We start from the raw sequence: 52,209 nt of genomic DNA on the forward strand, positions 1-52,209 counted from the left end.
CAACGGTGGTTTGCTGCTTATCGATATCACTGGCAGTAATGGTATTTTTTACCACACGGTTTTGCTCTTGGTACCGTTTAAGCATTTTCTGTTGCAACTCGCAGTCTGCTTTGGCTGAGGCTAAGCGACTTTGAGTCGTCTTAACGTCCTGCAACATCGAGGTGTACGTTGCTTTTGCAATGGCAATGTCTTCAATCGAAACTTGATGAGCCACTTGTGCTGCTTCTTCGGCCACTTTGGCCTGATTGAACGCAATCTGGTACTGGGTAGGATCAATCTCGTAAATAAGTTGTCCTTTGTGTACTTGTTGATTAGGTTCAATGTAGATTTTGTCTACTTTGCCCGTAACATTGGTTGAATCAGGGCGCAGTTGAATATGAGGAGATTGAACAACAGAACCACCGGATAAGTCCATTGGTGTGAAGTTGATTAAGCCAACCCAAACAAACATTAGCCAGGATACCCCACCTAGATAGGCGAATGTTTTCGTTGCCTTGTTCCAAGGCATACCGATCAAACGCAATAGATAGATAAACAGTGACCATACTGCTAAGCCTTCTAACATTACGCTTCCTCCTGATCGTTGTTGACTTTTGGTGCATGGCGCCAAGTATCACGAAGGTTGATGATGGTTTTTTCCACATCAACGAATGCAAGAATGACAGCGAGAACCCAAACCCAGTGCCAGATAAAACCAATCCAAGTGAGTGCAGTTATTAATCCTATTTGATGATGATCTTTACTGTGGGCTTTATTGATGGGTAGTTCGTGGAATTTCCAAAATCCAAATAGTGCGGCAGAGATAGTGCCTACAAGCACAACAGTAGCGACGACGTGCAAGATGGTATCGGCGCTGGTTCCAACGAACGGGACACTTAGTAAACTCATTCAAGGCTCCAATGTAATAGCGGAGCTTGATTGTGATCTAGATTTGAAAGTTGGTAGACATTGTGACACATTGAGTCAAATATCACTCCAAAATGAATGGATCTGTCAGTGAAGAAAGTGAGATTTATCCGTGCTATCGGGATTATGAACATCCACCATGAAGCACGTAGACGCTACAACATTGGATCTGGTGAGCTGGGTATCCCTGAGGATATCTTCAATAATCCGATGACCTTGATCCCCATCTCCGTGGTCAATGAATGGTACTCGAGACTTGAGCGTCTGACTGGCAACCCTGATGTGATTTTGGATCTTGCGCGGGATCATGAAGTTTCTCGTGCTGGCGCGATTAGTCATTGGTTGTTGTCAGGTTCCGATTTTGCCTCAACCATTCGTCGTCTTAACTATGGGTTGAGCAGCCTGCAAAATGGCGCTTTCCTTTCTGCGTCCATCAGCGGTTCCATCATTAAATGGTCATATCGAAATCCGCATGTTGAACCGAGTTGTAAAGCTCACGACAGTATTCGAATGGCGATGATTCTGGTCAAAGTAATGCGTATGTATCTTGGCGACGACTTTGCACCCTTACGGGTCAGGTTGTCAGGGATACGCAAAGACCACAGTAAGTATGTCACCTATTTTGGCTGTGACGTCGATTGGAGCCACTCATGTACGGAAATATGGTTCCATTCTGATTTACGTTTGGTATCCAAGCAGCAAAGTCAGATACAGAAAGGGCGTTTAGCGATGAACTTCGCTGACCTCGATGAGTTATTGAACATGCCCGATCCTGAAGATGAAGTCAAAGTCATCTATGAGGTCATCAATTATAGCCGTTACTACGGTTTGCCGACTCTTGAGCATGTTAGCTCCTTATTAGCTATGTCGCCCCAACAGCTTCAAAGAGCATTGAGAAAACTGGGCATGAACTTTTCAACGGTATGTGGCTATGTGCTGAGTAATATCGCTGTCTCTATGCTGGCTAAAGGGGTGGACACGGATACCGTGGCGAGACGATTAGGTTATCAAAATACCGCGAGCTTTAATCGGATGTTTAAGAAAAATCGTGGGATGACGCCCAGCCAATACATACAGCATTTTGCTTTGGATGGGCAGAGAGTGAATTAAGTCTCCTCGTGCCAACGAGAACCATAGGCCTGACTGTAATCAGGGAGGTGCTGATGCTTGGAATCACTGGCGGCCGTTAGGGGACCAACAACGGTTCGATAGGGTAGGTAGCCTGCAAAAGCGTTTAGTGAGAGATCGCTCTGATCGTCGTTTACCTCACCACAACTGATTTTCACTGACGCTTCTGTCAAAGGAATAGCGAGCAGCATGGTGGCGTTTAACTCTTTAGTGCTACTTAAACGGACATCCTGTGTACGTTGTGGCGCAATTTGCTCAATAAAGTGATTGAGCAGTCTGTCTTTGTCACTCAGATCTTCAATCGGAGTAAACTGGCCCAATACAACCGCGCTGCGATAGTGAGCGCTGTGGTGAAATGCACTTCTTGCCAATACCCAACCGTCAAACAGAGTGAAGGTCAAACATGTCTGAGATCCACTTTTTAAATTGCGCAATAAGCGGCTATTGTGAGCGCCATGGATGTAGACATGGTCGTCAACACGCCAAGCGAGCATTGGGATCACGTAGGGTTGATCCTGAGTGGTAATCGCAATATGTGCGACCAGTGATTCATCGATGATGTCGTACAAAGCTTGCCTGTCGCTGACGGCTTTATTCGCCCCTTTCTTAATTTCAGTTCGGCTGGTGGTCGATAACATGACTCTCTCCTCGATAACGGTTTGATTTATCGTTAATGTAGCTTTAGATTGGATCTTAATTTAGAGCCAGTTTTAGATAATGGATGGATCCACTTTATGGCGTTGATTGATATTGGCGACTTGCAACTTGATGACAAGACGACCACCAAACAAACCGCGTTGTTTGAGGCGATTCGCAACAAGATAGTCGCGCAGTTATGGGGTAAAGGCTTAAAGCTTCCCTAGACGAGAAAACTGGCACAAGAGCTCAATCTGAGTCGAAACACCGTGATACACGCCTATGAACAGCTTCACGCAGAAGGCTATTTAGAAAGTCGCATCGGGTCAGGTTACTTCGTCGCACTTGAACTGCCCGATCAGTTTGTTGCCACCTCTGTGGCGCGGGCCGAACCTCAGTGTGTGACCACCTCTTCGATTAATAATCAAGCGTTTGCTCCCGGAGTTCCTGATTTGGCTCAATTCCCTCAGCAGAAATGGCAAAGGCTACTCATGCGTCACTTAGGTCGAGCCTCGTTATTAGGAGGGCAAGAGGTGCAAGGAGATATGGCGTTGCGTCAGGCGCTATCTAGCTATCTGGCATCAAGTCGCTCCGTGGTTTGTCAGCCCAGCCGGATCATTATTACATCTGGTGCTCAGCAGGCTTTGGCCATTGCCGCGTTGTTAACTAAGCAGCAGGACTCAGGTGTGTTAATGGAACAGCCTGGTTATACACAAATGGCTAAAGTACTCAAACTGTTCAACTTAGCGTTGCTTGAAGCGACAGTGACAGAAAAAAATGGCCTCGATTTAGAGAGGGTTGAGCAAAGTGATGTTTAACGGCTTGAGGCTTGGCTACCTTGTGGTTCCGGAATCGCAGGTTAAGAAGGCGTTGATGATTAAAGATGCGCTAACAGGGGACTCGCCCACTCATGCCCAAGCGGCTCTCGCAGACTTTATCTCAGAAGGCGATCTTATCCGCCATATTCGCAAGATGCGCCGTTTGTATAAGCTAAAGCATCAACGAATGCTTGAAATGATCACGCTCTATTTTGCGGATAAGGTTGAAGTCATCAGCCAAGCGGCAGGTTTACACATTACCCTTAAATGGCGAGGTTATGTTGATGAACAGCAGTGGACGGACTTAGCGAAACAACGTGGAATCGTGATTCGTCCTTTGAGCTATTATGAACATACTAGTCAAGCTCAACGAGACTGGTCTGGTGCAGTACTTGGTTTTGGAAACGTTGCGTTAAATGAGATAGAAATGCACATTGAAACGCTTGCCGAGTTGTTTGAATCGTGATGATATGAAGCAAAGTAAACATCATATTAAGGGAAGAACATGTGCCGCTGGTTAGCGTATCAGGGAGAGCCGATCTATCTAGATGAGTTGGTTTATCAGCCGGAACACTCATTGGTCCATCAAAGCTTAGAAGCGAGAAAAGCAGTGACTCGTGTCAACGCTGATGGTTTTGGACTGGGTTGGTATACTGAGCGGAAAACGCCGGGCCAGTTCCATGAAGTTTTACCAGCGTGGGGAGATGAGAATCTTCGCTCTTTGGCTCACCATATCCGTTCAGATCGCTTTATGGCACATGTACGCTCGTCCACCGGAACGCAAGTTTCGCGCTCTAATTGCCATCCATTCATCTATGAGAACTGGATGTTTCTTCATAATGGTCAGATAGGTGGTTTTGATCAGGTTAAATACCCATTGCAGCTATTGCTCAGTGAGCCACTATTTTTGAAACGTATGGGGACAACTGACAGCGAGTTGATTTTCCTGTTAATGTTGCAAAATGGTTTGGTAGACAACCCGATTGAAGCGATAAGAAAAACGTTGGAAACGATTCGTATCGAGATGGAAAAGAAACAGATTGGCGATCCGCTAAAAGCGTCGATCTGTATTTCTGATGGTCAACACTTCTGGGTAGTGCGTTATAGCTCTAACCAAGATGCGCCGACCGTGTTTATCAAACAAGATGGCGCCAACATCGTATTGGCTTCTGAGCCTTTAGAGCAAAGCAGTGAGTGGAAATCGGTTACACCACAAAGTATTCTCCAAATCCACTCTGACGTTGTCGAAAGTTTTCTTATCTAACGTTGCTCTCTCTTAGCGTTCGCCATCTTTTCCAAGGTAGGTTTAGTATGGCGAACACAGAGACTGCATAAAGCATCGACCAACCTAGGCAGACAAATACTGCACTACACAGCCCCAGCCATGCCCATAACGACAACTGACCAGCGATGCCTGCAGCGATGCCTGCAGCGATGGCTGGCACCATAAATAATCCCGTGCCTAGCAAGGTCGTTGATAGCTGTCCGATCCCTGACAGCAATGTAATCTCTTGTTTTAATTGGCTCATATACTTCCTTGCATCCCTGCATATTTTTTCACATAGATTAGCTGAAGCGGCTTATCTATGCATTAGTCATTTCGTCGCAGTTTGCCGTCATATTGTCGGTTTGCTAACTAAGCGCTGTCAATTTGTCTGCTTTCATCTGGCGACTTTTTATGTCACATTGCACTCAACCGACAGGATAAGTTGGAGCATATGGGAAGTAACTTAATGGACAAGTTTGATCAGCAGATTCTTAATATCTTAAAACTCAATGCCCGAGAGAGCGTAAGCGATATTGCACGCAAGGTAAATCTTTCGCGCTCAGCAGTGACCGCACGCATTCAAAAACTAGAATCCGAGAAGGTTATTCTTGGTTATCACGCATCGGTGGCAAAAAAGGAGAGCACCGAATTCATTAAGGCTTATCTAGCGTTGAAATTTGATATGTCGAGTTCGACTCAATATTGCGAGACCTACGCCGATCAAATCTATCAAATTGATGGGGTCAAATGGTGCCATGCAATTAGTGGAGAAACCGATATGATGCTTTACGTTGAAGTTGAAACGATGACACAATTGAATGCGATTCGAGATCGATTGCAAAAAATCCCAGAGCTTCGTCATTTGATGACCCACACTGTGCTAACCGAATTTTTTAACACTTTACACCATGCTAAGTAACTTAAATCTCAATCTGTTGCGTTCGCTGCATGTTTTACTTGAAGAGTGTCACGTCAGCAGAGCGGCACAGCGACTGCATATTACACAATCTGCTGTGAGCCGACAGCTATCGCAACTGCGTGATGTATGCGGTGATCCGTTACTGGTTCGTGATGGTAACCAGCTTGTGCCGACACCAAGAGCCCTTGAAATGCAGGACAAGCTACGTAGCTTGCTTGGAGAGTTTGATGCTCTTCTGGCCGATAAGCCGTTTGATCCTAAGGTATGGCAGCAAGAGTTTGTGTTGTCATCCAGTGATTATGTTGCCCAGTATATTTTACCGGACGTGGTGTCTTTGACTACCGCTCAGGCGCCTAAGGTCAATATTGCTTACCGCTTATGGCAGCCTGAGTATTTGGCACAGTTTGACCAGACAGGAATTCATTTAGCGTCAACGATGCTGTCACATAAGCCCGAACATTTAAGCAGTATCAAAATTGGTCATGATAAATCGATGTGTGTGATGCGCAAAGAGCATCCGCTTGCTCGTCTTGAAAGCATCACTTGCCAAGAGCTGGTCGCCTATCCTCACCTCAAGGTGACAGGAGGGGGTGACAAGGATAGTCATGCTGACTTGGCTCTGGCTGAGCTAGGTTATCAACGTCGGATTGCTTTGAAAGTGCCATTTTTCTCTGCTGCCGCGAATGCACTGAAAAGCAGCGATTACCTGATGATAGTGCCTGAACACATTGCTTTTCATCTGGCTAGGGAGTCAGATTTGACCTATCGTCCTCTGCCTTTTGACACCAGTGAGCATCTTTATTGGTTAATGTGGCATCCCAAGTATGATCAGGATAAGGCTCACCAGTGGATGCGCAGCAATCTCCTTGATGCAATGCAGACATCTCCTTACTCAATAGGTATGATTTGAAATCATTATGGCCATGACAACATTTGATTTCAGATCATTATTAGTATGATTTAATTTGGATAGCCAGTTAGCAATGTCGAGATCGCTCGACTCCAACAAGGATAATATCAATGACGTTCACGATTTGGCTTTCACTTTTCACCATTTGTATTCTCGGGGCTATGTCTCCGGGGCCGAGTTTAGCGATGGTTGCCAAACATAGCCTTGCTGGTGGCAGAGTCAACGGTTTAGCGACAGCGTGGGCACATGCCTTTGGTATTGGCATCTATGCCTTTATCACCCTCATTGGCTTAGCCGTCGTGCTACAGCAATCTCCCATGCTTTTTAAAACAATCAGTTACGCTGGCGCAGCCTACTTAGCTTATTTGGGTTACAACGCACTGCGTTCGAAAGGGGGAGTAGCCGCTCGACTTGAATCAGGAGAACAAACTAGCGTGTGGCAATCGGCAAAAGAAGGTTTTTTGATCTCTCTGCTAAGCCCTAAAATTGCCCTGTTTTTTATTGCATTATTTAGCCAGTTTGTTGCGGTAGGGGATACGTATACCGCCAAAAGTCTGATTGTCATGACGCCGCTGATTGTTGACGGCTTATGGTATACCCTAATTACCTTTTTACTCTCCAGTCCTAAGCTGATTGATAAAATTCGTTCCAAAGCGATGTTGATCGACCGCTTGTCTGGTGCAGTGTTAATTTTACTAGCGTTGCGCGTTGTCATGACCGTTTAGGACAGACGATTGCGTTTCACTAAGGAGATCTTGTAATGATAAAGCTAGCGGTCATAGGAACAAACTGGATCACGGATCAGTTTATCGAAGCAGCTTTGATGACCAAGGAATATCAGCTGACAGCGGTTTATTCGCGTTCGATGGAGCAGGCAAGCCGTTTTGCACAAAAATATGGCTCTCCAAAACTGTTCGATGATCTAGAGCAGCTTGGCGCTTCTTCGCTAGTCGATGTGGTCTATATCGCCAGTCCCAACTCGTTGCATGGCCCACAGGCTATTCAGATGATGCGAGCAGGAAAACATGTCATTGTTGAAAAGCCAATGGCATCCAATTACGCGCTAGCTAAGAAGGTGTTTGAGGTAGCAGAGCAAAATAATGTGCTGCTATTTGAAGCGTTTATGTCGGCTCATTTGCCTAACTTTAAAAAGCTAAAGCAGTTGTTACCGTCGATTGGTCAGATACGCAAAGGAATGATTAGCTACTGTCAGTACTCATCCCGTTATCCCAAGTATCTAGCTGGTGAAAATCCTAACACCTTTAATCCTCAGTTTGGCAATGGCTCAATCATGGACATTGGTTTTTACTGTCTGAGCTCGGCAATTGAGTTATTTGGCGAACCGACGATGGTTAAGGCACAAGCGCAACTGCTTGATTCAGGTGTCGATGGCAGTGGGAGTGTCATTCTTAATTACGAGGGCTTTGAAGTCGTACTCCTGCACTCAAAGACCAGTGACTCTTACTTGCCTAGTGAGATTCAGGGGGAAGAAGGGGTGTTGCAGATGGAAATGATTTCCACTGCTAGCAAGCTGACGAAAATCCTACGCAGTGATAAGTGTCGGGTTGATGAAAGCGTCGATCAGGTCAGTAACCCAATGTATTACGAAGCACTTGAATTTGCAGACCAATTTAAGCAACAATCAGCCAATAAACAATGCACTCAACGTTCACTCGTTGTCGCTAAGTTACTTGAAGAAATTCGTCGTCAAACAGGGGTAGTATTCCCGACAGATGACGCCATTTCTCCTAAACAATAGAGAAGAGATACATGCAAGCTGAAGTAAAGTGGGTAGAAGAGTTTAAATTTCTGGGTCAATCTCAGTCGGGTCACTCAATCGTTATGGACGGTAACGGCGGAGCTACGGCACCAAGCCCAATGGAAATGGTGTTGATGGCAGCGGGCGGTTGTAGTTCCGTTGACGTGGTTGATGGTCTTAAAGAAGCGGGTCAGGCAGTGACAGCATGTACAGCAAAACTGACCACAGAACGCCGTGAAACCGCGCCGCGTATTTTTACTCAGGTCAATATCCACTTTGAGGTGTCAGGTGACAACTTATCGCCTGAAGTCGTGGCGAAAGTGGCAGCGGATTCGCTAGAGAAGTATTGTTCAGTGTGCTTAATGCTTGGAAAAGGTGTCGAGATGACACACAGCTGGGCAATCGTCTAACTCCCTTTCACTTGATAACGCCGAGCGTTCAGCTCGGTTTTTTTTTGAGCAAATTGCGATGAACAATACTAATCATAAATTCACCATTGCCGGAATGATCGCTATTCTTCTGTGGAGCAGTGTTATGGGCTTGGCAAGGGCCGTCACTGAAATGCTCGGGCCGGTTGGCGGAGCGGCATCAATTTATACAGTAGCGTCACTGTTTTTGGTGCTGGTGATGGGGGCACCTAAACTGCGTCAATACTCTTTGCGCTACGTTCTGATTGGTGGTGGCTTGTTCGTTGCGTATGAAATTTGTCTGGCGCTGGCTCTGGCAATGGCAAACTCGCGACAGCAAGCGATTGAGATGCTCGTGATCAACTACCTCTGGCCTGCGCTAACGGTGTTGCTTGCGGTGTTGGGCAGTGGCAAGAAAACCAACCTATTGGTTTATCCGAGTATTGCGTTGGCTTTCTTTGGTGTTGCTTGGAGCATCACTGGTGATCAGGGGCTGTCTCTCGCGCAGATAGCCGCGAATGTGGCGACCAATCCCACGACTTATGCCATGGCCTTTATTGGTGCATTTCTTTGGGCGATCTACTGCAATCTGACGAAACGAATCTCCAATGGTCAGAATGCGATAACGCTATTTTTTATCATGACGGCGGTTTCTTTGTGGATTAAGTACGCCTTCAGTGATGAAACTGGCATGACTCTGACTCTTGAATCCGGTGGGCTTCTATTGGTGTCGGGTATCGCAATGGGCAGTGGATACGCGCTTTGGAACTACGCGATTATAGGCGGTAACATGGTGCTGTTAGCGACTATGTCCTACTTTACTCCCGTGCTATCGACGGTGATCTCTTCGTTTATTTTGGGGTTGGTGTTGACTCAAAGTTTTATTCAAGGGGTGGTAATGGTGACTATTGGCTCTTTGATGTGCTGGTGGGTGACTCGCAAAAAATGACCATCAGCTACCAAGTAATGTCTATTGGCGTCCCCACTTCAACTAATTGAAGCAACTGATCCATTTCCTGATTACTGATAGCGATACATCCATCCGTCCAGTCAAAGCTTTGCACAAAGTTGACTGGGCGAGTCTCACCATTTTTGAGACCGTGGATTTTTATGTTGCCACCTGGGTTTAAGTTACGCTTTTCTGCGTAGGCTAAATCTTGTTGGTTAGGGTAACTGATATGAATAGAGCGATAAAAATCTGAGTCCTCAAGAACAAAATCTAAAAAATAACGTCCTTCAGGTGTGCGTTGGTCACCTTCATAGACTTTATGACCTTTTGGTCTCTTACCAAGCGCAATTCGAAACTCTTTGATCACCTCGTTGTTTTCAATCAAATACATTCGACGCTTTGATTTATCGACTTTAATGAGATCTACGCTCGCCCAAGTAGGCAAGCAAAACACTAAACCAACAACGAACAACCACTTAGCCAAAACCACATTCCCTTGCTAACTATACTTTTATCAGTCTAATCGATCTTTTTACTAATAAGGAGTGATTTCATCACTTGGTATTAAACTGAAAGTTCATCATCAACTGAGTTAAAGTGAACAGGGCAGCCACATATGGGCTGCCCTGGTTTTTATTAAGCGGCTTACAGAGAGGCGAGCTGAGAGGTTTTGTTGCTGCGACTCGTTTTCGATTTGCGAGCCTTTTTAAGCAAACTGAGCAGTTCAGTTGCTTGCCATGACTGTTCGGATTGAGAGTAACTGCTCTGGTTCATCATCGAACGTTGTTGCTCAATTTGTTGGCGAATCTCGGCGTTTATTTGAGGGTGTTCTTCTAGCCAGCAATTGAGCAGGAAGTTAGCCTGTAATCTGTCGTCAGCCGCCAAGGCAGCCTTGAGTTTATCTTCTGTCGGACTGGCAACAGATTCGGTGTTGTTAGGTATGTCTGCGTGGCGTGCTCTGTTCCACAATACTAAGGTAGCCAGCCAGAGTAGGGCAAATAGCGCCGTCAAATAGGGCCAGATTCCAGCTTGATAAATGGTGACGGTTTTTGATTGTGGCGACGACACTGTCGGTGCTGAAATGGGCTCGTTGTTGACTTGGTCAGCGGGATTCACGAAAAGCTGTAAACCGTCTAAACTGGCTTTTGCCTGATGATGATTGCTGCTATCCCACCAATTCAATTCAATCTGACTCAGTTCGATTTGACCTTGTTGCTGAGCAATAAGGACTTGTTTTAAAGTCATGCGCGTTTTTCCATCCCCGAGATCGCTAAACTGAGGTTTCTCTTGATAGACTCGTACTGAATCTGGGTAGTTTACTTTGAGGTCGGGAAACTGCTCGCTAGATAAACCTTCTATGTCTAGGTAAATCTCTCGGGTGAGCGACTCTCCGACCGAGGTCGTAAATGGCTGAGAAGGATCGATGTTCTGACCATTGGAATCACGCCATTGTTGGGATAAGGTCAGCGCTGCCGCTGGTAGCCATTGTCCCTGATACTCACTCGGAATGGGCTGTACTATGATTTGAAATTCTTCGGCTGGCGTGTTTGCTGACACCAGTTTGGTCGTGCCAGTCCGATTGTCGCCAAAGACGACACTGCCAGTGAAGCCGATGCCCGACACCGTGAATTGCCCAGATTGTTGTGCTGTCACTCGATAGTTTTGATCGACGACAGTGACTTCAACACCATCAACGACAGCTTGATACTGATTGGGTTCTCCCATCGGCTCTAGAACAATGCCTTGTGATCTTGGCGCAATGATATTGGGATTTTGTAGTCGTCTTGGGTCGGCTTTGACAATTAATCGGGTGGTCAACTGAGTGCTTTCTTTTGGGTAAAGTGTTGTTTTACTGAGCCTACTGTGCAGTTCAACCAAATCACGGACTTGAGGTTGATCATTGTCAACGGATACCTGAATCGTGATCGGCTGAGATGTGGCGCCGTCAACGGTAAAGCTAGGGATGGTCGCGATACCGAGGCGTTGTGCAGCAAGCGATATGTTCCATTCACTGCTGTTGGAACGTTTTCCGTTGATGAAGTTCATGGAACTGCCAAAGCTGGGTCTGCCGACATAAAAGTCTTTTTCAAGTCCAGACAAATCCAACGCATCAGATGAGACTTTTGAGTCAACCACCACTCGTAACTGAAACACTTGGTTTTTCACTACTTTGTTGGTACTTACTGTGGCAGTGATGTTGGTTGCTAGCGCTAGCGGGCTCATTAGTGTGAGCACGGCGACCAATAAACCGACAATAGGTCGTTTGATGATTTTCTTCATTACCATTTCTTACCTGTATCTTGAGGCGGTTTCTTTTGCTGAGCTTGGAGCAAGATTTGAGCTCGGAGAAGTCGGCTTGGGTCACGCGCACTTTCTACCTGCTGAAGCTTCCTTAGCTCAGGCTCAATCGCCTGTTGGTTGTCTTGGGTTGTTGCTTCACCGATTTGCTCTTGGGACAAATCCTCCGGCTTCTGCTGATCGTTTGCTTTTTGATTTTGTTGCGCAAGTTGTGTCTGCTCTGAACTCTGTTGAGTCGAATCAGATGGGCTTTGCTGATCGTTTTGCTGACCGGACTGCTCTTGTTCGCTTGACGGCTGGGAAGCACTTTGCTGAGAGTCTGACGATGGTTGATCGCCTTTATTCTCTTGCTGATTTTGTGAAGATGAGGCGGATTGAGAGCCATTTTGTTGTTGACTCTCTTGCTGAGACGACTCACCTTGCTGTTGCTGTTGCTGTTGCTGTTGCTGTTGCTGTTGCTGTTGCTGTTGCTGTTGCTGTTGCTGTTGCTGTTGCTGTTGCTGTTGCTGTTGCTGTTGCTGTTGCTGTTGCTGTTGCTGTTGCTGTTGCTGTTGCTGTTGCTGTTGCTGTTGCTGTGCTTTACGTACTATGTCGAGATTCTGTTTGGCATCTTTGTGATCAGGTTGTTCTGTTAAGATCTGTTCATACATCTTGGCGGCTTGGTCAAGTTGACCATTCTGAGCATAGGCATTGGCGAGGTTGTATCTTTGCTCTAGTTCTTGAGCACCTTGCAAGGAGTTAATGGCAGCCGAAAAATCACCAGCCTGATATTGGGCAATGCCTTTCCATTGACTATCTTCAAATAGTTCGGCAGCCTCCGCATACTCTTGTTTGTTATACATCTCCATCGCTCTTTGATTGTCATTGAGCCAAGGGCTGGCAAGCGCTGGCTTAGGCGACAAAGCTGGCAACAGTATCAGTGTAGCGGACCAGTATTGGTCATCATTTCGATCGCGAGCTTTATTCCTGCAGCGGCATCGGCGCCTGGATATGGCATCAGGTCAGGGGATAGATTTGGCAGTAAATTGGCGATGGTTTTACTGTCACTAGTCATGGGACTGACCTGATAGGCATCGCCAGCGTATGCGACGAGTCCTGTACTGCCTTCTTTCCAACTAGACAGAAGGTCTGTCGCTTTGAAGCGCGCCTGAGTTAAACGGTTTGGTTTGATGTCAGTGGCATACATCGACATCGACATGTCCATCACAAGGACACGGGCACTACTGTTTGTATAACTAGGACGGGGTTGTTTGGACATGCTAGGCCCAGAAAGAGCAACAATCACCACGATTCCACAAAGGGCTGTGATATAGAGTCTTACGGTTTTTTTAGCCGGGGCAGATACTCCCATTGCTGCGGCAAGGTGAGGAGCAATAAGTGTTTGTGTACGAGTTCTTTTGACTAGCCAAAAGATCACCATCGCCCATGGTATAAGTGCCAACAACACCCATGGATAGAGAACGACAAACTCAGACATGATCTCTCCTTAGTACCAGCAAAAGTGTGAAACTAATCAGCGCTATCAAGAGTGGTAGCCCAAACCACTCTTTTTGCGGACGCCAAGTTTGCGATGCGTTGCTTATCGGCTCTAGGCTATTGATGGTATCGTAAATGGTTGCCAACTCGCTGGCGTTACGGGCGCGAAAATATTGCCCCCCCGTGATTTGCGCAATTTGCTGCAAAGTCTTTTCATCGAGATCTTGGGCGGTATTGACTTTTCGGGTCATAAAAAATTCTTTCACCATCATTTCGCCCGCACCAACACCAATGGTGTAGATAGTTGCTTGATATTTCTTGGCGATCTGTGCGGCTTCAATAGGGTCGAGTACACCTGATGTGTTAGTACCATCACTGAGGAGTACCATCACTCGCTGTGGCGCATCGCTATCAATAAAGGTTTTGGTTGCCAGACCGATCCCTTCGCCAATGGCGGTCTTATCACCAATCAGGCGTAGGACTAGTGAATCCACTTGTTGGGATATTGAAGCTCTGTCTAAAGTTAATGGCGTTTGTAGGTAAGCATGATCAGCAAAGAGTACCAATCCCAGCCGATCGCCTTTGCGTTGTTGAGCAAAATCAGAGACCACTTTTTTAACTGCGGTAAGACGGTCGATATACTCGTCTTGACTCTGCATATCTTTTTGACTCATAGAGTAGGATAGATCGATCAACAGCATCAAATCTCGGTGCTTAGGCTGGCTGGTGACAGGTTCGCCGTACCAAACCGGTCTGGCTAAGGCGATGATGAACGTAAGCCAAAAAAGAGCAGCCAGCAGCTTTGCCACTCTATTTTTGGGAACCTGACCACTGAATGATTTCGGAAGATAGGGCAGGCGAATCGGGGCCGAAGCTTTAATACTCGGCAGCAAAAAATAGATCAACAACGGCAGTGGTGCCAGCAACAAGGCCCACCACCAAACGAAGCTGATATTAGTCACGCTTTCTTCTCCTTTTTTTCGGTGGCAGTGCCTGTTCAACCCAGTCACTGCAATGCTGAATGAGTTCAGGTGCATTGTCGATTGGTTGAGAAGTGTAGAGAGCCTGTTGCCACAAATCGTAGTTATCACCAAAATGAGAACCACCCGCTTGGCTGTCTAAAAATGCATACCACTCCTTGCCCGTTAGTTGGGCTATCTCTTCTCGAGGGTAGTAGCAAAGTGCAGCTTGCCTGACCAACTCGAACGCCTCAGAAGGTTGTTGGCCTCGAGACAAAAGGCGTAGTGCTGTTTTTTTGGGGGCTAAGCGTTTTCTGTTCCAGCGAATGAAGAACAAACTGGCTACGAGCAATAAGGCGACACCAGCTATGCTAGCCCACCATCCCCAGGCTAAAGGCAACCACGCTGGTGGTTCTGGGAGGTGCATAGCGTTAAGAGGTAAAAGTGATTGTTGAGTCTCGTTGCTCATTTTTGAAATCCGTGTAGTTGTTGAGTAAGAGCAGCATCGCTAGAGAGCGTAGAAAAACGGATGCCTAACTTCTGCGTTAGTTGCTTGAGATAGTGCTGCTGTTGTTCGAAGGCCTGCCCTATACCTTGGCGGGTCTTAGCTGATGAAAAATCTAGCCATAATGTATTGCGTTGATCAGACACTTGCTCGCTACCACGAAAAGCGGTTTCGCCGCGTTCGAGTGGGTCGACAATTTGTACTAAGCGTACGCGGTTGTGTTGAGTTAGGCGACTGAGTTGTGGCTCCAACGCTGGTGTAAAGCGAGAGAAATCACTCAGTATGATAATTTCGCTCCCTTTTGGACAAAGACGCGCAATCGCTCGTAAGCCCTGCTCAAAGCCATAGTCAATCTTGCTATTTTGTTTCAGTTGCTGTTGATGGAGTGTTATCAACGACTGAATAAGCGTTAACGCCCCCTTATGTCTCCCTGTAGGTTTGAGTTCGATAAGACGTTCTCCGGTATCGATTACCGCGCCTATACGATCTTGCTCAGTTACGCTCAGCCAAGCGATTAGGCTTGCCATATGCGCGGCCTGAACCGACTTCAGCAATAGTGTCGAACCGAACATCATACTATGTGATAAATCGATGTAGAGGATGATAGGTTTTTCACGTTCCTCTGAGAATAGTTTTGTGTGTGGTTTGCCAGTGCGAGCGGTCACACGCCAATCGATAGTGCGAATATCATCGCCCGATTGGTATTGTCGAACTTCACTAAAATCCATCCCTCGTCCTAGTTGACGGCTTTGATGCTGACCGAGCATCTGGGACCATAAACTTTTGCCAGGTGGTAACCACTTGATGCACTGTTGCTTGTAGTACATCAGTTCATCTAGTGAGAGATTTACGCCATCGCTGTAGGGAGGTAATTGAGTGTCCATACCTTAACGCCTCAAGCACTGCCAACTAAAGACAACAACTTGCTAATGACCTTGTTTGCTTCGATGCCTTCTGCTTGAGCCTGATAGCTTAGCAGTAAACGGTGACGTAGCACTGGGTAGGCCATGGCTTGAACATCTTGCGGGGACACATAGTCTCGGCCATTGAGCCACGCATAAGCACGTGCACAGCGATCAAGTGCAATGGTGGCTCGTGGGCTGACACCCATTTCTAACCATTGCGCCAAGGTATCATCGTATTTGGAAGGCTCTCTTGTAGCCATAACCAAACGAATGATGTACTGCTCAATGGTTTCTGCCATATGGATATCCAGTACAGCCTGACGCGCAGCAAAAACATCCGCTTGAGATAAAGAGGGGGGCGTAACCCTGTTATTTCCTTTAGCTTCACCGCGATTCAGGCGCAAGATAGCCAGTTCGCTTTCTGCGTCAGGATAACTAACGTCTAGGTGAATCAAGAAACGGTCAAGCTGCGCCTCCGGTAGAGGATAAGTGCCTTCTTGCTCGATCGGGTTCTGTGTTGCCATCACGAGAAACAATTCTGGCAATGGGTAGGTTTTACGACCTGCCGTTATCTGTTTTTCTGCCATCGCTTCGAGCATCGCAGCTTGCACTTTGGCAGGAGCGCGGTTGATTTCATCAGCGAGGATCAATGAGTTGAAAATAGGTCCGGCTTGGAAGCAGAATTCGCCAGTTTCCGGCCTAAAAATATCAGTACCCGTGAGATCTGCGGGTAATAGATCCGGAGTAAACTGGATACGATGAAAATCGCCTTCAATGCAGTCGGCAAGGGACTTTACCGCTCGAGTTTTGGCAAGCCCAGGAGGCCCTTCGACAAGAATATGGCCATCTGCGAGCAAGGCGACAAGTAGTTGATTCACGAGTTCGCTCTGGCCAATAATTTGGCTATTCAAATAATCGCGCAGGTGTTGTAGAGCGTGTGCGTTCATGATTTCGCTTCTCCTTATTTTTTCACTTAGTAGCTCGCTAACTGAAAAAGTTCCGTGTGAAATCCATCTCCTCGGTCAAGAGGTGGATATATCAGCAGGCTGTGATAGTAGCATCTCGACAAATGTATGTATTTCAGTTGGTTAAAATATGGGGGTTAAAATCTCAGTTGCAAGTTTTCATTTGTGCAAAGTTAGGTTGAATGGCGAATCTCTCAGCAGGGAAAATTGCATTTCATTCTTATTGATTGATTTATAAAGAAAATTTACTATCGGTCGATATGCTAATCTCATGGGAAGGGTCTAAATTAGGCATGGCACTTTGGTGATAACACCGAAGTTTGCAGACCAAGATATCAACGAATGCAGAATGGCTTTCTGCGTCAGTTAAATCAGCAGCAAGATGGCTGGTTCTTTGGCTTTAAACTACTCTGATGTAGACTGGCATAACAGGGGCTAAGTGGGTAAACTTAGCCCCTGTTGTATTTTAAAAGGTAAGTGAGATCATGAGTGATTTCGAAAAAGAGCTAGAACAGATGGCTCAGGAAATGGGTGATGAACCAGAAGTGGCATTACCGTCGATTGATGAGCAGAAAGCGATTGCACAAGAGTTAAAGAAGCTTGAAGCCGAAGGTAAATTGACCCCAGAAGTCCTAGAGCAGTACTTTGGTAAGTTCTACGCTAAGAATGATAAGCCAGTGCATTAATTTGTATTGATGACTGATTTAGAAGCCGCCGAGTGCGGCTTTTTAACGTTTGGAAACAAAGATGTTTATTGTATATCGTTTAATTAAGCTGGCGTTGATCTCCGCGCTGTTTTTCACTATTTATGATTTGATCGCGTTCGGTGAAATCACCTGGGTTGGACGTCTGTTATCGCATATTTAGCTTGTAAGGTTCTAATCGTGACGGATGCTGGGATCGTCAAACTAGGCTTTGCCAAACGACTCGCTTTTGAATTCGAGCGAGTTGGCGTCAAGTGCGTCATCTTCAGTGACGTCCTCCCTGACCCTACCTATGATCAAGTTGATGCTGGATTAGTGATCTATCGTGAGCAGCAGTGCCAAGGCGTGGTCGCGATTGGTGGAGGCTCGCCAATAGATTGTGCAAAGGTTATTGCTGCGTGTGCGACCAATAACAAACCAGTGCGACGTCTGGTTGGATTATTGCGAGTTTGGAAATCGCCAGCTCCAACCTTCGTGATTCCCACCACGTCAGGGACAGGTTCTGAGGTCACCGTTGCGGCGGTTGTGTCTGATCCAGTCACCTATAAGAAAACCCCAGTTGTGGATCCTAAGTTGGTGCCGATTGCGGCAGCGCTTGACCCTTCTTTGATGCTGGCGCTACCTGCCTCTATTACAGCCCAAACAGGCATGGATGCGCTGACTCACGCCATTGAAGCATACATTTCCTGCAACGCTACCGCTGAAACAGATCGCTATGCGCTTGCCGCTATCACTCTTATAGACGAGAACTTAGAAAAAGCGGTGAGATTTGGTCAGAATGCGACCGCACGGCAAAACATGGCATTGGCATCCTACTACGCTGGGCTTGCGTTTACCAAAGCCAGTTTAGGTTATGTTCATGCCATTGCTCATACCCTCGGCGCTAAGTACGGCACGCCACACGGGCTGGCCAACGCGGTGGTTTTACCCCATGTTTTAGAGTTTTCCAAAACCGAAGCGGAATCGAGTCTTGCCGAACTTGCGTCGGCGTTGAACCTTACTAATCCATACACCCCTGATCGAGACAAAGCGCAGGCTTTAATTGAGTATGTAAAGTTGCTACAGCATAAATTGGGTCTGCCGACTCATTTTGACAATATTCTTCATGAGCACGTCAATGAACTGGCAAAACAGTCGTTACATGAGGCGAGATGGAACTATCCGGTCCCTAGGTACATGCAGCAAGAAGAGTGTGAGAAAATGCTGCTAGCGATATCAACGGCGAAATAAAAACAGCCCTCAAGTTAAGCTATGAGGGCTGGTGACTATAGTTAGACTAACCTGCTATTACTTCACAGTCCATGCGATGGTTTCACCCGCACGGATTGGCACGACAACATCTTTGCCAAAAGGCATAGACTCTGCCACTGTCCACTCTTGTTTGGTTAGAGTGACGGTATCCGTATTACGTGGTACAGCGTAGAAATCTGGGCCGTTATGACTAGTAAACGCTTCTAAATTCTCTAGCTTGTCTTCTTGTTCGAAAACTTCTGCATAAAGCTCTAGTGCTGCGTGCGCTGTGTATGACCCCGCACAACCGCAAGCCGCTTCTTTCATGCCTTTTGCATGTGGTGCAGAGTCGGTACCAAGGAAGAACTTCTTGCTGCCGCTTGTCGCTGCTTCAATTAGAGCTTGCTGGTGAGTGTTGCGTTTAAGAATCGGCAGGCAGTAGAAGTGAGGCTTGATGCCTCCTACCAACATATGGTTGCGGTTGTAAAGTAGGTGGTGAGCAGTAATCGTCGCCGCGACGTTTTCATTCGCATTTTTCACAAAGTTCGCAGCGTCGGCGGTAGTGATATGCTCAAGAACAATCTTTAGATCAGGGAAGTCATTGACGATAGGTGCCAGTACAGTGTCTAAAAACGCTTTCTCGCGGTCAAAGATATCAACATGGTGGTGAGTGACTTCGCCGTGTACCAGCAGTAACATTCCCACTTCTTGCATCGCTTCTAAAACAGGGTAGATGTTCTTTGCATTCGTCACACCAGAATCGGAGTTAGTTGTGGCACCAGCAGGGTAAAGCTTAGCTGCAACTACCGCACCAGAAGCTTTAGCTTTACGAATCTCATCAGGTGTTGTGTTATCTGTTAGGTAAAGTGCCATTAAAGGCTCGAACTGTTCACTTGGCTTCTCTGCCATGATGCGTTCACGGTAAGCCAGAGCCATATCGGTATCGGTAACAGGTGGGATTGTATTTGGCATGATTAGCGCGCGTCCATTGTAGCGGCTAATGTCTCGCACGGTATCCTTTAGAACTTCTCCGTCACGTAAATGAACATGCCAGTCGTCAGGACGTGTGATCGTAAGTGTTGTCATTTTTGCTCCCACCATTGTAAAATTTGTCTGATTGGAGCCTAACCGATAGGAAAACCTTGAAGGCAAACGCTTACGCTTAGGCGACAGGATGATAGAGCAAAGCGCTTTCTATTTCATCTTCTTTTTTGGTGGAAGCTATTGGTTGGGTAATTACTCGCCTCAACGGTTGTGGTTAGCGGACCGTTAACCACAGTGCGTGAATCGAACCTGGAATGAAAAAGAAAAACGTCAGAATCAGGTTGATGACGAAGTCTTTATTCAAACCTTTATCGAGAAAGACGGCCAAAGGTGGTAGAAAAATACACAGTAGGATCATCACTAGTTTGTTCATAAGTCTGCTTAACTCCAATAAATTGAATACATCGGTTGGTACCTGTTCGGCATTATCTCGTTTCGCGACAAGATGTCTATTCTATTAGCCTAGCAGACGATAATATTCAGAGTGTTCTTACGTGTTTTAGGCGCGGATTTCATTTTTGAGACGCTCAGTGCTTGTTGGTTATTTGTAAAATAAACTCAATTAAATCAAACGGAATTAGGTATAATACCGCAACAATAATTACTGCTTAGGATAAGCAATGTCAGCACCTATTCTTTCACAAATCAATGCCTATCCGGTCAAATCCGTTGGCGGTTTGTCACTCTCAACTTCTTGGGTTGAAAAACAAGGTTTGATGTTCGATCGTCGCTTTATGCTTGCCTTGGCGGATGGTTCGATGGTCACTGCACGCAAGTACCCACAGATGGTTAGAGTCCAAGCGAATCTCTCGCCAGATGGCGTTATCTTTACTGCGAAGGGTTATTCAAACCTACGAATTCGCTATTCAGAATTTAAAATGCAACAAGCGCCAGCACAGGTGTGGAGTGATAACTTCGTCGCTTACACCACCACAGATGCTGCCGATGATTGGTTTAGTGATGTTCTTGGTCAGCGTGTGGAACTGCTTTATTGCGGTGAACAGTCGAATCGTGTGCGTGAAAAATTCGGCCATAACGTGAGTTTTGCAGATGGATACCCTTTGTTGGTGATCAGCGAAGCATCGCTATCCGAGCTCAACCGACGTAGTCCTGAAACTCACTCTATGGATCAGTTTCGTACTAACTTAGTGGTTTCAGGTACCGAGCCTTTTGCTGAAGATGGATGGAAACGTATAGTATTGGTGAAGTCGAGTTTGAAGCTGTGAAGCCGTGTGAGCGTTGTATCCTGACCACGGTTGATGTTGACAAAGGTGAGTTTAGAGCAAGTAAAGAACCACTGAATACCTTGTCACAGTTTCGTGCAAATGAGCGTGGCGGGGTATTTTTCGGCCAGAACCTCGTCGCTCTTAATGAAGGTGTGATTCATCAGGGCGATAAAGTTGAAGTGCTTGAATACAAAGATAAAGAGTTCTATCCCGACAACAGTCCGAAAACTTTAGTGATGACATGCGTTGAACGAGAAGAGATCGCTAGAGATTTTATCACTTTCTGGTTGGAACCACAGCATGGAGAGTTCCCCGTTTATCAGCCAGGGCAACATCTGCCGATTACATTGAGAATTGGTGCGGAGACCATCGCGCGTCGCTACACCTTATCATCTAGCCCTTCAAGACCTGGGCGTCTGGCAATCTCTGTTAAGCGTATTGATGGTGGGCGTGTCTCTAACTGGCTGGTTGACAACTTTGCGCTTGGTGACTCGCTAACTTGCGAAAGACCAGATGGCAGTTTCCATTTGGGTGATAAGTCCAACCAGCCGTTATTGCTGCTATCAGCGGGAAGTGGTGTCACACCTATGCTATCTATGTTGCGCTATTTGGCAGATCATAATCAGTTGGATGATGTGGTGTTTTATCACCAATGCCGCAGTGTAGAGGACATCCCATGTAAGTCGGAGTTGGATGATTTACGTCGTCAACATCCTGGTTTAACGGTGCTCATCTCCCTTTCTCAGGCACCTATCGATTGGTTCGGCTTAAAGGGACGTTTAACCCTAACTCACCTCAAACAGATCAAGGATGCAAAGTCCCGCCAAGTATTTGTTTGTGGCCCTGATGGCTTTATGCAAAAAGCAAGAAACTTGCTGATTAAAAAAGGGCTACCGGAAGAAAACTATCACCAAGAAGCGTTCGGGGTGAGCCAGATTTCTCAGCAGCCAGTTAAAGAACTGATGCTAAGTGTTAATGGGCACGTTTTCAAAGGGGATAATCAGAAAACACTGCTTGAACAAGCGGAAGATGCGGGAGCGTCAATCGCGAATAGTTGTCGTGCTGGTCTGTGTGGTGCATGTAAGGTCACGGTGGAATCAGGAGTTGTTCATCAACCCGACGTGCCCGCGTTGCAAGAGCATGAACGAAATATGGGGGTAGTGCTTGCATGTTGTAGCGTACCGCAAACAGATGTTGAAGTGGTAAGCTAAGCGTTCGTTCAAGTCATAGATAAAAAGCAGCCGAGAATAGGGCTGCTTTTTTCATTCTAGGACACTTTGATTACGGCCTTGATGCTTGGCTTTATTCCACAACTGAGTGAAAAGGGCATGTTTTTGTTGTTGAGTGACGACTGAAGAAATTGGATACGAAGCCGTTCTGCTATCTGATAGGCCTCTTCGGTCGCGGTGTGATTGAGAACAATGAGAAACTCTTCGCCCCCTATTCGACCACAGCAGTCTGATTTTCTTAGGTTATGACGGATTATATCTGCCAAATCTATCATCACGTTGTCACCGAAATCATGTCCATATTCATCGTTTACTTGTTTAAAATGGTCGATATCGATAATGATGCAACTCAGTGGGAATTGATGCAGCTTGGCTGCTTGATAGGAGTCGGCTAAAAACTCCCACAGCTTGCGTCGGTTACACAGTTTAGTGAGCTCGTCAGTGTTGGCTTGTTCGATCAACTGTTCGCGCATGTTAACCAGATCCGTGATATCTGTTGAGACACCGATAAGACCAATGACTTCTTGCGTTTTGCTACTAAAAATAGGCTTTTTGATGGCGCGATAGATTTTGACTTTACCATCGGGAATGGATTGAGCGCGTTCTTCATTGATCACGGTTTGAGCATGTTCAAACACCATGTTGTCGCTGCGCAATATATCGGTTAACAAATCGGGGTGGAAGAAATCCGCATCGGTTTTGTTTTTTAGATTCTCAAGCGAGGTTTCAAAAAGATCTAGGGTTAGTTGATTGGCATACAGATACTCTCCCTTGTGATTCTTGATAAAAACGTAAGACCCAATTTCATTGAGCACCATTTCATGAAGGGCGAATTTGGCTGGGTTATCGATATCGTCTATGTGCTTTAGCTTGATCATTTGACCTCCTAACTGCCGTGAGGCTGAGTCAATAACTCAAAGAGCTAAAGGCAAAGGGCAAGTTGAGAACCTCTTTAATAACCTTATACCTATTTTTGTATTAGTACCTAGATTTGCTAAATGTTTTGGACAATTTTTGAAGCGCGGCTTCGCAGTTTCAACTGAGATAGCAATACCCCAGACACGGTTAGGAGACCACCAATTACATGGTAATCACGAACCGTTTCGCCTAACAATGAAGCCGCTAACGTAATGGAAACCACGGGCATCAGATTCATAAACATTGCACTGGAAGCTGCACCAATTAAGTCAATTGCTTTGACCCACATCCAAGGCGCGGCGACAGAAGCCGCGAGGCCCGCATAGGCGATTAAAGGAATAGCTTGCTGAGAAGGGAGTAATTGTTCACTGGAAAGCCAGAGTGGTGTAAGCATGAGTAACGCGAGAGTGCCCTGCATGTAAACCATCGTCCAGTTTGACAGAGGCATTTTCCAACGTTTGAGCAGGACGCAGTATGCGGCATAACATATTGACGCCAAAACCATAATTCCATCACCCGGCGTGATGTCTTGATGGAGGAAAAAAATTATATCGCCTTTACCGAGCATAAACATTAGCCCGGCCAAAGCCAACACGCCTCCTACGATACTGAGTGGCGAGATGGGCTTTGCTAAGAGCGGAACACTAAGAAATATGGCTAGCAGAGGCACAAGAGAGGTAATCAATGCCATATTAGACGCAGTTGTTGTTAGACCCGCATAGTAGGATAGAGACTGATTGAGCACCATACCAAGCATCGCCAGAAAAGCCAGTTTCGCTAAATAAGGACGAATAGTTTGCCAGTGCTTGATGACGTTAGGCAGACAGAAAGGAGTGAGAAGAACGATCGCCACTAGCCAGCGATAAAAACTCATTGCACTCGGTTCAATGGTACTTGCGGCCATCTTATTTACGATCACATTTCCGCCCCAAATAAAAACCGTAAAAAGAGGGAGTAGGTAAACCATGCCAGCACCAAGAAATGAATTAGACCGTGAACAGTTTGACAGGTCGATATAAATATATATATCTTTAAAAAGACATTGTGAGTCATAGGAAGACAGGTTTGAGAAAATCAGCAAAACACCTTCATCCCTCGTTATCAATTGATAAGGCACCATCAGATGTGTTTATGAATTTCGAGGCATTTCTGTCTAATACGGAAACGCGAATGCACAGCCATCCATGGGGACAAGTACAGTTAATCAGTGGTGGAATCTTGGAAATGGAGGCGGAAGGTACCCGTTTCCTTGCTCCGCCACATTTGGCAATCTGGGTTCCCGCGGGCGTAAGGCACACCAGCTATAACCGTAAACCTCTCTCATACTGTTCGCTCAATATTGCTCAGGCGTTTACTAAGAACTTCCCCGAATGCACCAGCTTGATAAAAGTGACGCCTATCGTCTCTGCTATCGTGGAAGACTTTCGGCAGCGGGATATAAATGTCGCGAAAACTGACTCTGACAAACGTTTGGTGCAGGTGTTGCTCGACCAGTTGGCGACTCGCGATACTCAACGCCACTTCTTACCTTCAACCGATAATAAATATCTCGCTAAAATACTGGCCGCGGTGGAAGAGAACCCCGTTGACAACACCAGTCTCTCCCTCTGGGCGGAGCGAGTGCACACCACGGAACGGACGCTCGCTAGGCATTGTCAGGCAGAGCTTGGAATGAGCTTTACCGAGTGGAGACTAAGAGTGCGCTACTTATACTCAATGGAGTTGCTACGCAAAGGACACTCAGTTAAAGAGGTCGCTTTAACGCTCGGTTACAACCAAGCCAGCCCATTTATTGCTATGTTCAAGAAATACGCCGGCCTGACACCAGAACAGTACAAAAGCCGCTTACTTTAGCCTTCTTTAAAGGGGAGGAAAAACTGCGCTATATTTCAATATTGGTGGTGGCTTGTAAGTAATTTATTTTGCAAAATAAATCCTATCGAAAGTACATCGAGTGAATTTATTGTCGATGATATTTTGTTCTAAATTAATGACTAGAGAAGCGTATGTCAGCAGCGGAAAAATCGTCTCGTAAACTCAGTATTTATATCATCTCAGTGGTACTGGCTATTTGGCTCTACAGTTTGTGGGCGGATAGAGTAACACCTATTACCACAGACTCTAAAGTTCATACTTACTTGGTGCGTATTGCACCAGAGGTCTCTGGTAATATTGTTGAGGTCGGTGTTGAGGACAACCAAATCGTAGAGCAAGGTCAAGAGTTGTTTAAGATTGACCCGCGCAATTATCAAATAGCGCTTGCTTCTGCTCAAGCAAATTTGGCGATTGCAGGCCAGAATATTGGAGCGAATACTGCTGCCGTTGAAGTGGCTCAAGCAAAAGTGGTTGATGCACTCGCAGCACGAGATAATGCTCGTGAGCAAGCGACTCGAACTGAAAGTCTAGCGGCACGTGGTGTGTTAAGCCAGTCAGATCTAGACAACGCGATTGAGGCAAAAGAGCGAGCTCAAGCAGGACTCGAAGCGGCGCAAGCCTCTTTAGTTCAAGCAAAGCAAAATCTGGGGCCAACGGGTGAGAACAACCCTCAAATCCTTGCCGCGATGGCGGGTCTTGAGAAAGCTGAATTAGATCTAAGAAAGGCTCAAGTTTTAGCGCCATCACACGGCGTGGTGACCAACATGCAGCTCACTGTCGGGCAAAATGTGGTGGCGGGTTCACCGGTTTTAACTTTTTTAGATCCTCGCAGCGTATGGATTTCCGCGCAGGTGCGTGAAAACTCGATGGAGTTTATCAAGCAAGGTCAAACAGTAAAGATAGTGCTTGATGCACTGCCAGGAAGAGTCCTAAACGGTAAGGTAGAGAGTATTGGATGGGGGACGGGAGGTACAAACAATATCGATCCTGCGACTGGTTTTCTGAATTCGAGTCAAGGCAATATCGCACCTCAACGTTATCCTATCAATGTCGTATTTGATGATCTTGAACAGGCAACCAACATCCGTTATGGCTCCCAAGCAACCGTCGCGTTTTATACAGAACAAAGTGGTTTTGGAGAATTTTTAGCGGGTATCTGGATGCGAATTTTGAGTATTTGGACTTATGTTTCGTAGTTCAGCAAACCCAGTATTAAGATTGGTGCTTGCACCCACTCTGCTGCTTTATTACCTGATTTATCAAGGTGAGTTTTTGCCAGTGCTTGCGCCGATGTTTGTGGTGATTTTTCTCACCATAATGCCATCCAAGCCACCACTTGATATGTTACTGAAACTATTGGCGGTTGTTTTGGTAGTCAGCTTGGGAGTGGTGTTGTTAGGGCAGGTATTGTTTGATTCACCCACTGGATTCGGCTTGTTTTGCTGGTTGATGTTATTTTGGAGTTTTTACCGAAGTCACAATGACCCAAAAGATATGCTTGCGACATTCTTGCTTCTGTTCGTGATCATTACTTTTATCGTCAATTTACAGTTTGATATTTCGGTCTCAAATCTACCCTGGTTGATGCTAGAAACGTTCCTCACGGCTATTATCGTGACTTACGCTAGTTTTTTACTTTTCCCTGGCGATCAGAAAGATATTTTGCCAGATGAACAAGACATGGATGGGGCAGAAACACATCTAGGCTTAATTGCATTTAAGGCGACAACGCTTATTCTAGCGATGTATGTCCTTGTGGGAACAGCAAGCTCGCAAACTTTACTGATCGCAATTACTTTGGGCAGCATGATTAAAATACCGGTATCACGAGATCAGCGTATTTTTCGTAACAATCGTTTGGTCGCGACCCTAGCCGGAATTTTAGCCACATTGCCAATAATGGTAGCGCAAAACTACTTAGCAATGCCACAATGGGCCTTGATTGGTGTGACCTGTTTTATGGGGTTGCAACTGGCGTGTTTTGCGATCAGACGTGAGTGCCGACTCAGCATCTATCAACTCTTGTTTATCAACTTTATTGTGTTGCTAAACCAGCTACTTACTTACCAAGGCGAGCAACCTATCAGTGCTGAAGTGACACGACTTATCTCTATTTCGGTGGCGATCCTTCTCGCAACCGTCATTTTGAACCTCACCCAAGTCAAACCAAAACCTTATTCAGCTCCTCAGTAGAGGAGCTTCATTTTCTTGATAAATGTTTGTTCAAGTATTGGATTGCTTGCTCTTTACCCATGTACTTGCCTAGAGTTTTTGTCGGGACAGACGTTAGATCAACCACGATGAGTCCATCAAGGGCGTAGTTAAAGGCTGGGTCAACGTTAAAACAGACCAACTTACCATTCATGCCCAAATATTGTCTTAGCAATACGGGGAGCCCCATCCCTTGTTCTAGTCGATTAAGAACTTTTGACAGGATAGGGAGCTTAGACAGTGAACTTAGCATGTCAGGACGCCAGAATTCTTGCCCACTTTTTTCTAGAGGGCTTGTTGGAGCGACCAATTTAGCTTTGTCATTGTCGTAGTAGTGAACGGTCATCACGGATGCAATAAGCTGCCTCGCGACGGGACTGTAGTCATTGCTGATGCTGACCGGACCAAATAGATGCGTGTACTGAGGGTAGCGGTAAACAAACGCCGCAATCCCTTTCCACAGTAGTAGCAAGGAGTGTATATTACGCTGATATTGTTTAGCGACGACTGAACGGCCCAGTTCAATTGATTGCCCGAGGCTGCTTATAAATGCTTGATCGTATTTAAATAAGCTAGAAGAGTAGAGGGCGTCAATTCCTCCTTGTTGAATCAACTCATCGACTAATCCTAAACGATAGGCGCCAACAAGATCTCGCTTGACTCTGTTCCAAACGAACAATTGATAGTATTGGGTGTCAAAATGGTCTAGATCGCAACTTTTACCGCTCCCTTCTCCCACATCTCGAAAGCTTTCTTCTCGTACTCGTCCAATCTCTTGCATCATTCTCGGAATGGTTGGGGTTGGAGCACAATAGACATCGAAGTCTCCTTGTTCCAGTAGTTTGTACTGTTCGAGGGCTAACAGCTCGTGGTGTAATTGTTCTACCGGCACAGGCGCGATAATTGGCTCGAGAGTGCCATCTAAGGGAGTAAGAGGTCGCTTGTGGGTCACGCTACCCATTAGATAGGTATTTAAACGAAAGTACTGGGCAATCTCTTCATCGTTAGCGAAGTCTTTGATCTCTGTGTACGGGATAGGATTGCCGACTGAAACTGAAACCGTTTTACCGGATTTATTCAGGAGTTCTCTTCCCAGCATGGCAGTTCTTAGTAGTGGGTGAATTCGCCCTGCCTGATAAAACAACTTGCTATTCATACCTTGGATGAACAATGGAACGGTTGTCGCTTGTGCATGTTTGACAAATTTGGCGACTGACTTGCTCCAAGTTTTGTCGGTAATCTTATTCTCATTCGCTTGCCATGAAGAGACTTCTCCGGCAGGAAAGAGTATCAACACGCCTCCTTGTGAAAGGTGTTGATTTGCTTCTTGGATTGCTCGTCGGTTAGTTCGTTTGGCTTGTTCACCACCAAATACATCGACGCCAATGAACAAATCATTAAGCTCAGGAATCCGTTTAAGTAACTCATTAGCAAGGACTTTGACATCTTTGCGCACTCTTGAAACCAAAGATGCGAGGATGATGCCTTCAATACCACCAAATGGATGGTTGGCGACAATCAATACCGGGCCTTGACTGGGAATATTTTCAAGGCGGCCGTGATCCACCTGATATTGAGTCCCTATACGAGTTAAGGCTTCGTTCATAAATTCAAAACTGTCCTCTGGCAGCGCTTCTTGCCGATAGAGTGAATCAAGTTTAGAAAGGCCTGTTGCCCATTCGATGACTAATTCGCCAATGCCAAATGGTGTTTTACGTGGTAATCGGAATGGACTATCAATCATACTTAGCTCCTCGGGTAACAAGGCGGTGAGTAACGCTACCTTGGTCTTGTAGATCGCGTAGCAGGAGCAAGGCGGTAATCAGTTCAGCCAAAGCGATAAAGTTTGCTGGCATATGTCTCAAAGGGGGGAACGTCATAGTAATCCGCCTTACTGTTTAATGAGGGTTGGCCAGTTTTGGTCAGCCGTTGAGATGTGACCAGCGCGATCGGCATCCCATAAGGCTTTTACTTCGGCGTTGTAGTTAAGGTAGAGCTTACCATTGATGATTGACCACTGATTTGGGTCAGAGGGTGCGAAGTCATTTTTTGCTGATACCGCCCAAGCGCAGTACCCGCCATATTGAGGAGCGTAAGCTTCTGGATCGGCAATAAAAGTGTCTAGGTTAGCTTGTGAAGAGAAGTACCAATCTGCACCTTTATATTGGGTTTGCCATTTGCTGTCCCCTTTAATGGGCTTACCTTGAGTAAAATAAGCCACGGTGTCGTAGCCACTAACAGCCTTGTTGCTAAAGATGCCTGTAGATACCTCATCTGCAGCGAATGAAGCAAAACTTAGTAAAAGAATAACTAGACCAAATAACTTTTTCATTTAAAAACTCCTTGTTCGACAGTGTCATGCTTGAGGCAAGTAACACGGGTGTTAAAGTCCACGTTGCGAAGGTTGTCGATAGATTGGTAATGCATTTCTTGCTTGGTAGAAGACACGACAACGGAAGTAAAACTTACCGTTCTGGCATCATTTCTTGCCATTAATGGTGAAAGATGAGGGCTGGTGGTGTCGTGGGTTAGATGAAATTCTTGACCCACTTGCTCAATAGGTAATCGGGTAACTAAACGCTCAAACAATCTTCGGCGGTAGTCACGTGCTTGGGTAAAGTTCACTGCCGCGGAAACGATCGGAGCAACCGCGTGCGAACGGGTTAATCTTTCTCCATCCCATGTCCAAAGTACCGTTTCATTCGCAGTACGATGAGTGTCAAAAGAGACCAAAGTAAACGGGGCAAAGGAGCCTAGTCTCATGGATAGAAGACGGTGATCAACTGACTGACTAGAACAGCAACTTGCAAGTTGCTTGATGACCAAGCCGCGGCTGGTCAAATTGCCGTTTGGCATCTTTCCTTGGTAAAAATTGAGCAGGCAGACGGTTAAACCATGCTCATTGGTTGAGATCCAGCTGCCACCACCGACAGGGTCAATGGGCATTAAGCAGCGAACGTCATCAATCAATACACTTTGTGGTTCGATTGCTGGTAGGCGAGTTCGTTGTTCATCGCGGTTGAAACAAACCTCATAGTGCGTATTGCCGTGGTAAACCCAAGATAGTGTGCACATAGTTATTGTGCCCTCTGATAGGTGGCAGTGGTTGGTGCGACACCAAAATGATCATCGGATTGCACACCGCGCAGTGAGGCGACGACTTTCGCCATGGCAAAGTGATGGGTTGCATGCAAAGCTGCAAAGGTAAGCTCGCGTACCAGCGTAGACGAAACCTCCTCAACGCTTGTTCGTGAAAGCATAACCTCTGTTTCAACGTTAACTGCCTGATTGAGCTCACTAGATGGCAATCCAAACAGCCATTCAATTAACTCACTAATCTCCTGCTTAGCCATCTCTATGCTGCGCTCAACCGTATGGCCTCGTCGACGAACATTGTAGTCAATGGATGTCGGTTCAAGTTTGATCGCCTGGAATAAATCGAGCCAATGGCGAAAGTGTTCACCGATAGAACTGTTTACATGCGGATGAGCAATAAAAAGATAGTCATCGTCGCTGAGGGTTTCGAGAAATTCATAGCCTTGATTTAACGTTTCGATGCATCCCATTACCGCGAGGGAAGGGTGTATCTGTGCGTCATTCTCTGAGCTTGTCGTTAGATTTTTCATCGTTTGCTCCTAAACTAGCAATTCAGTTAATCCGTCATTGGGTAGCGCTGTGTTAGCCGCTTTTCTTCTCTCCAAGCTTGAAGTAATGCGCCCAAGCTTGGTGTTTTGTGTCCCTGCTTTTTTTGCTTAGCCCCAATTTGATAGAGCAGACGATATTGAGTTAATAGCGTCGAAAAAATATCTTTTAGGCGGGTATCGCTATCCCAAATATGCGCAGCTTCGCTACTGGCACCATTGATCTCTAAGATGTCGAAACATTCCCCATTCATTAATGCGTGAATATCTCTGAACTTGATATCGAGACGGCCGTAATTGAAACCCTCAAACTCAGTGAGAATCGTATCTAGCTGCTGCTCAAGTGCCGGCGTAATGAACTGATTACCATCACGAAAAATAGCGCCACGAGAATGGCTACCCGCAAACGCCAATTGGAATTGGTTGTTAGCTGGAATGACGAGGTCGAGGTGCTCACTGTGGCGTGGTAGGTAGAGATGCTGTAACTTGCCCGCTCTCGGACACTTATCAATCAATTGTTGTAGGGTCGATTGACCATCTCCAACCACATACGGTGAATATTTCAACGTAATCGAGATGATCCTGCCTTTGGTTTCACCGGGCTGTCTGACGTAAAAAACACCAGCTTCTGCGCTGTACGGTGACTTCTTCTGAAGTAGAAAGCGTCCGGAGAGAGGAAAGCTTTCGATGTAGTCTCTCAGTTGTTGATTGGAATGAATCAGCTTGACACCGACACCACGGCAACCCAGATCGGGTTTAGCCACCAGTGGATAGCTCAGGTTCGCCGCGTCGAGTTGCTGTAACGACTCATTTAGTAGGTCATCAGTGTGGTTTGAGGATTTGACCAAGGTAATAAAGGGCAAAATCCATTGATTCGCTGTCTCGCCTGCCGAGGTGAATATATCGTGTTTGGATTCTCCCACCATGCCACTCAACTTAATCGCAGGGTTAGCAATAAGCGGCAGTGCCCAATCTCGGTGCGCCATACTTAACACGGCACTTTGGAGTACAACGGGAGTGTAGAAAAACCATGTGGGTAGGAATTCAAAAGGCGAGATAACTCGCTTTGGTTGCTCTAAAACGGGCATTCCCGCGTTGACCATTCCCTGCGGAATGACGTCAAGGTTAGCGAGCTCTATCATAGGTATCCCTTAATAGCGTTTTGGTTAGAAGTTTGTTTACAAGCACCATCAGCAAGCCTCCCAGTGGAATGAGCACCCAACCTGATTGGTGCTGTTGAAACCACTGCGCGTTACCAAGTTGGAAGAAAGAACCGAAAATAAGCACCGTCCATAAAGCGGTTGCTGTGAGTACGGCGAACAAGAATGTGGTTTTGGCTACACCAAGAAATCCACTTAATGTGAATCCGACGGTTCGTAATCCCGGAATGAATCGCACCAAAAATAGCGTCATGAACGCTCGTCGATGCAATATGTGTCGCAGACTTCTCGTCCGCTGATAACGGAACAAACGATAGCGAAGAAAACGAACTCTTTGTGCCATTTTGCCGATCATATCATCTGTCATAACTGATCCCCATCAATCCTTAGCGCAAAACAGTGCCAACTAGAAATAACTTAGATAAGTCATTTCTAGGTAAAGTGGTCATAACATTCACAGAATTTCTAAATGCCACTCAGCTAAAGAAAGGGAGGAGTTAAGAAAAATTTCATCAATAGATGATAATTACTAAACGCTCTTGGAGACTAATCGGACTAAAGCGAGCTCTTTTATCCTAAAGATTTATCTGGGATGCTCAGTAAATCCTGATTGATTTAGCGCCTTATTCCGACGTGGTGGATGATATTGATTCTCAATATGTGATTGTAATTCATTACATATGTAACTAATAAATCTAATAAAAACTTTATATATGAAGCTGCTTCATATTTTGCTGTTATGTTCTATTCGGGTAAGTCAAACGGTACTTTAGCCGCACAAGCAGCCTTTGTGACGCCTGATTTTCGATTTGATGCACCAGACTATGATGATACTGATGGTTGTGAATCAGCGGACTTTATAGGCAAAGACGTCGCAGACAAAATTGCCATCATCCAACGGGGTGGGTGTAGTTTTAGTACTAAGGTAGTCAATGCACAAAATGCGGGTGCAAAAGGCGTGATTGTCTTTAACCAAGGCAATGGAGAAGGTCGCACCAGCGTGGTGAATGGCACCTTGGGAGCGACGATACCTGCTTTTGGCGCGCGCTACGAATTAGGCAAACAGTGGTACGACTTAAGCAAGACGACTGACTTGCCTGTTAGCCTTCAACTCAACGTACAAGATGACGTTGTTCTGACGCAGAATATCATCGCCGAAACAAAAGGTGGTGATGAGAATCAGGTGGTTATGTTAGGCGCTCACCTTGATTCTGTTCCTGAAGGTCCGTTGGATAGACTTCTGTTGTCGTGCCATAAACACAGTTTGTCACGCCGCCACATAGCCCCAGCTTAACCATATGGTAGTTGATCACCCCGTGCTGAACGACAGCAGAACCAATGATTTCGCCTTTGTCGTCAGCAGGAGCAATATGAGTCACTTTTGCGACCGACTCAATCACCGCTGCCTGGAATTCCGGTTGAGGGTTTTCGGTGTCACCTACGGTGTAGAAACCATCTGGAATCATACCTTCAATGTATTCAATACCATCGCGAGCTGCTAGAGCAGGGCGAAACTCGTCTTCATCGCTGTCTGTGGTTTCATGCAGGTCGATATGAACTAGGATCTTGCCTTGGATAGAGGCGACTAGCGCCATCAGATTGGCGGATTCTTCCGCTGGGCTATCGGCATAGAATGAACGGTTAGGGTCGATAGCCAATGGATTCCAACGATTGATGGTTTCGTAACCCCACGGGCTGACACAAGGGGCGACGATAATATTGAAGTGCTGACTGTAAGTGGCCATTTTATCTGCGGCGAATTGGAGTGCACCGTGCACGCCACTGGTCTCGTAGCCATGTACACCACCAGTCACCAAAACGACGGGTTTCGATATGTCCCAATTCTTAGTTTTAATGCAAAAAAGCGGGTAGCGTTTAGGGTCATAAGAGAGCGCACCATATTGCTCGACATCAAATTGGTTTTTAAGAGCGAGAATCTTAGGGACGACTTGTTGCTGATATTCGCGTTTAATAGTGGTTTGTTGACGCCATGCGATTTTTTCCGCTTCGCCCCATTTTTGCCCAGGGGTTCCGATTGGATAAGTGTAAGTACTGCGCATTACCTTGCCTTTATTGTTATTGGAAAATTGCACCTAGGATAGAGTGCTGTAACCGTACAGGCAAATGTTCTATCGCTGAAATAAAAAGATTGACTGTGTGCTGACGTCAATTGAGTTTGAGCTTTAGCGTTGCAGTGTTACATTTAGTTACATTGAACCTAATTTAATATGAGAAGAAACAATGGCAGGTGCAAGTTTATTAACGTTACTTGATGACATTGCGACGGTTTTAGATGACGTTGCTTTGATGTCTAAAGTGGCTGCCAAAAAAACGGCTGGCGTGCTTGGAGACGACCTCGCGCTCAATGCCCAGCAAGTGTCAGGGGTAGCGGCTGAGCGAGAAATTCCGGTAGTCTGGAGTGTGGCGAAAGGCTCGTTTCGCAACAAGCTGATACTGGTTCCAGCCGCGCTATTAATCAGCGCTTTCATCCCTTGGCTTATTATGCCTTTACTGCTAATTGGTGGTTTGTTTTTGTGCTACGAGGGCGCAGAAAAGATCATTGAGAAGTTCACCCATCAACCGAATGAAAGTGAAGATAAAACCATTGAAACGACGCTTTCTATCGAAGAGTATGAACGTAATAAGATCGCTGGAGCAATCCGTACCGACTTTATTTTATCCGCCGAGATTATTGTCATTGCACTGGGTACGGTTCAGGGACAGTCAACGACAACTCAAATATTGGTTGTGAGCTTAATCGCTGTGCTTATGACGATAGGTGTCTACGGGCTAGTGGCTGGAATTGTAAAGCTCGATGATCTGGGTTTTTACCTAGAACGTTGCTCGCAAGGGCGAGGGCTTCGTTCCGCATTGGGGCGCGGATTGATCACTTTTGCACCAAAGTTAATGAAAGCATTGGCGGTGATAGGAACTGCGGCAATGTTTTTGGTTGGCGGTGGCATCGTTGTCCATAACGTTCCAGCCATTCACCACTGGATTGAACCCATTATCATGGACATCCCAAATCTGTCATTAGCAAAAGCGCTGTTTCCTTCATTGCTTAACGGCTTGATTGGTGTGGTTTGTGGTCTTGTTGTTGTGGCGATATGGCACGTGATATCGAAGCTAAAACGTTAGTCATCGATTTCTTCAGGGCTCGACAATCGAGCCCTATTCTCCGATTTCGTCACCCTCTTTGCTTTCACCCTTGGTGATTTTCTCTAGTGCCGAAGTGAGCAGCTCGCTGGTTTGTGCTCCTGAAATGAGATGCTTTCTATCAATGATAATTGCTGGAACTGCGTTAATCCCTGCTTCAAGCCACTGCTGCTCTGTTGACGCAACGGCTTGCGCCCAACTTTCATCATTGAGGATGTTACCCGCCAGCTCGATATCTAGTCCTACGGACTGAGCACATTCAATCAACACTTGTGGATCGCTGACATCTTTTGCACCTGAGAAATAGGCTTCAAACAATGCCATTTCAAGTTCAAACTGTTTATTTTCACTCTGTGACCACATCAATAACTGATGTGCTTTACGGGTGTTGTAGATTTTCATCCCATCATAAAAGTTAAACTTAAAACCCACTTCTCGGCCAAGCTGAGTAAGGGTCTCTCGTGCCGCAATACTGGCTTCTTCAGATATGCCATATTTTTCGTGTAAGTGCTCACGCAGGTTTTGGCCTTCGGTGCCCATTGCGGGATTCAATTCGAACGGATGCCAGTGGATCTCAGCTTCAATACTCTCACTGAGACTGGCAAGAGCATGCTCGAGTCGTTTGTAACCGATAATACACCATGGGCAAACGACATCTGAAACGATGTCTATTCGAATTTTGTTCATCTCAACGTCCTTCTACTACTGCTATCAATAATTATAGAGAGCTTAATGATAAGATTTGAGCATTACTTCGCAATTTGAACAGCTCTACGCCCAGTTACTACTACGTTAAAAAATGGCTTGAGGCTGAAGTCGTGGCCTGTCCTGTTTTGATAGGATAGCGAAATCAATGATGACGCCTAGCTTGCACTAGGTATATTGTTAAGGAAATCGTGATGTTAACTGCTCACGCGACAGATGTAATTTTGCATGCGTTTGACTGGCCTTATCCTCTAGTTGAACAAAGAGCTCGCCAAATTCAGCAAGCGGGCTATAAGTATGTTTTGGTCTCCCCGCCAATGAAGTCGTTAAAAAAACCGCAGGGGACAAAATGGTGGCAACGCTATCAGCCTCAAGACTATCGTGTTATTGATAATCAATTGGGCAATTCTCAACAGTTTAAGTCGATGCTTAATACCCTTAAACAGCATGGGGTTGGCATCTATGCGGATGTGGTCTTCAATCATATGGCGAATGAATCGTCAGTGCGTAATGATCTACAGTATCCATCGACTACCGACCTAGACGACTACCAAGCCAACAAAGAGTACTATCAAAATCAACGTTTGTTTGGAGATCTCTCTAAGCCACTGTTTAACCATGATGATTTTGTTGAGGCATTTGGTATTGAAGATTGGCAAGATCGTTGGCAAGTACAAAATGGACGCATTACGAGTGGTCCTAGCGACCCAGGTTTACCCACGTTACGTGTGTGTACCAATGTCATCTCGCAACAGCAGTCTTACTTAAAGGCTTTGAAGAAACTCGGAGTGAAGGGGTTTCGCATTGACGCTGCGAAACATATGACGCTAGAACATCTTAAACAGGTATGGACTGATGAAATTTGTCAGGACATACATATCTTTGGCGAAATCATTACTAGCGGTGGCGCAACTCAGCCAGAGTATGAGCTGTTCCTTGAGCCATATCTGGCTCAGACGCGGCTAGGGGCTTACGATTTTCCACTGTTTCAAACCTTGTATGACGCATTGCAGCCAAAGGGCAGTATGAAGAGTCTGGTCGACCCGTACTGTTTTGGTCAGGCACTCTCTGAGACGCGAGCGATCACGTTCGCAATTACTCATGACATACCCAATAACGATGTGTTTGCGAATTTGGTGATGACCCAAGCGCAAGAATGGTTGGCTTATTGCTATCTATTGGGACGAGATGGTGGTGTTCCGCTTATTTATACCGATCTGGATACCAGTGGCATTCATGGCAAAGATCAGCAACCGCGTTGGCTTAATACGTGGAATGATCCGCAGATGCTTGCAGCAATTGATTTCCACAATCGTATGCACGCTAAACCGATGACCATGATTGAGGCTGGTGATGATCTACTGGTCTTCGCTCGAGGAGAAGAAGGTATGGTTATTCTCAATAAATCGGTCAGAGCTAAAACCGTTGAACTAAGCAGCAGCGCAACTTGGATTGATCTACTGACAAAGCAGACGTTCCTTTCTAAGGCTGGCATCTGTCATCTAGATGTGCCAGCACAAAGCGCACGGATGTTAATTACGGATTAATACAATAGGCGCACCAGTTACGGTGCGCCTTACTCTTTCTTGGTTGGGATTAGACGGTAAATTTGTTCAAAATACTGTCTTGTTCGCGAATGTTTTCGGTTTGAGCCTGCATGGCAATGTTGGCATTATTTGCGGCTTCTGCAACCTGAGTGGACAAGTCTTTGATCTTCACTGTGTTGTTGTTTATCTCTTCGGCGACTAAGCTTTGCTCTTCGGCGGCTGAAGCGATCTGAATGTTCATGTCACTGATTCGCTGAATGGCATCGCGAATGCTTTCGAGTGCTCTGTTGGCCTCCTGAGCTCTCTCGACAGCGGTGCTAGCCGTTGTTTTACTCATATTCATGGCATTCGACACAGACGTTGCCCCTGCCTGTAATTGCTCAATCATGTTACGGATTTCCGTGGTAGATTCCTGAGTTCGTTGCGCGAGCGTGCGAACTTCATCAGCCACGACCGCAAAACCACGCCCCGATTCACCGGCGTTGCAGATTCTAGGACTTTAACTTCCTCGACCGCCTCATCAATTTTCTGAGAAAGATTGTCGATAGCACTGGTTGTTTCGCTGACAACAGATGTCCCGATACTGGTTGCATCATCGGCTTCTTTTGCCGCAGCCGCAGCCCCTTGAGCATTGTTGGCGACATCGCCTGACGTGGTGGCCATTTCATGCATCGCGGTGGCCAACTGTTCCAGTTCGTGAAGTTGGTCTTGCAGTGCTGAAGCCGATTCTTGCAAGCCGACAGAAGTCATTTCTGAACCTCGCAAAATTTCCGAACCGATCGCTTTAGACTGAGTAATCAGTTGCTGGAGCTGGCTGGTAAAATCGTTAAACCCACTGGCGAGGATAGAGAACTCTTTGTCAGTCTTGGTATCAAGACGTTGCGTCAGATCCCCTTGACCAGAAGCTACGTCCTGAATGGCATCGCTGAGCGAATCGAGAGGGCGCATCAATGTTTTGATCAAAACCAAAAGGATGACGATACTGATAACCAATGCAATCACCGTGTAGATGATGGAGCTGTTTCTCAGGTCAGCAAGAGATTGATATGCGATCTCTTCATCAAGTACTACACCAATATACCAATCTTCGCCGGGCACTTTGGCGAAGTCGAGAGTGTACTCTTTACCATCGATAATGGCTTCTTGGGGCTGGTCTTTAATCTGTGTATCGCCTAAGTACTCTTTCATAGGCTTACCATTTAACGCTGTCGTTGGGTGCGCAATGGTTGTGCCATCACCAGAGACGATAAACACGTACCCCGCGTTAAACAGATCGACCTTGTTAACCAGTTCAGCGAGTGCGGCCAAGCTCACGTCATAAAATATCGCACCAATAAATTTACCGTTATCTCGCACTGGGGTGGCGATCGAAACCAGTATTTCACCCGTGCCTGAATCTGCGTATGGCGCGGTAATGATGAGCTTTCCAGAGTTTTTTGCGTCAATATACCATGGTCTGACACGGGGATCCCAACCTGCACCAGGGTCCCATGATGCTTCATTACCTATGTGTGAACCGTCGCTTTCAAACCCTAACCCAGCAAGGAGGAAAGTCTCTTTTATCACAGGTCGGGTGATAACCTCGGAAATAGCGTCAGGTGAAAGGTCAAGCTCAAGCATACTTGTGGCATAAGAGGCTATCGCTTTACGAGCATTAATTTCAGATGCGGTCGTGTCTCGGACACCGTTAACGATTTCGGTGACGCTAGAAGTAACCTGAGATTTCACTTCACTTCGAACAATATAGTATTGCTGAAGAGTCAGAAGTGTAACAGTCGCTAAAAGCAGGACAGACGAAGCGGCCACAATCTTATGGCTAAATTTCATTTCATGATCCTCATAACTATAGATAAACTCTTTATTTATAGATCTATAGTTATGAAATGAGTATTCAGCCAGAAAAAACTAAAACTTTTCTATCAGTTAAAGGCCGAGTATGGTTTTCTCTAATCCCGTCAACAACGATTCGTTACCATCAAATAGCGTCGAGACAACTTGTGCGCGTTTTTTACCAGACTTCATCTGCTTACATGCCTCTCTAACCGTTAGGACTAATTGGAGTTCATTGGCTAATGAAGAAGTTTGATTCACTTTCCAGTGATTGATTTTCTGGCTGAGTTTGCTCTCTTTTAGAACCGGTTTTAAAGAGGTGAGTTCTTGGCGTAAAACCGCCAGCAAGTCGAGTTGTGCTTCGCGTTTGGCGACGAGTGTTGCGAGTCGATTAAGCACGGCTGCCATTAACTCGTTGAGCTCAACATATCCACCTTGCTTAGGTAATTGAGACGTGACACGTGACGACACTTGTACAGAACGAACGAGGGTTTTCGGCGTATAAGTTATCGCTGTCAGGGCGTCGAAAGGTAACCAGAAAGATTGTCCCGCTTCTACTGCATATTCTTGTTTACCGAGTTTAACCAATGCCAAGCCCTTCTCAACGCAAATAAGCTGATGTTTCAGCAGTTTTTTTCGTGATGTAGAAACAAGGAAGTCGTATAGCTCAGATTGGAAAGAGATTGCGTAGTGCATGGTGTCGCTCATCGGTAAAGGGGCGCTAAGATTAACGCTTATTGTTAAAAAAGCCAACTTTGTGGAAGGTATCGCCCAATTTCCGATAAAGAGTCTGGTCTGACCTTGGCGATTCTGCGAGAACTGTAGCTGCTAAGAACCATTTCTCAGCGTAGAATAGTGCGGCTTTTTACCTAACGAACAGAATAATGACGACAAACACAGACCCTTTTATTGAGATTCGTCCTTACAATGACGATGAAATTCCCGCGGCAATTGACCGCTTAGTTAATGATGAAGAATTCATCAGTGCGATTTTACAGCACCGCTTTTCAAACCATGCTGGTTGGTTTAAAACCTTAATGTCGCCAGTGGTTAAGATATACCTGAAGATGAAATGGTCCAAGCTCAAGTCGGTTGAGACCATACAACTTGAGGTTAAGAAGTATCTAGATCAAACCCTTAAGTCCACAACTCGAGGCGTGACTTACAGTGGTCTGGATAATTTAGACACAGAGCAGGCTTACCTGTTTGTTTCTAACCATCGTGATATCGCGATGGATCCTGCTCTGGTTAACTATGGTCTGTTCAAAAATGGCCATAAGACAGTCCGTATTGCTATCGGTGACAACCTGCTGAAAAAGCCTTGTGCGACTGAGCTGATGAAGCTCAACAAAAGCTTTATTGTTAAACGTTCAGCGAAAGGCCCTCGCGAAATGATGAAGGCCCTCGGTACTTTGTCTGGGTATATCAAACACTCTTTGGATACTGGTCACTCAATCTGGATCGCTCAGAAAGAAGGCCGCGCAAAAGATGGTAACGATTTTACCGATCCAGCAATCTTAAAAATGTTCCACGTCGAAGGTCGAAAGCTCAAGCTCTCATTTCCTGACTACATTAAGACGCTAAAAATTGTTCCGGTTTCTATCTCTTACGAAAACGACCCATGTGATATTGCGAAAGCCATCGAGTTGCATGCTAAAGATTCTGTCGGCAGTTACGAAAAAGGCGAGTTTGAAGATATTGAAAGCATTATCCAAGGTATTGTTGGCGATAAAGGACACGTGCATGTCGCATTTGGTGATGTGATTGAGCAGGACTTTGAAACACCTGAAGCACTGGCTCAAGAAATTGATCGTCAGATTCATGCTAACTACAAGCTATTCCCAATCAATGAGCTTGCTGCGGGCAATGAACAAGTGGATGAACAGGTCAAAAAGACGTTTGCCGAAAAGTTGAACTTACTACCAAAGGATGCCCAGCCTTATTTGGTTGCCAGTTATGCCAACCCAGTAAAGAACCGCCCATAGTGGCTAGGCGTTGAGTTTTTAAAGCCTCATGCTCTGCATGGGGCTTTTTTATTTGGCTGAGGCTAGGGAGCAACGGCTCCACCCAACGTTAAGTTTGTTGGCCACTTAGTAATGCGATTGCCACCGAGGAAAATATTCCCTTTTACCGTCATCGTTTCGGGAAACTGAGTGATCTTCGAACCGCTTATAACGCTAGAGCAGGTCAATGACAATGACAAGCAAAGTCAAAAAAACGGGCACAAGCGCCCGTTTTATAAAGAATAAATCACTGATTATCGTGCTAGCGATCGAGTTTTTAACTCAAAAATCAGTTTCTCTGCACTCACTTCAAATTTAAAACGAGCGGTTAACTCTGATGATTCGTCATCAATTGGCGTTACTTCGTGCTCTACATTCGCGCACACTTGCTGAGCGAGTTGAATGTACTTGTTTAGCTCAGCTTCTAAAAGGGTTTTACCTGCTGCATAGATGGTTACTTCAGCAACATCATCGCCTTCTTTAATGATGAAACCCATTTCGCCTGCGCAGCCACATGCCTCACATACTTGATCTTGTTCGGTACTCATTTAGACATCCTCCTACAAATAATGTGGCTATATTAGCGAGTTATTTGATGTTTATCCATAAAAAGCACTGTGTCAGGTTTCAGTGAAAGCGCAGCATGATATGTTGACAGTTGAGTAATTTTTAATCTTTTGTTCGATAATAGTTCTTGTTTGACTGTGAGGTAGATCAACTAATGACGAAAATACGTGTCATTAGTTTGTCAGAATGCCATTCAGTTCGTTGTCAGAACTAACAATTTGTAAGATTATCGATAGCTCACAATTATATTAAAAAAAATAATGCCTTGTGGGTTATAGAAACACACAAAGTGTCTCTATAAATAATTAGCTTGCACAACAATTAGGTAGTTCATGCGGTTTAGCCGTTGTTTGATCTTTGTGTTTCATAAGAGACATGGTTTCTATTGTTACATGACGGGTTGAAGTGAAAGCTAGTCACTTGGCGTCAATAATTGACTCAATATGAGTTTAGACGGATTTACAGAGAGAAGAGCCTGAACATGCCAAAGCGTAGTAAAGAAGATACCGAAATCACGATTCAGAAAATCATGGATGCGGTTGTTGATCAGCTTTTGCGTCTCGGTTATGACAAAATGTCGTACACCACACTGAGCCAGCAAACTGGTGTTTCGAGAACCGGCATCAGCCACCATTTTCCGAAGAAGACCGATTTCACCGCCGCACTAGATGGTCGAATCTTCAAGATGTTTGTTGACCACGTAGAGTTCGATAATGGGTTGGATGCCTTTTCATCGAGTTGGATCGCAGCGTTGGATAATGAAGAGTTTCGTGCCATCCTTCGCTTGCTTTTTCACCATATTGTTACATCTCAGAGCACACACGAGTTTGCAAGCAATGGCATTGACCGCTTGTACAAGATGGCTGAAACACAATTCGGTGAGGGTAGTGCGAAAGAACTGGAGTGGTTAATTGGTAAATCACTCATTCGTATGGCTAAATAGCCAATCGTTAAAGCCTTCTTCGGAAGGCTTTTTGGTCTTAAATTCGCCACTTCTCTTCTTCTCTCTCCTAACTCGATACGTTTTCTTATTGAGCGGCAAGATTTAGTCACCCAGCAACTGAGTCAGCAAAACTATTTTTAGCAATGTGAGTGCATTTGTAGAGCGCCAATTTTCACGTGGTCTACCATTAAAATGTTGCTAATTAATTTTTTTGTAACTGTTTGGCTAATAAAGCATCAATGCGCTGTATTTGGTAACTCGGTGGTCTGCTACACTGTGATTGTTACAACAACCAATAGAGGAGTAGGTGTACGCATGACTTTTCCCGTCCTTATATGCGATGACTCCGCTTTAGCGAGAAAGCAAATGGCTCGCTCACTGCCTGCTTCGCTAAATGCTGACATTTCCTTTGCTGTGCACGGCTTAGACGCTCTGGAACAGCTGGAAAAGCAAGAATTTAAATTAATGTTTCTCGACCTGACCATGCCTGAGTTGGATGGTTTTGGTACGTTAGAGGAAATTGCGAATCGAAACATCGATATCTCCGTAGTGGTGGTATCTGGTGATATTCAACCTAAAGCTAAAGAACGAGTGATGTCTCTTGGTGCTAAGGCATTTGTCCAAAAGCCCATAGATAAAGATATCCTCAATAGCGTTCTTAAACAGTTGGTTGAACCCGTTACTCAACCTCGGATTGTGACGCCCGTTTCCATCGAGCTACCCATTTTGCGTCGTCGAGATGTCTATATGGAGGTCGCTAACGTCGCGATTGGTCGCGCTGCTGATGCGCTTGCGCGACATTTCGATGTGTTTGTTCACTTACCGCTACCCAACGTCAATATTTTTGAAGTGAGTGAACTTCACATGGCGTTGCGAGATCTCGCCGAAAACGATCAGGTTTCTGGTGTTTGCCAAGGCTTTAGTGGTGAGGGGATTGCCGGAGAAGCGTTAGTTTTACTTAGTGATTCGAGTGTTTCTGATCTCAAGAAATTGATGAAAGTTCCCGCTGATAGTGAAGAGCTCGAAGAGCTGGAACTGCTTATGGATGTGTCAAACATACTCGTGGGCTCTTTTCTCAATGGCCTTGGCCAACAAGCAGAAGTACGTTTTTTCCAAAGCTCACCCGTCCTGCTGGGGCAGCATATTTCTATCGATTCGGTCATTTCTTCCACTTCAGGATCGTTTAAGAAAACCATGACATTTGAAGTCAGCTACAACATTGATGGCACTTCAATTCGTTGTGATTTGTTGTTTATGTTTGTCGACGAGTCTTTGCCGTTGCTAGATAACAAACTCGCTTATTTGATGGAGGACTTCTGATGTTAAATCTTCCAGCTGAATTTGAGCAATTCCATTGGATGGTCGATATGGTACAGAATGTCGACTTAGGACTGGTCGTTCTCGACAAAGATCATAACGTTCAGGTTTGGAACGGCTTCATGACTCATCATAGTGGTGTACAAGCACATGATGCGATAGGTAAGTCCTTGTTTGAGCTCTTCCCTGAGATTCCTCAGGAGTGGTTCAGATTGAAAACCAAACCAGTCTATGATTTAGGCTGTCGAAGCTTTATCACTTGGCAACAACGCCCTTACTTGTTTAAGTGCCGCAATGTACGCCCAGTGACTCAGCAAGCAGATTTTATGTACCAGAACATCACGCTTAATCCGATGCGAACCCCAACAGGGGAAATCCGATCCTTGTTTCTTTCAATTCAAGACGCGACCGCAGAAGCTCTGGTGTCAATAAATCAATAATTTGCCAATAACGCCAAGGAACTTCTTGGCGTTGTCGTCTAAGCTATAGAGTCGATTCCAGTCAAGATACACACTATGAAACTCTCTATCCCTAGTTCACTTTTTACTGGCCAACAAGTTAAACGAGGCGAACAACGTGCTGCGCAACTCGCCGGCGTAGAGATGTACACCTTGATGCAACGTGCGGGCGGTTCGGCTTATGACTTGCTCAAGCGACTCTATCCTCAAGCCTCACGTTTGTTGATACTCGTTGGTAGTGGCAATAATGGTGGAGATGGTTTCGTTGTGGCCAAACTCGCTCAAGCGGATGGCATGAACGTCACCGTAGCGCTATACGGGGACGAGTCCAAGCTCGCGGGGGATGCGCTGAAGGCTAAGCAAGAGTGGCTGAACTGCGGCGGAGAGTTTACCTCTCTTGAGTCTCTTGACCTAGAGAGGCTCGATGTTGAAGTGGTGGTGGATGGTTTGCTGGGGACGGGGCTTTCGGGCGATGTTCGACTACCACTCCAGAATCAGATTGAGCGCGTAAATCATCTTGATCTGCCTACCTTATCAATTGATCTTCCGTCAGGTCTGTGCAGTGATACGGGACGTGTGCTCGGCAAAGCGATACGCGCCAATCACACCATAACGTTTATCGGTGTAAAACAGGGTTTGATGACGGGACAGGCGCGTGAGGTAACAGGGCAAATCCACTTCGCAGGATTGGGGGTAGACGGAGAATTTCTTCAGTGTGAAAAAGCGTCTAGCTCTCTGCTCGATATCGATGAGATGCGTGACGTATTGCCGCGTCGCAAACCCACAGCCCATAAGGGGCATCATGGGCCAGGGTTAGGCAAGGATGAGTGGGCGCAAGAAATTTATCGAGCAACGGTCTGTGTCGACAAGCCCAAAATCGTTGACGCCGATGGACTCAACCTGTTGGCTTTTGACTGCCATCGGGATCCGTTACGAATTATTACACCGCATCCTGGAGAAGCCGCAAGATTGCTGCAATGCAGTGTCAAGCAAGTGGAGCAAGATCGATTCTCGGCAGTGCGTGAGTTGCAAGCGAAGTTTGGCGGTGTCGTCGTCCTAAAGGGTGCTGGTACCTTGGTTTGCGACGAGACGGATATCTTTGTCTGTTATGCGGGTAATGCAGGTATGGCAACAGGTGGAATGGGCGATGTACTAACAGGGATCATCGCTGCGATGCTTGCACAAGGTCTTGGCTTGGTTGATGCCGCGAAAGTGGGAGTGCTGCTCCATAGCGCGGCGGCAGATGAACTGGCACATCAAGAAGGCCAAATTGGCTTGTTGGCGAGTGATGTGGTGCACCACTCTCGTACGGTTCTCAATAATTGGCTTTCTGACTAATAATCGAACTTTTTTCAGCCATTTCTGTGACTTCGATTGTTATTTCACGCTAATCCGTTACAATGCTTGCTCGTTCCTGAGTTGTGCATCCGTATTTGCATATAAAAGGACAAATCCTCTTGTCTTTAACGCCTTGATTTTCTAGTTAAAGATACGTTTAAAATACACGTGTTGCTTGGTGTGCAACACCACTGTAAAGGACAGTTAAATGCCTATTATTACTCTTCCTGACGGCAGTCAGCGTCAATTTGACAACCCAGTTTCTACTCTTGATGTTGCTCAATCTATCGGTCCTGGTCTTGCGAAAGCAACCATTGCTGGACGTGTAGATGGTAATCGTGTTGACGCTTGTGATCTTATTGAACAAGACGCAAGCCTAGAAATCATCACAGTAAAAGATGAAGTTGATGGTCTGGAAATCGTACGCCACTCATGCGCTCACTTGCTAGGTCATGCGATCAAGCAACTTTTCCCTGAAGCGAAAATGGCGATTGGTCCAACTATCGATAGCGGTTTCTACTACGATATCGACTTAGAGCACTCACTCACGCAAGAAGATCTTGAAAAGATTGAAAAGCGTATGCACGAGTTGGCAAAGACTAAGTACCAAGTGATCAAGAAAAAGGTCAGCTGGCAGGAAGCACGCGATGCATTTGAAGCTCGCGGTGAAACATACAAGATGGAAATCTTGGACGAAAACGTTGCACGTGATGATCGTCCAGGCTTAACGCTTAAAGCTCACCTAACTCGTTTAGAAGAAGCGGCGAAGCGCGACCACCGTAAAATCGGTAAGCAATTAGACCTATTCCACATGCAGCAAGAAGCACCTGGCATGGTGTTCTGGCATCACAATGGTTGGTCTATCTTCCGTGACCTAGAAGTATTCGTTCGTTCGAAACTAACAGAGTACGGTTACCAAGAAGTAAAAGGTCCACTTATCATGGATCGTGTTCTGTGGGAACGTTCTGGTCACTGGGACAAGTACGCAGAAGCAATGTTCACTACCTCTTCTGAAAACCGTGACTACGCACTTAAGCCGATGAACTGCCCGGGTCATGTTCAGATCTTTAACCAAGGCCTGAAATCATACCGTGATCTGCCACTTCGCATGGCTGAGTTTGGTTCATGTCACCGTAACGAGCCATCAGGCGCGCTACACGGCATTATGCGTGTTCGTGGTTTCACTCAGGATGATGCTCACATCTTCTGTACTGAAAGCCAGATTCAAGAAGAAGTGACTAGCTGTATCAAGATGGTTTACGATACATACCAAACTTTTGGTTTCGAAAACATCGTAGTTAAGCTATCTACTCGCCCTGAAAAACGTGTTGGTTCGGATGAGATCTGGGATCAATCTGAAGAAGCGCTGAAGCAATCTCTTGAAGCGATGGACATTCCATACGAAATTCAAGAAGGCGAGGGAGCATTCTACGGACCTAAGATTGAATTCACGCTGCATGACTGTCTAGACCGCGCATGGCAATGTGGTACAGTTCAGCTAGACTTCAACCTACCGGGTCGTCTAGGTGCTACCTACGTGGATGAAAATAATGAGCGCCAAGTGCCAGTGATGATTCACCGTGCGATTCTGGGCTCACTAGAGCGATTCATCGGTATTTTGATCGAAGAATACTACGGCTTCTTCCCAACTTGGTTATCGCCAGAACAGGCTGTAATCATGAATATCACTGACAAACAGTCAGATTATGTTCAGGAAGTGGCACAAAAACTACAAAAATGTGGAATTAGAGCTAAAGCGGACTTGAGAAATGAGAAGATTGGCTTTAAAATCCGCGAACATACTTTGAAGCGTGTACCGTATATCTATCGCTTTAGTAGAATCTTTCCCTAAGAAGATCGAAGGTCGTCAAATGATCATGGTTCTTGCCCCTAAGAAGAAGTAATTAACGGCTTTGCAAGTAATTAACCCTGCCGTTGTTAAAACGGCGGGGTTTGTTCGCCCTAATTACTATTGTTTATACAACTCAACAATGCGGAGTTATTCATCATGCCTAAGATGAAAACCAACAAAGGTGCTGCTAAGCGTTTTAAGAAAACTGCTGGTGGTATTAAGTACAAGCACGCTACAAAACGTCACATCCTGACTAAGCGTACTACTAAGAACAAGCGTCAGCTACGTCCAAATGCAATCCTTCCTAAGTGTGAAGTGGCTGCAGTAATTCGTATGCTACCATACGCATAATTCTTTTTAGTTTATTAATCGTTTAGTTTAGGAGAAGCATAATGCCTCGCGTAAAACGTGGTGTACAAGCTCGTGCACGTCATAAGAAAGTTCTAAAACAAGCTAAAGGTTACTATGGTGCACGTTCACGTGTTTACCGCGTAGCTTTCCAAGCAGTTACTAAAGCTGGTCAATACGCTTACCGTGACCGTCGCAACAAGAAACGTCAATTCCGTCAACTATGGATTGCACGTATCAACGCTGCATCTCGTCAAAATGGTCTATCTTACAGCCGTTTCATCAACGGTCTTAAGAAAGCATCTATCGAGATCGACCGTAAGATCCTTGCTGACATCGCGGTATTCGACAAAGCTGCATTTGCAGTTCTAGTTGAAAAGGCGAAAGCTGCTCTTTAATTAGAGTTAGTGATTAGGATTAAGAAAAGGGGAGCTTAGGCTCTCCTTTTTTATGCCCGCTTCTATTGCCGTGCGCTTTACGGCTCTCTGTATCGACGTTGCATTAATATGATGTCTCCGCAGCTCTCCGGAGTAAGGATCGGCTGTTAAGCGATGAGAAGGGAATAAAAAGTGCCAATTAAAATCTAACTCTGCCTGCGGGAACTTTCTTTGTAGGGAAGGGCTAATGTGCACACCAGCATAACCCGCCGAGTGAATGTCTTTTTTGTAATATCGCAATGCGAGGCTTTGCTGTTCTCTTAGCAGTGGAATGGCTTCAACGGCCAAAGTGACGATGCGATTTTTGCCTCCTTTCCCTTGCCAGACGCGTAGAGCCTTGTAATCGAAATCGATATCTTGGACCCGCAGGCGGACGCACTCCATTACACGTAAACCAGACCCATAGAGCAGCATAATGGGCAGTCGATAGCGTGGGTCTAGTTGGTTAAAGAAGCGACGAGCTTCCTGCTTTGTGAGAACAATGGGGAGTTTTCGATCTAGCGAAGATTTTTGGAACTTCATCTCGACAGAAAGGGGAGTTCGAAAATAGTCACGATAGAGGAAACAGACAGCATTGAGTGCCAATGCCTGTGTTTTAGCGGCGACGTTTTTCTCGACCGCGAGGTAGGTTAAAAAGTCTTCTACGTGCTGTTCATTTAACTTTGAGGGATGAACCTTGCCGTTAAAGACGATGTATTTTGTGATCCACAGTAAGTAGGCCTCGATGGTTTTGGCCGAATAATGGCGAGCATACATGTGCTCTTTTACGCTAAGCAAAAACTGACTTTTCAACCTAGACCCCGACAGTGATTCGACTGATGTTATGTACAGTCCTCTTCTATTCGCACTGTTTCAATAATTAGTCGACACTTTGCCGCCTAATTGCGAAGTAGCCGACACAAGCTCAACCAATTAATCCATTATTTTCATACTTTTATGTGATAGTATTTTGAAATAGTGAGCGATTAAGCATGCAACGTATAAACCGATTAGTAGTGCACTTTGCCTGCTAATAAGCGTTAGGTGAATAATCGACATTTACCATGGTTGGTAATAATGAAGGGTATATAAAATGGTGCACAATAGAACTTGTGGTTGTAGGAACTGTTTTGAAATTAATTATCCTGATAGACCGAACCCTCACATTAGGAGTTTTGGTTACAGAGCCAAAACTCCTAAAGTAAGTCATGTAGCACTGGAGAGTGTAAAACCCTATGGGTGGCTAGAAAAAGAAAGTGTTACTTTTTGCACCGAATGTTGGTGGTGTGGGACTCCTGTTTATTTCCACCGAAATACAAATGGTGGCTGCGTTTTATTTGATAGCTTGGGTTCTCCGTGGGCTGTACATGATTGTTGGGAAAAACATCGAGAGCAGAAGACAGAAGCTGTTCATGAGTTAGTCACCAAACGGATAACTCAGTTACAAGACACAGGAGTAAACGGAATTGAGTTCTCAAAAGCAAATGGAAACTCAATTCAAGGTTTTATAATCAGCGTAGATCGTAGTCGTAAGATTTTGCCGGAGCCTAGTCGAATGTCCGATAAGTCATCGCGTATGGTGTATGTAGTTTTTAAAACTGTGTCTGGAGAGTACTTAAAGTTATTTGCTCCTGAGTCATACGTTGAAGATATTACAAAATTCTCTTACGTTCGCCTTTCTATTGAGTTTGTACGAAAGAGCAATGAACTTGTTCTCAACTGTATTAGAAAACTTACGGAGATTAGAGTCGAAGATACGGATGGCAAAGAGTTACAGATTAACTATGACTACCAGTCAATTGCAGCTAAGCCGTGGACGATCCAAAGTAAATAATTAACCTAACAATAAATTTAAGAGTGATTCACAACGCTTGGCGCCCTCACTTCAATGGCAATTTTTTGCTCGAAATTTAGCACTGTCCAGTCTCTATTTCCGTATTGCCGAAGAAGAGTATTGTAGTTGTCTTGAGTCTGAAGATGTAGACACCTCGGAACTACCCATGGATGAAGTTGCATTAATTTCTGATAAGTCGACTCGCTCAGCAGTTGGTGGTAGCGTTGTTCACACCTTAATTTGGCGTTAGGCGATTGGAGAGGGAACGTGAAACATATATTAAAGGAACATAGGCAAGATTTTAGTGAAATACGTAAACTGTGTCTTATATGCCATGGGCTCGATTACACGACTAGTAGCCTTTCTTCTACTAACTCGAGACTGAAAGTATCCGAAGCAACTGAGGGAGCTATTCAGAACTTAGTATCTAGCTATCTGTTAAATCTAGCAATCGCAATAAGAGTCAATTTATACCAGAATAAAATCGAGTTTAAAGACATTGAGCTTCCCGAATCAGGTACGCTTTATTACGACAAGGAACTTATACCCCTGATCATTGAAAATGCTTGATTTTATTTAGAATCAGGATCATGCTACGAACCATGAAAATTACACTGACTCCTCATCTTCGCATTCATGAATCAACCGTTGCACGCCACCTTAGTGACTACGTTCTTTCTGAAAAACTTAAGCCTGAAAATGGCGGAAGCCAAAGCAAGCTTTCTGCTACTCAAACCATGCACCTAATCGAGCATTTGACTGAGAAAACCTATTCTCACACTCATCAAATTGTCGCCTACGTTAAAGAGGCATTTGGACTTGATTATACGGTCTCTGGTATGAACAAATGGCTTCACCACAATGGCTTTAGCTACAAGCAACCGAAAGGCGTTCCACACAAGTTTGATAAAGCAAAACAGCAAGCATTCATAGGTTGCTGTTGCTGTGCTTTACGTACTATGTCGAGATTCTGTTTGGCATCTTTGTGATCAGGTTGTTCTGTTAAGATCTGTTCATACATCTTGGCGGCTTGGTCAAGTTGACCATTCTGAGCATAGGCATTGGCGAGGTTGTATCTTTGCTCTAGTTCTTGAGCACCTTGCAAGGAGTTAATGGCAGCCGAAAAATCACCAGCCTGATATTGGGCAATGCCTTTCCATTGACTATCTTCAAATAGTTCGGCAGCCTCCGCATACTCTTGTTTGTTATACATCTCCATCGCTCTTTGATTGTCATTGAGCCAAGGGCTGGCAAGCGCTGGCTTAGGCGACAAAGCTGGCAACAGTATCAGTGTAGCGGCGAAAAATACACCACGTCTAAATACGAGCAGCGCAGGAATAACAAGGAGAGGCAGCAGCCAATAGCCTTGATTGATTTGTTCTGAAATCGTTTGATTGGCTAACGATGTGCTGGTGCCATCGACACGGGAAGTCGCCAGAACAATACTCTCTACGTCACTGTTTGTCACCTGAACGGGTACAAAGTAGCCGTCCAACTGAGAAGCTAGCGCTCGCATATTGTCGAAGTTGGCTTTTGCTACTACAGGTTGTCCGCTGCTACCGGTCATGAGAGAACCATCAGCAAGCTTGATAGGTGCGCCCGAACGAGTGCCGACCCCCAAAATAACGAGTCGCCATGGCGTACCGGCTAACTGTTTGGAGATTTCTCGTTGCTCTAGATCATCGATATCATCTGTTATCAATATGATGTCACCGGAGGCCAAGCCAGTATTGGTCATCATTTCGATCGCGAGCTTTATTCCTGCAGCGGCATCGGCGCCTGGATATGGCATCAGGTCAGGGGATAGATTTGGCAGTAAATTGGCGATGGTTTTACTGTCACTAGTCATG

The 52,209-nt window shown here is 45.6% G+C and carries 50 protein-coding genes and 9 pseudogenes (1 of these 59 cut by a window edge); 29 read left to right on the top strand and 30 right to left on the bottom strand.

Going from position 1 to position 52,209, the window contains the following annotated elements; all coding sequences use genetic code 11:
• Both DA100_RS16920 and DA100_RS16925 read right to left on the bottom strand, forming a co-directional pair.
• A protein-coding gene (locus DA100_RS16920) for a biotin/lipoyl-binding protein (RefSeq protein WP_138973202.1) crosses the window boundary here: on the bottom strand, positions 1–565 show its 5' end (the start). 659 nt of this gene lie to the left of the window's left edge; 565 of the gene's 1,224 nt are visible here — the first part of the coding sequence; the start codon lies at positions 563–565; its stop codon lies off the left edge, out of view.
• The gene (locus tag DA100_RS16925; protein ID WP_138973203.1) at positions 565–888 is read right to left on the bottom strand and encodes an MFS transporter; all 324 of its coding nucleotides are present in this window, start codon (positions 886–888) and stop codon (positions 565–567) included. The genes DA100_RS16920 and DA100_RS16925 overlap by 1 nt, the downstream gene beginning before the upstream one ends.
• A gap of 108 nt (positions 889–996) precedes the next feature.
• Here DA100_RS16925 and DA100_RS16930 point away from each other — a divergent pair, with 108 nt between their 5' ends.
• Positions 997–2,016 (top strand): AraC family transcriptional regulator, encoded by a 1,020-nt coding sequence (locus DA100_RS16930; RefSeq protein ID WP_171052243.1) that lies wholly within the window; start codon positions 997–999, stop codon positions 2,014–2,016.
• On the opposite strand, the gene DA100_RS16935 is transcribed toward DA100_RS16930, so the two are convergent.
• Positions 2,013–2,672: a pyridoxamine 5'-phosphate oxidase family protein gene (locus tag DA100_RS16935; protein WP_138973204.1), complete on the bottom strand. Its 660-nt coding sequence runs from the start codon at positions 2,670–2,672 to the stop codon at positions 2,013–2,015. The two genes, DA100_RS16930 and DA100_RS16935, sit on opposite strands and share 4 nt — an antisense overlap.
• 96 nt (positions 2,673–2,768) lie before the next feature.
• Between DA100_RS16935 and DA100_RS16940 the strand changes: the two are divergent.
• Positions 2,769–3,954 (top strand): annotated as a pseudogene (locus DA100_RS16940) (PLP-dependent aminotransferase family protein).
• 39 nt (positions 3,955–3,993) lie between these two features.
• Positions 3,994–4,752 (top strand): class II glutamine amidotransferase, encoded by a 759-nt coding sequence (locus DA100_RS16945; protein WP_138973205.1) that lies wholly within the window; start codon positions 3,994–3,996, stop codon positions 4,750–4,752.
• Positions 4,753–4,861: 109 nt separating this feature from the next.
• On the opposite strand, the pseudogene DA100_RS16950 reads toward DA100_RS16945, so the two are convergent.
• Positions 4,862–5,017 (bottom strand): annotated as a pseudogene (locus tag DA100_RS16950) (L-methionine/branched-chain amino acid transporter); the annotation flags it as partial.
• Positions 5,018–5,221: 204 nt separating this feature from the next.
• On the opposite strand from DA100_RS16950, the gene DA100_RS16955 reads away from it, so the two are divergent.
• The 6 genes from DA100_RS16955 to yddG all read left to right on the top strand — a co-directional run bounded on the left by DA100_RS16955 (position 5,222) and on the right by yddG (position 9,699).
• The gene (locus DA100_RS16955) at positions 5,222–5,674 is read left to right on the top strand and encodes an Lrp/AsnC family transcriptional regulator (RefSeq protein WP_138973206.1); all 453 of its coding nucleotides are present in this window, start codon (positions 5,222–5,224) and stop codon (positions 5,672–5,674) included.
• Complete coding sequence (locus DA100_RS16960) at positions 5,664–6,584, top strand: LysR family transcriptional regulator (RefSeq protein WP_138973207.1); 921 nt, start codon at positions 5,664–5,666, stop codon at positions 6,582–6,584. The genes DA100_RS16955 and DA100_RS16960 overlap by 11 nt, the downstream gene beginning before the upstream one ends.
• Positions 6,585–6,694: 110 nt before the next feature.
• Positions 6,695–7,309: a LysE family translocator gene (locus DA100_RS16965; protein ID WP_138973208.1), complete on the top strand. Its 615-nt coding sequence runs from the start codon at positions 6,695–6,697 to the stop codon at positions 7,307–7,309.
• Between the two features lie 35 nt (positions 7,310–7,344).
• Positions 7,345–8,343 carry a Gfo/Idh/MocA family oxidoreductase gene (locus DA100_RS16970; protein WP_138973209.1) on the top strand — a complete coding sequence of 333 codons (999 nt, stop codon included), beginning with the start codon at positions 7,345–7,347 and terminating at the stop codon, positions 8,341–8,343.
• Positions 8,344–8,354: 11 nt separating this feature from the next.
• A complete protein-coding gene (locus DA100_RS16975) occupies positions 8,355–8,753 on the top strand; it encodes an OsmC family protein (RefSeq protein ID WP_138973210.1) in 399 nt (132 codons plus the stop codon).
• A gap of 58 nt (positions 8,754–8,811) precedes the next feature.
• Complete coding sequence (gene yddG / locus DA100_RS16980) at positions 8,812–9,699, top strand: aromatic amino acid DMT transporter YddG (RefSeq protein WP_138973211.1); 888 nt, start codon at positions 8,812–8,814, stop codon at positions 9,697–9,699.
• Positions 9,700–9,706: 7 nt separating this feature from the next.
• Here the strand turns inward: yddG and DA100_RS16985 are convergent, their stop codons facing one another.
• From DA100_RS16985 to DA100_RS17015, 8 genes are all read right to left on the bottom strand, one after another.
• Complete coding sequence (locus DA100_RS16985; RefSeq protein ID WP_138973212.1) at positions 9,707–10,183, bottom strand: L,D-transpeptidase family protein; 477 nt, start codon at positions 10,181–10,183, stop codon at positions 9,707–9,709.
• Between the two features lie 161 nt (positions 10,184–10,344).
• Positions 10,345–11,979: a BatD family protein gene (locus DA100_RS16990; RefSeq protein WP_138973213.1), complete on the bottom strand. Its 1,635-nt coding sequence runs from the start codon at positions 11,977–11,979 to the stop codon at positions 10,345–10,347.
• Entirely contained in the window at positions 11,979–12,839 is an 861-nt protein-coding gene (locus DA100_RS21625; protein WP_346763724.1) for a tetratricopeptide repeat protein, read from the bottom strand. The genes DA100_RS16990 and DA100_RS21625 overlap by 1 nt, the downstream gene beginning before the upstream one ends.
• Positions 12,840–12,913: 74 nt before the next feature.
• The gene (locus DA100_RS21630; RefSeq protein ID WP_346763725.1) at positions 12,914–13,474 is read right to left on the bottom strand and encodes a VWA domain-containing protein; all 561 of its coding nucleotides are present in this window, start codon (positions 13,472–13,474) and stop codon (positions 12,914–12,916) included.
• Positions 13,467–14,435, bottom strand: coding sequence for a VWA domain-containing protein (locus DA100_RS17000; protein WP_138973214.1), 969 nt, complete (start codon positions 14,433–14,435; stop codon positions 13,467–13,469). The genes DA100_RS21630 and DA100_RS17000 overlap by 8 nt, the downstream gene beginning before the upstream one ends.
• Positions 14,428–14,901, bottom strand: coding sequence for a DUF4381 domain-containing protein (locus tag DA100_RS17005; protein ID WP_138973215.1), 474 nt, complete (start codon positions 14,899–14,901; stop codon positions 14,428–14,430). The genes DA100_RS17000 and DA100_RS17005 overlap by 8 nt, the downstream gene beginning before the upstream one ends.
• Entirely contained in the window at positions 14,898–15,821 is a 924-nt protein-coding gene (locus tag DA100_RS17010; protein WP_138973216.1) for a DUF58 domain-containing protein, read from the bottom strand. Before DA100_RS17010 ends, DA100_RS17005 begins: the two co-directional genes overlap by 4 nt.
• A gap of 11 nt (positions 15,822–15,832) precedes the next feature.
• The gene (locus DA100_RS17015) at positions 15,833–16,789 is read right to left on the bottom strand and encodes a MoxR family ATPase (RefSeq protein WP_138973217.1); all 957 of its coding nucleotides are present in this window, start codon (positions 16,787–16,789) and stop codon (positions 15,833–15,835) included.
• A 503-nt stretch (positions 16,790–17,292) separates the two neighbouring features.
• Between DA100_RS17015 and DA100_RS17020 the strand changes: the two genes are divergently transcribed.
• Entirely contained in the window at positions 17,293–17,493 is a 201-nt protein-coding gene (locus DA100_RS17020; RefSeq protein ID WP_138973218.1) for a restriction endonuclease subunit S, read from the top strand.
• A gap of 186 nt (positions 17,494–17,679) precedes the next feature.
• A pseudogene (locus DA100_RS17025) lies at positions 17,680–18,741 on the top strand (iron-containing alcohol dehydrogenase); the annotation flags it as partial.
• Between the two features lie 57 nt (positions 18,742–18,798).
• Here the strand turns inward: DA100_RS17025 and pyrC are convergent.
• Together pyrC and DA100_RS17035 are read right to left on the bottom strand one after the other, a co-directional pair.
• The gene (gene pyrC, locus DA100_RS17030; RefSeq protein WP_138973220.1) at positions 18,799–19,827 is read right to left on the bottom strand and encodes a dihydroorotase; all 1,029 of its coding nucleotides are present in this window, start codon (positions 19,825–19,827) and stop codon (positions 18,799–18,801) included.
• Positions 19,828–19,999: 172 nt separating this feature from the next.
• Positions 20,000–20,158, bottom strand: a complete 159-nt coding sequence (locus tag DA100_RS17035; RefSeq protein WP_138973221.1) for a YqaE/Pmp3 family membrane protein — start codon at positions 20,156–20,158, stop codon at positions 20,000–20,002.
• 247 nt (positions 20,159–20,405) lie between these two features.
• On the opposite strand from DA100_RS17035, the pseudogene DA100_RS17040 reads away from it, so the two are divergent.
• Positions 20,406–22,222, top strand: a pseudogene (locus tag DA100_RS17040) (hybrid-cluster NAD(P)-dependent oxidoreductase).
• 56 nt (positions 22,223–22,278) lie between these two features.
• Here the strand turns inward: DA100_RS17040 and DA100_RS17045 are convergent.
• Both DA100_RS17045 and DA100_RS17050 read right to left on the bottom strand, forming a co-directional pair.
• Positions 22,279–23,118, bottom strand: coding sequence for a sensor domain-containing diguanylate cyclase (locus DA100_RS17045; protein WP_138973222.1), 840 nt, complete (start codon positions 23,116–23,118; stop codon positions 22,279–22,281).
• A gap of 116 nt (positions 23,119–23,234) precedes the next feature.
• Positions 23,235–24,125: a DMT family transporter gene (locus tag DA100_RS17050; protein ID WP_138973223.1), complete on the bottom strand. Its 891-nt coding sequence runs from the start codon at positions 24,123–24,125 to the stop codon at positions 23,235–23,237.
• A gap of 98 nt (positions 24,126–24,223) precedes the next feature.
• Between DA100_RS17050 and DA100_RS17055 the strand changes: the two genes are divergently transcribed.
• The 3 genes from DA100_RS17055 (at position 24,224) to DA100_RS17065 (ending at position 27,226) form a co-directional block, all read left to right on the top strand.
• Positions 24,224–25,012: a helix-turn-helix transcriptional regulator gene (locus DA100_RS17055; RefSeq protein WP_138973224.1), complete on the top strand. Its 789-nt coding sequence runs from the start codon at positions 24,224–24,226 to the stop codon at positions 25,010–25,012.
• 152 nt (positions 25,013–25,164) lie between these two features.
• Positions 25,165–26,229 (top strand): HlyD family secretion protein, encoded by a 1,065-nt coding sequence (locus DA100_RS17060; protein ID WP_138973225.1) that lies wholly within the window; start codon positions 25,165–25,167, stop codon positions 26,227–26,229.
• Positions 26,219–27,226: a DUF2955 domain-containing protein gene (locus tag DA100_RS17065; RefSeq protein WP_138973226.1), complete on the top strand. Its 1,008-nt coding sequence runs from the start codon at positions 26,219–26,221 to the stop codon at positions 27,224–27,226. The genes DA100_RS17060 and DA100_RS17065 overlap by 11 nt, the downstream gene beginning before the upstream one ends.
• 7 nt (positions 27,227–27,233) lie before the next feature.
• Here DA100_RS17065 and DA100_RS17070 read toward each other — a convergent pair whose 3' ends face one another.
• The 7 genes and pseudogenes from DA100_RS17070 to DA100_RS17095 all read right to left on the bottom strand — a co-directional run.
• On the bottom strand, positions 27,234–28,988 hold the full coding sequence (locus DA100_RS17070) for a GNAT family N-acyltransferase (protein WP_138973227.1): 1,755 nt from the start codon (positions 28,986–28,988) through the stop codon (positions 27,234–27,236).
• Positions 28,981–29,124 carry a hypothetical protein gene (locus DA100_RS21060; RefSeq protein ID WP_171052244.1) on the bottom strand — a complete coding sequence of 48 codons (144 nt, stop codon included), beginning with the start codon at positions 29,122–29,124 and terminating at the stop codon, positions 28,981–28,983. The genes DA100_RS17070 and DA100_RS21060 overlap by 8 nt, the downstream gene beginning before the upstream one ends.
• An 11-nt stretch (positions 29,125–29,135) precedes the next feature.
• A complete protein-coding gene (locus DA100_RS17075; RefSeq protein ID WP_138973228.1) occupies positions 29,136–29,576 on the bottom strand; it encodes a YHS domain-containing (seleno)protein in 441 nt (146 codons plus the stop codon).
• Positions 29,573–30,319, bottom strand: coding sequence for an NRDE family protein (locus DA100_RS17080; RefSeq protein ID WP_138973229.1), 747 nt, complete (start codon positions 30,317–30,319; stop codon positions 29,573–29,575). The genes DA100_RS17075 and DA100_RS17080 overlap by 4 nt, the downstream gene beginning before the upstream one ends.
• Positions 30,320–30,321: 2 nt before the next feature.
• Positions 30,322–30,870 carry a hypothetical protein gene (locus DA100_RS17085; protein ID WP_138973230.1) on the bottom strand — a complete coding sequence of 183 codons (549 nt, stop codon included), beginning with the start codon at positions 30,868–30,870 and terminating at the stop codon, positions 30,322–30,324.
• 26 nt (positions 30,871–30,896) lie between these two features.
• Positions 30,897–32,027, bottom strand: coding sequence for a D-alanine--D-alanine ligase (locus tag DA100_RS17090; protein WP_138973231.1), 1,131 nt, complete (start codon positions 32,025–32,027; stop codon positions 30,897–30,899).
• Positions 32,011–32,400 (bottom strand): annotated as a pseudogene (locus DA100_RS17095) (DedA family protein); the annotation flags it as partial. The pseudogene DA100_RS17095 and the gene DA100_RS17090, both read right to left, overlap by 17 nt.
• 369 nt (positions 32,401–32,769) lie before the next feature.
• Between DA100_RS17095 and DA100_RS17100 the strand changes: the two are divergent.
• Positions 32,770–33,273 (top strand): annotated as a pseudogene (locus tag DA100_RS17100) (M28 family metallopeptidase); the annotation flags it as partial.
• Here DA100_RS17100 and DA100_RS17105 read toward each other — a convergent pair.
• The gene (locus tag DA100_RS17105; protein WP_138973232.1) at positions 33,233–34,105 is read right to left on the bottom strand and encodes a M14 family metallocarboxypeptidase; all 873 of its coding nucleotides are present in this window, start codon (positions 34,103–34,105) and stop codon (positions 33,233–33,235) included. The pseudogene DA100_RS17100 and the gene DA100_RS17105 sit on opposite strands and share 41 nt — an antisense overlap.
• A gap of 181 nt (positions 34,106–34,286) precedes the next feature.
• Here DA100_RS17105 and DA100_RS17110 point away from each other — a divergent pair, with 181 nt between their 5' ends.
• Complete coding sequence (locus tag DA100_RS17110; RefSeq protein ID WP_138973233.1) at positions 34,287–35,183, top strand: DUF808 domain-containing protein; 897 nt, start codon at positions 34,287–34,289, stop codon at positions 35,181–35,183.
• A 33-nt stretch (positions 35,184–35,216) separates the two neighbouring features.
• Here DA100_RS17110 and DA100_RS17115 read toward each other — a convergent pair whose 3' ends face one another.
• Entirely contained in the window at positions 35,217–35,888 is a 672-nt protein-coding gene (locus DA100_RS17115; protein ID WP_138973234.1) for a DsbA family oxidoreductase, read from the bottom strand.
• Positions 35,889–36,100: 212 nt separating this feature from the next.
• Here DA100_RS17115 and DA100_RS17120 point away from each other — a divergent pair, with 212 nt between their 5' ends.
• Entirely contained in the window at positions 36,101–37,453 is a 1,353-nt protein-coding gene (locus DA100_RS17120; protein ID WP_138973235.1) for an alpha-amylase family protein, read from the top strand.
• Positions 37,454–37,502: 49 nt separating this feature from the next.
• On the opposite strand, the pseudogene DA100_RS17125 reads toward DA100_RS17120, so the two are convergent.
• Positions 37,503–39,280 (bottom strand): annotated as a pseudogene (locus tag DA100_RS17125) (methyl-accepting chemotaxis protein).
• Positions 39,281–39,376: 96 nt separating this feature from the next.
• The gene (locus DA100_RS17130; RefSeq protein WP_138973236.1) at positions 39,377–39,979 is read right to left on the bottom strand and encodes an AraC family transcriptional regulator; all 603 of its coding nucleotides are present in this window, start codon (positions 39,977–39,979) and stop codon (positions 39,377–39,379) included.
• 188 nt (positions 39,980–40,167) lie between these two features.
• Here DA100_RS17130 and DA100_RS17135 point away from each other — a divergent pair, with 188 nt between their 5' ends.
• Positions 40,168–41,268 carry a 1-acyl-sn-glycerol-3-phosphate acyltransferase gene (locus DA100_RS17135; protein WP_138973237.1) on the top strand — a complete coding sequence of 367 codons (1,101 nt, stop codon included), beginning with the start codon at positions 40,168–40,170 and terminating at the stop codon, positions 41,266–41,268.
• A 272-nt stretch (positions 41,269–41,540) separates the two neighbouring features.
• Here DA100_RS17135 and DA100_RS17140 read toward each other — a convergent pair whose 3' ends face one another.
• On the bottom strand, positions 41,541–41,834 hold the full coding sequence (locus DA100_RS17140) for a YfcZ/YiiS family protein (RefSeq protein ID WP_138973238.1): 294 nt from the start codon (positions 41,832–41,834) through the stop codon (positions 41,541–41,543).
• Positions 41,835–42,334: 500 nt separating this feature from the next.
• Here DA100_RS17140 and DA100_RS17145 point away from each other — a divergent pair, with 500 nt between their 5' ends.
• The 7 genes and pseudogenes from DA100_RS17145 (at position 42,335) to rplT (ending at position 48,507) form a co-directional block, all read left to right on the top strand.
• A complete protein-coding gene (locus tag DA100_RS17145) occupies positions 42,335–42,796 on the top strand; it encodes a TetR family transcriptional regulator (protein ID WP_138973239.1) in 462 nt (153 codons plus the stop codon).
• 315 nt (positions 42,797–43,111) lie between these two features.
• Positions 43,112–44,116, top strand: coding sequence for a response regulator (locus DA100_RS17150; protein ID WP_138973240.1), 1,005 nt, complete (start codon positions 43,112–43,114; stop codon positions 44,114–44,116).
• The gene (locus tag DA100_RS17155; RefSeq protein ID WP_138973241.1) at positions 44,116–44,553 is read left to right on the top strand and encodes a PAS domain-containing protein; all 438 of its coding nucleotides are present in this window, start codon (positions 44,116–44,118) and stop codon (positions 44,551–44,553) included. The genes DA100_RS17150 and DA100_RS17155 overlap by 1 nt, the downstream gene beginning before the upstream one ends.
• A 75-nt stretch (positions 44,554–44,628) precedes the next feature.
• A complete protein-coding gene (locus tag DA100_RS17160) occupies positions 44,629–45,909 on the top strand; it encodes an NAD(P)H-hydrate epimerase (RefSeq protein ID WP_138973242.1) in 1,281 nt (426 codons plus the stop codon).
• 208 nt (positions 45,910–46,117) lie between these two features.
• A pseudogene (gene thrS / locus DA100_RS17165) lies at positions 46,118–47,734 on the top strand (threonine--tRNA ligase); the annotation flags it as partial.
• Between the two features lie 183 nt (positions 47,735–47,917).
• On the top strand, positions 47,918–48,112 hold the full coding sequence (rpmI, locus tag DA100_RS17175; RefSeq protein ID WP_005377932.1) for a 50S ribosomal protein L35: 195 nt from the start codon (positions 47,918–47,920) through the stop codon (positions 48,110–48,112).
• A 41-nt stretch (positions 48,113–48,153) separates the two neighbouring features.
• On the top strand, positions 48,154–48,507 hold the full coding sequence (rplT, locus tag DA100_RS17180) for a 50S ribosomal protein L20 (protein ID WP_004401084.1): 354 nt from the start codon (positions 48,154–48,156) through the stop codon (positions 48,505–48,507).
• 6 nt (positions 48,508–48,513) lie between these two features.
• Here the strand turns inward: rplT and DA100_RS17185 are convergent, their stop codons facing one another.
• Positions 48,514–49,338, bottom strand: a complete 825-nt coding sequence (locus DA100_RS17185; RefSeq protein WP_138973243.1) for an integron integrase — start codon at positions 49,336–49,338, stop codon at positions 48,514–48,516.
• Positions 49,339–50,080: 742 nt separating this feature from the next.
• Between DA100_RS17185 and DA100_RS17190 the strand changes: the two genes are divergently transcribed.
• From DA100_RS17190 to DA100_RS17200, 3 genes and pseudogenes are all read left to right on the top strand, one after another.
• A complete protein-coding gene (locus DA100_RS17190) occupies positions 50,081–50,359 on the top strand; it encodes a hypothetical protein (protein ID WP_138973244.1) in 279 nt (92 codons plus the stop codon).
• A gap of 37 nt (positions 50,360–50,396) precedes the next feature.
• A complete protein-coding gene (locus DA100_RS17195) occupies positions 50,397–50,609 on the top strand; it encodes a hypothetical protein (RefSeq protein ID WP_138973245.1) in 213 nt (70 codons plus the stop codon).
• A 340-nt stretch (positions 50,610–50,949) separates the two neighbouring features.
• Positions 50,950–51,291, top strand: a pseudogene (locus DA100_RS17200) (winged helix-turn-helix domain-containing protein); the annotation flags it as partial.
• Here the strand turns inward: DA100_RS17200 and DA100_RS17205 are convergent.
• Positions 51,231–52,209: tetratricopeptide repeat protein (locus DA100_RS17205; protein ID WP_138973246.1), on the bottom strand; the 979-nt coding region annotated here is incomplete at its 5' end. The pseudogene DA100_RS17200 and the gene DA100_RS17205 overlap by 61 nt on opposite strands.

Source organism: Vibrio sp. Hep-1b-8 (assembly GCF_006124995.1).
Classification (GTDB): domain Bacteria; phylum Pseudomonadota; class Gammaproteobacteria; order Enterobacterales; family Vibrionaceae; genus Vibrio.

Excerpts from the sequence above, each read along its gene's own strand:
- rpmI (WP_005377932.1), top strand. The coding sequence starts at position 47,918 with ATGCCTAAGATGAAAACCAACAAAGGTGCTGCTAAGCGTTTTAAGAAA.
- DA100_RS16970 (WP_138973209.1), top strand. The coding sequence starts at position 7,345 with ATGATAAAGCTAGCGGTCATAGGAACAAACTGGATCACGGATCAGTTT.
- DA100_RS17010 (WP_138973216.1), bottom strand. The coding sequence starts at position 15,821 with ATGGACACTCAATTACCTCCCTACAGCGATGGCGTAAATCTCTCACTA.
- DA100_RS17145 (WP_138973239.1), top strand. The coding sequence starts at position 42,335 with ATGCCAAAGCGTAGTAAAGAAGATACCGAAATCACGATTCAGAAAATC.
- DA100_RS21625 (WP_346763724.1), bottom strand. The coding sequence starts at position 12,839 with ATGTATAACAAACAAGAGTATGCGGAGGCTGCCGAACTATTTGAAGAT.
- DA100_RS16965 (WP_138973208.1), top strand. The coding sequence starts at position 6,695 with ATGACGTTCACGATTTGGCTTTCACTTTTCACCATTTGTATTCTCGGG.
- DA100_RS17015 (WP_138973217.1), bottom strand. The coding sequence starts at position 16,789 with ATGAACGCACACGCTCTACAACACCTGCGCGATTATTTGAATAGCCAA.
- DA100_RS17150 (WP_138973240.1), top strand. The coding sequence starts at position 43,112 with ATGACTTTTCCCGTCCTTATATGCGATGACTCCGCTTTAGCGAGAAAG.
- DA100_RS17110 (WP_138973233.1), top strand. The coding sequence starts at position 34,287 with ATGGCAGGTGCAAGTTTATTAACGTTACTTGATGACATTGCGACGGTT.
- DA100_RS17105 (WP_138973232.1), bottom strand. The coding sequence starts at position 34,105 with ATGCGCAGTACTTACACTTATCCAATCGGAACCCCTGGGCAAAAATGG.
- DA100_RS17085 (WP_138973230.1), bottom strand. The coding sequence starts at position 30,870 with ATGAAAAATCTAACGACAAGCTCAGAGAATGACGCACAGATACACCCT.
- yddG (WP_138973211.1), top strand. The coding sequence starts at position 8,812 with ATGAACAATACTAATCATAAATTCACCATTGCCGGAATGATCGCTATT.
- DA100_RS17045 (WP_138973222.1), bottom strand. The coding sequence starts at position 23,118 with ATGATCAAGCTAAAGCACATAGACGATATCGATAACCCAGCCAAATTC.
- rplT (WP_004401084.1), top strand. The coding sequence starts at position 48,154 with ATGCCTCGCGTAAAACGTGGTGTACAAGCTCGTGCACGTCATAAGAAA.
- DA100_RS16925 (WP_138973203.1), bottom strand. The coding sequence starts at position 888 with ATGAGTTTACTAAGTGTCCCGTTCGTTGGAACCAGCGCCGATACCATC.
- DA100_RS16955 (WP_138973206.1), top strand. The coding sequence starts at position 5,222 with ATGGACAAGTTTGATCAGCAGATTCTTAATATCTTAAAACTCAATGCC.
- DA100_RS16935 (WP_138973204.1), bottom strand. The coding sequence starts at position 2,672 with ATGTTATCGACCACCAGCCGAACTGAAATTAAGAAAGGGGCGAATAAA.
- DA100_RS17080 (WP_138973229.1), bottom strand. The coding sequence starts at position 30,319 with ATGTGCACACTATCTTGGGTTTACCACGGCAATACGCACTATGAGGTT.
- DA100_RS17115 (WP_138973234.1), bottom strand. The coding sequence starts at position 35,888 with ATGAACAAAATTCGAATAGACATCGTTTCAGATGTCGTTTGCCCATGG.
- DA100_RS17075 (WP_138973228.1), bottom strand. The coding sequence starts at position 29,576 with ATGAAAAAGTTATTTGGTCTAGTTATTCTTTTACTAAGTTTTGCTTCA.
- DA100_RS17070 (WP_138973227.1), bottom strand. The coding sequence starts at position 28,988 with ATGATTGATAGTCCATTCCGATTACCACGTAAAACACCATTTGGCATT.
- DA100_RS16990 (WP_138973213.1), bottom strand. The coding sequence starts at position 11,979 with ATGAAGAAAATCATCAAACGACCTATTGTCGGTTTATTGGTCGCCGTG.
- DA100_RS17065 (WP_138973226.1), top strand. The coding sequence starts at position 26,219 with ATGTTTCGTAGTTCAGCAAACCCAGTATTAAGATTGGTGCTTGCACCC.
- DA100_RS17120 (WP_138973235.1), top strand. The coding sequence starts at position 36,101 with ATGTTAACTGCTCACGCGACAGATGTAATTTTGCATGCGTTTGACTGG.
- DA100_RS21630 (WP_346763725.1), bottom strand. The coding sequence starts at position 13,474 with ATGTCTGAGTTTGTCGTTCTCTATCCATGGGTGTTGTTGGCACTTATA.
- DA100_RS17035 (WP_138973221.1), bottom strand. The coding sequence starts at position 20,158 with ATGAACAAACTAGTGATGATCCTACTGTGTATTTTTCTACCACCTTTG.
- DA100_RS17190 (WP_138973244.1), top strand. The coding sequence starts at position 50,081 with ATGTCCGATAAGTCATCGCGTATGGTGTATGTAGTTTTTAAAACTGTG.
- DA100_RS17160 (WP_138973242.1), top strand. The coding sequence starts at position 44,629 with ATGAAACTCTCTATCCCTAGTTCACTTTTTACTGGCCAACAAGTTAAA.
- DA100_RS17130 (WP_138973236.1), bottom strand. The coding sequence starts at position 39,979 with ATGCACTACGCAATCTCTTTCCAATCTGAGCTATACGACTTCCTTGTT.
- DA100_RS17090 (WP_138973231.1), bottom strand. The coding sequence starts at position 32,027 with ATGATAGAGCTCGCTAACCTTGACGTCATTCCGCAGGGAATGGTCAAC.
- pyrC (WP_138973220.1), bottom strand. The coding sequence starts at position 19,827 with ATGACAACACTTACGATCACACGTCCTGACGACTGGCATGTTCATTTA.
- DA100_RS17155 (WP_138973241.1), top strand. The coding sequence starts at position 44,116 with ATGTTAAATCTTCCAGCTGAATTTGAGCAATTCCATTGGATGGTCGAT.
- DA100_RS17005 (WP_138973215.1), bottom strand. The coding sequence starts at position 14,901 with ATGAGCAACGAGACTCAACAATCACTTTTACCTCTTAACGCTATGCAC.
- DA100_RS16975 (WP_138973210.1), top strand. The coding sequence starts at position 8,355 with ATGCAAGCTGAAGTAAAGTGGGTAGAAGAGTTTAAATTTCTGGGTCAA.
- DA100_RS17060 (WP_138973225.1), top strand. The coding sequence starts at position 25,165 with ATGTCAGCAGCGGAAAAATCGTCTCGTAAACTCAGTATTTATATCATC.
- DA100_RS17140 (WP_138973238.1), bottom strand. The coding sequence starts at position 41,834 with ATGAGTACCGAACAAGATCAAGTATGTGAGGCATGTGGCTGCGCAGGC.
- DA100_RS16945 (WP_138973205.1), top strand. The coding sequence starts at position 3,994 with ATGTGCCGCTGGTTAGCGTATCAGGGAGAGCCGATCTATCTAGATGAG.
- DA100_RS17020 (WP_138973218.1), top strand. The coding sequence starts at position 17,293 with ATGAGTGATTTCGAAAAAGAGCTAGAACAGATGGCTCAGGAAATGGGT.
- DA100_RS21060 (WP_171052244.1), bottom strand. The coding sequence starts at position 29,124 with ATGACGTTCCCCCCTTTGAGACATATGCCAGCAAACTTTATCGCTTTG.
- DA100_RS17050 (WP_138973223.1), bottom strand. The coding sequence starts at position 24,125 with ATGGTTTACCTACTCCCTCTTTTTACGGTTTTTATTTGGGGCGGAAAT.
- DA100_RS17135 (WP_138973237.1), top strand. The coding sequence starts at position 40,168 with ATGACGACAAACACAGACCCTTTTATTGAGATTCGTCCTTACAATGAC.
- DA100_RS16960 (WP_138973207.1), top strand. The coding sequence starts at position 5,664 with ATGCTAAGTAACTTAAATCTCAATCTGTTGCGTTCGCTGCATGTTTTA.